The organism is Pedobacter sp. L105 (assembly GCF_009765875.1).
GTDB lineage: Bacteria > Bacteroidota > Bacteroidia > Sphingobacteriales > Sphingobacteriaceae > Pedobacter.
Genome location: NZ_LMUP01000008.1, coordinates 224,280 through 281,950, shown reverse-complemented (window position 1 = coordinate 281,950; position 57,671 = coordinate 224,280). Strand labels below are relative to the sequence as shown.

Annotated in this window: 43 protein-coding genes (2 of these 43 cut by a window edge); 18 read left to right on the top strand and 25 right to left on the bottom strand. The window is 41.2% G+C overall.

Annotation, left to right across the window (positions count from 1 at the left end; all coding sequences use genetic code 11):
- Together GSQ84_RS16435 and GSQ84_RS16430 are read right to left on the bottom strand one after the other, a co-directional pair.
- On the bottom strand, positions 1-384 hold the start of the coding sequence (locus GSQ84_RS16435; protein ID WP_158798367.1) for a PhzF family phenazine biosynthesis protein. 522 nt of this gene lie to the left of the window's left edge; the window shows 384 of its 906 coding nt (coding positions 1-384); its start codon is at positions 382-384; its stop codon lies beyond the left edge, outside the window.
- Between the two features lie 76 nt (positions 385-460).
- Positions 461-898 (bottom strand): ester cyclase, encoded by a 438-nt coding sequence (locus GSQ84_RS16430; RefSeq protein WP_158798366.1) that lies wholly within the window; start codon positions 896-898, stop codon positions 461-463.
- A 780-nt stretch (positions 899-1,678) separates the two neighbouring features.
- Here GSQ84_RS16430 and GSQ84_RS16425 point away from each other — a divergent pair.
- Positions 1,679-3,865, top strand: coding sequence for a GH92 family glycosyl hydrolase (locus GSQ84_RS16425; RefSeq protein ID WP_158798365.1), 2,187 nt, complete (start codon positions 1,679-1,681; stop codon positions 3,863-3,865).
- Positions 3,866-4,108: 243 nt separating this feature from the next.
- Here GSQ84_RS16425 and GSQ84_RS16420 read toward each other — a convergent pair whose 3' ends face one another.
- From GSQ84_RS16420 to GSQ84_RS16380, 9 genes are all read right to left on the bottom strand, one after another.
- The gene (locus GSQ84_RS16420) at positions 4,109-5,269 is read right to left on the bottom strand and encodes a TlpA disulfide reductase family protein (protein ID WP_158798364.1); all 1,161 of its coding nucleotides are present in this window, start codon (positions 5,267-5,269) and stop codon (positions 4,109-4,111) included.
- A gap of 140 nt (positions 5,270-5,409) precedes the next feature.
- Complete coding sequence (locus GSQ84_RS16415; protein WP_158798363.1) at positions 5,410-6,816, bottom strand: RagB/SusD family nutrient uptake outer membrane protein; 1,407 nt, start codon at positions 6,814-6,816, stop codon at positions 5,410-5,412.
- Between the two features lie 11 nt (positions 6,817-6,827).
- Complete coding sequence (locus GSQ84_RS16410) at positions 6,828-10,214, bottom strand: SusC/RagA family TonB-linked outer membrane protein (protein ID WP_254070887.1); 3,387 nt, start codon at positions 10,212-10,214, stop codon at positions 6,828-6,830.
- 265 nt (positions 10,215-10,479) lie between these two features.
- Positions 10,480-11,667, bottom strand: coding sequence for a FecR family protein (locus GSQ84_RS16405; protein WP_158798361.1), 1,188 nt, complete (start codon positions 11,665-11,667; stop codon positions 10,480-10,482).
- Between the two features lie 67 nt (positions 11,668-11,734).
- A complete protein-coding gene (locus tag GSQ84_RS16400) occupies positions 11,735-12,340 on the bottom strand; it encodes an RNA polymerase sigma factor (RefSeq protein ID WP_158798360.1) in 606 nt (201 codons plus the stop codon).
- Between the two features lie 402 nt (positions 12,341-12,742).
- Positions 12,743-14,152: an MATE family efflux transporter gene (locus GSQ84_RS16395; RefSeq protein ID WP_216848946.1), complete on the bottom strand. Its 1,410-nt coding sequence runs from the start codon at positions 14,150-14,152 to the stop codon at positions 12,743-12,745.
- A 59-nt stretch (positions 14,153-14,211) separates the two neighbouring features.
- Positions 14,212-14,646, bottom strand: coding sequence for a MarR family winged helix-turn-helix transcriptional regulator (locus GSQ84_RS16390; RefSeq protein WP_158798358.1), 435 nt, complete (start codon positions 14,644-14,646; stop codon positions 14,212-14,214).
- Positions 14,647-14,884: 238 nt separating this feature from the next.
- Positions 14,885-16,330 carry an amidohydrolase family protein gene (locus GSQ84_RS16385; RefSeq protein WP_216848945.1) on the bottom strand — a complete coding sequence of 482 codons (1,446 nt, stop codon included), beginning with the start codon at positions 16,328-16,330 and terminating at the stop codon, positions 14,885-14,887.
- 284 nt (positions 16,331-16,614) lie between these two features.
- The gene (locus tag GSQ84_RS16380; RefSeq protein ID WP_158798357.1) at positions 16,615-17,910 is read right to left on the bottom strand and encodes an esterase-like activity of phytase family protein; all 1,296 of its coding nucleotides are present in this window, start codon (positions 17,908-17,910) and stop codon (positions 16,615-16,617) included.
- A 659-nt stretch (positions 17,911-18,569) separates the two neighbouring features.
- On the opposite strand from GSQ84_RS16380, the gene GSQ84_RS16375 reads away from it, so the two are divergent.
- The 4 genes from GSQ84_RS16375 to GSQ84_RS16360 are packed head-to-tail and all read left to right on the top strand — an operon-like array spanning position 18,570 to position 22,416.
- The gene (locus GSQ84_RS16375) at positions 18,570-19,424 is read left to right on the top strand and encodes a beta-1,6-N-acetylglucosaminyltransferase (RefSeq protein WP_158798356.1); all 855 of its coding nucleotides are present in this window, start codon (positions 18,570-18,572) and stop codon (positions 19,422-19,424) included.
- A gap of 2 nt (positions 19,425-19,426) precedes the next feature.
- Positions 19,427-19,792, top strand: coding sequence for an FdtA/QdtA family cupin domain-containing protein (locus GSQ84_RS16370; RefSeq protein ID WP_158798355.1), 366 nt, complete (start codon positions 19,427-19,429; stop codon positions 19,790-19,792).
- Between the two features lie 5 nt (positions 19,793-19,797).
- Positions 19,798-20,886, top strand: a complete 1,089-nt coding sequence (locus tag GSQ84_RS16365) for a DegT/DnrJ/EryC1/StrS aminotransferase family protein (protein WP_158798354.1) — start codon at positions 19,798-19,800, stop codon at positions 20,884-20,886.
- Positions 20,887-22,416, top strand: coding sequence for an FAD/NAD(P)-binding protein (locus tag GSQ84_RS16360; protein WP_158798353.1), 1,530 nt, complete (start codon positions 20,887-20,889; stop codon positions 22,414-22,416).
- On the opposite strand, the gene GSQ84_RS16355 is transcribed toward GSQ84_RS16360, so the two are convergent.
- Positions 22,413-23,111, bottom strand: a complete 699-nt coding sequence (locus GSQ84_RS16355) for an SGNH/GDSL hydrolase family protein (protein ID WP_158798352.1) — start codon at positions 23,109-23,111, stop codon at positions 22,413-22,415. The genes GSQ84_RS16360 and GSQ84_RS16355 overlap by 4 nt on opposite strands.
- A 232-nt stretch (positions 23,112-23,343) precedes the next feature.
- Between GSQ84_RS16355 and GSQ84_RS16350 the strand changes: the two genes are divergently transcribed.
- Positions 23,344-25,806, top strand: coding sequence for a TonB-dependent receptor (locus GSQ84_RS16350; RefSeq protein WP_158798351.1), 2,463 nt, complete (start codon positions 23,344-23,346; stop codon positions 25,804-25,806).
- Between the two features lie 6 nt (positions 25,807-25,812).
- On the opposite strand, the gene GSQ84_RS16345 is transcribed toward GSQ84_RS16350, so the two are convergent.
- Complete coding sequence (locus GSQ84_RS16345) at positions 25,813-26,169, bottom strand: helix-turn-helix domain-containing protein (protein WP_158798350.1); 357 nt, start codon at positions 26,167-26,169, stop codon at positions 25,813-25,815.
- A gap of 110 nt (positions 26,170-26,279) precedes the next feature.
- Here GSQ84_RS16345 and GSQ84_RS16340 point away from each other — a divergent pair, with 110 nt between their 5' ends.
- From GSQ84_RS16340 to GSQ84_RS16330, 3 genes are all read left to right on the top strand, one after another.
- Positions 26,280-27,278 carry a zinc-binding dehydrogenase gene (locus GSQ84_RS16340; RefSeq protein WP_216848944.1) on the top strand — a complete coding sequence of 333 codons (999 nt, stop codon included), beginning with the start codon at positions 26,280-26,282 and terminating at the stop codon, positions 27,276-27,278.
- A 117-nt stretch (positions 27,279-27,395) separates the two neighbouring features.
- Positions 27,396-27,902 carry a lipocalin family protein gene (locus tag GSQ84_RS16335; RefSeq protein WP_158798348.1) on the top strand — a complete coding sequence of 169 codons (507 nt, stop codon included), beginning with the start codon at positions 27,396-27,398 and terminating at the stop codon, positions 27,900-27,902.
- A gap of 57 nt (positions 27,903-27,959) precedes the next feature.
- On the top strand, positions 27,960-29,042 hold the full coding sequence (locus GSQ84_RS16330; protein ID WP_158798347.1) for an alpha/beta fold hydrolase: 1,083 nt from the start codon (positions 27,960-27,962) through the stop codon (positions 29,040-29,042).
- Positions 29,043-29,058: 16 nt separating this feature from the next.
- On the opposite strand, the gene GSQ84_RS16325 is transcribed toward GSQ84_RS16330, so the two are convergent.
- The gene (locus GSQ84_RS16325; protein ID WP_158798346.1) at positions 29,059-31,677 is read right to left on the bottom strand and encodes a carbohydrate binding domain-containing protein; all 2,619 of its coding nucleotides are present in this window, start codon (positions 31,675-31,677) and stop codon (positions 29,059-29,061) included.
- A 162-nt stretch (positions 31,678-31,839) separates the two neighbouring features.
- On the opposite strand from GSQ84_RS16325, the gene cobA reads away from it, so the two are divergent.
- From cobA to GSQ84_RS16295, 6 genes are all read left to right on the top strand, one after another.
- The gene (gene cobA / locus GSQ84_RS16320) at positions 31,840-32,574 is read left to right on the top strand and encodes a uroporphyrinogen-III C-methyltransferase (RefSeq protein WP_158798345.1); all 735 of its coding nucleotides are present in this window, start codon (positions 31,840-31,842) and stop codon (positions 32,572-32,574) included.
- Positions 32,575-32,576: 2 nt separating this feature from the next.
- Complete coding sequence (gene cobN, locus GSQ84_RS16315) at positions 32,577-36,845, top strand: cobaltochelatase subunit CobN (protein ID WP_174238674.1); 4,269 nt, start codon at positions 32,577-32,579, stop codon at positions 36,843-36,845.
- Positions 36,835-38,772, top strand: coding sequence for a magnesium chelatase subunit D family protein (locus GSQ84_RS16310; RefSeq protein ID WP_158798344.1), 1,938 nt, complete (start codon positions 36,835-36,837; stop codon positions 38,770-38,772). The genes cobN and GSQ84_RS16310 overlap by 11 nt, the downstream gene beginning before the upstream one ends.
- 104 nt (positions 38,773-38,876) lie before the next feature.
- On the top strand, positions 38,877-39,854 hold the full coding sequence (locus GSQ84_RS16305; RefSeq protein WP_158798343.1) for a hypothetical protein: 978 nt from the start codon (positions 38,877-38,879) through the stop codon (positions 39,852-39,854).
- A gap of 3 nt (positions 39,855-39,857) precedes the next feature.
- Positions 39,858-40,148: a type II toxin-antitoxin system HicA family toxin gene (locus GSQ84_RS16300; protein ID WP_158798342.1), complete on the top strand. Its 291-nt coding sequence runs from the start codon at positions 39,858-39,860 to the stop codon at positions 40,146-40,148.
- Between the two features lie 97 nt (positions 40,149-40,245).
- Positions 40,246-41,184, top strand: coding sequence for a sirohydrochlorin chelatase (locus GSQ84_RS16295; RefSeq protein WP_216848943.1), 939 nt, complete (start codon positions 40,246-40,248; stop codon positions 41,182-41,184).
- A gap of 57 nt (positions 41,185-41,241) precedes the next feature.
- Here the strand turns inward: GSQ84_RS16295 and GSQ84_RS16290 are convergent, their stop codons facing one another.
- The 7 genes from GSQ84_RS16290 to cobI are packed head-to-tail and all read right to left on the bottom strand — an operon-like array spanning position 41,242 to position 48,886.
- The gene (locus GSQ84_RS16290; RefSeq protein WP_158798341.1) at positions 41,242-41,964 is read right to left on the bottom strand and encodes a cytochrome c biogenesis protein CcdA; all 723 of its coding nucleotides are present in this window, start codon (positions 41,962-41,964) and stop codon (positions 41,242-41,244) included.
- Positions 41,951-43,054 carry a cobalt-precorrin-5B (C(1))-methyltransferase gene (locus GSQ84_RS16285; protein WP_158798340.1) on the bottom strand — a complete coding sequence of 368 codons (1,104 nt, stop codon included), beginning with the start codon at positions 43,052-43,054 and terminating at the stop codon, positions 41,951-41,953. Before GSQ84_RS16285 ends, GSQ84_RS16290 begins: the two co-directional genes overlap by 14 nt.
- Complete coding sequence (locus GSQ84_RS16280) at positions 43,051-43,782, bottom strand: precorrin-6A/cobalt-precorrin-6A reductase (RefSeq protein WP_158798339.1); 732 nt, start codon at positions 43,780-43,782, stop codon at positions 43,051-43,053. Before GSQ84_RS16280 ends, GSQ84_RS16285 begins: the two co-directional genes overlap by 4 nt.
- Entirely contained in the window at positions 43,783-45,633 is a 1,851-nt protein-coding gene (gene cobM / locus GSQ84_RS16275; protein WP_158798338.1) for a precorrin-4 C(11)-methyltransferase, read from the bottom strand.
- 2 nt (positions 45,634-45,635) lie between these two features.
- Entirely contained in the window at positions 45,636-46,820 is a 1,185-nt protein-coding gene (gene cbiE, locus GSQ84_RS16270; RefSeq protein WP_158798337.1) for a precorrin-6y C5,15-methyltransferase (decarboxylating) subunit CbiE, read from the bottom strand.
- A 12-nt stretch (positions 46,821-46,832) separates the two neighbouring features.
- Positions 46,833-48,194 (bottom strand): precorrin-3B C(17)-methyltransferase, encoded by a 1,362-nt coding sequence (gene cobJ / locus GSQ84_RS16265; protein ID WP_158798336.1) that lies wholly within the window; start codon positions 48,192-48,194, stop codon positions 46,833-46,835.
- Positions 48,191-48,886 (bottom strand): precorrin-2 C(20)-methyltransferase, encoded by a 696-nt coding sequence (cobI, locus tag GSQ84_RS16260; RefSeq protein ID WP_158798335.1) that lies wholly within the window; start codon positions 48,884-48,886, stop codon positions 48,191-48,193. The genes cobJ and cobI overlap by 4 nt, the downstream gene beginning before the upstream one ends.
- Positions 48,887-49,038: 152 nt before the next feature.
- On the opposite strand from cobI, the gene cobT reads away from it, so the two are divergent.
- Positions 49,039-50,703, top strand: a complete 1,665-nt coding sequence (gene cobT / locus GSQ84_RS16255; RefSeq protein ID WP_158798334.1) for a nicotinate-nucleotide--dimethylbenzimidazole phosphoribosyltransferase — start codon at positions 49,039-49,041, stop codon at positions 50,701-50,703.
- A gap of 3 nt (positions 50,704-50,706) precedes the next feature.
- Here the strand turns inward: cobT and GSQ84_RS16250 are convergent, their stop codons facing one another.
- Positions 50,707-52,011 carry a cobyrinate a,c-diamide synthase gene (locus tag GSQ84_RS16250; protein WP_158798333.1) on the bottom strand — a complete coding sequence of 435 codons (1,305 nt, stop codon included), beginning with the start codon at positions 52,009-52,011 and terminating at the stop codon, positions 50,707-50,709.
- A 33-nt stretch (positions 52,012-52,044) separates the two neighbouring features.
- Positions 52,045-52,596 (bottom strand): NADPH-dependent FMN reductase, encoded by a 552-nt coding sequence (locus GSQ84_RS16245; RefSeq protein ID WP_158798332.1) that lies wholly within the window; start codon positions 52,594-52,596, stop codon positions 52,045-52,047.
- Positions 52,597-53,057: 461 nt separating this feature from the next.
- Here GSQ84_RS16245 and GSQ84_RS16240 point away from each other — a divergent pair, with 461 nt between their 5' ends.
- Positions 53,058-55,553 (top strand): ATP-binding protein, encoded by a 2,496-nt coding sequence (locus tag GSQ84_RS16240; RefSeq protein ID WP_158798331.1) that lies wholly within the window; start codon positions 53,058-53,060, stop codon positions 55,551-55,553.
- Positions 55,554-55,555: 2 nt separating this feature from the next.
- On the opposite strand, the gene GSQ84_RS16235 is transcribed toward GSQ84_RS16240, so the two are convergent.
- Complete coding sequence (locus tag GSQ84_RS16235) at positions 55,556-56,884, bottom strand: sigma-54 dependent transcriptional regulator (protein WP_158798330.1); 1,329 nt, start codon at positions 56,882-56,884, stop codon at positions 55,556-55,558.
- Positions 56,885-56,971: 87 nt separating this feature from the next.
- The gene (locus GSQ84_RS16230) at positions 56,972-57,283 is read right to left on the bottom strand and encodes a hypothetical protein (RefSeq protein ID WP_158798329.1); all 312 of its coding nucleotides are present in this window, start codon (positions 57,281-57,283) and stop codon (positions 56,972-56,974) included.
- A gap of 232 nt (positions 57,284-57,515) precedes the next feature.
- Here GSQ84_RS16230 and GSQ84_RS16225 point away from each other — a divergent pair, with 232 nt between their 5' ends.
- On the top strand, positions 57,516-57,671 hold the 5' portion of the coding sequence (locus GSQ84_RS16225; protein WP_158798328.1) for a hypothetical protein. The gene runs 90 nt beyond the window's last position; the window shows 156 of its 246 coding nt (coding positions 1-156); the start codon lies at positions 57,516-57,518; the stop codon falls past the right edge of the window.

Sequence of the window (57,671 nt, the reverse complement as noted above, 5' to 3'; positions counted from 1 at the left end):
AAATTCGGCGGGACCCTGGTTCATTGAAACGTGATAAAAATAGTCACGCTTCACAACAGTTACTGCTACGGTTTTCTTATTCAAAATAAATAACCATTCAGATTGCTCCAAGCCTTTGCTTTGAAGATCATGCAAAGTGGCAGCTGCACCTAAAATAGGATGACCGGCGAAATCCAGTTCTTCCTCACAGGTGAAAATATTTGCGCGTACACTATTTTCACTAACTTTCTGAAGGAAGATACTTTCAAACTGCCGCATCTCCTGTGTTAATTTAAGCATTATGGCATTACTGAGGCCATCTGCCTCGGTAAATACAGTCAGCCCGTTCCCGCTTAGGGGAACATCAGTGAATACATCAACATGGTAATATGGAATTTTTTTCATGGTCGTATTTATATTTTTATCAATTGAACCCGGCAACAACTCAGGTCTTTATAATGTATTTTGCTGTTAGTTGGTTTTATCGGGAACAGACGTTATGTTGCTGTTGTATCTCTGTACCCTTGCGGTCAATCTGAACCCAGTATTCAATGATCTTTCCGTCAGACACCCTGTAGACCGCGCTTCCGATCTCGGTTACTGGTAATCGGGAAGCTTTAAACTCATTGACATCACCAATTTGGTTGCCGGTTTGTTTCCAGCGGGCATAAACCTTGTCGCCACTGGCGATAAGTTCAGTGATCTCAAACTGGTAGTGGCCACAGGCCTGGATGAAATCTTTAATATTCTGGGTGAAATTTTCAGGCGTTCTAACCACGGTTTGCGGATTTTCGGCGTTAAGTTGATGGGCTTTTACCGAATCTGCCAAAAATTCGGGAGCTCTTTCCGGTGATTTTCCGGAACGTACGACTTCAAGGAATTCCACGACTGTTTTTCCCGCTGATGTTGTAATTTTCATAAGTGTATTTTGTGCGTTACTGTTTAAGTCCATTATTGATAAAAGAAGGAGGGTAATGATGTATTTTTCATCACATGCAGGATTAAATTAATCTTACAAACTTGAATAAATACTCAATAATATAACAGATACAGTTTTTGAATAATTGAATGTAACAGATTGTCCCCTTAGTAAGAATTATGATACATTACCATCCATCATTATCGTAAGCCTTGATCGTATCCGTCCGGCTACCCTTAAAAAATAACTCACCGTAAAGATCCTCTTCTGCCAAAGGTGTTTGATGGGAGTGAACCAATGCAGCAAGCTATTTTTTTTGTTAATGAAAATGAGTTGCAAATATTGTTTTAAAATGTACAGTAAGAAAAATAATCCCCTTCCTACTCAATTTTAAGGGATATCAACCTAAATATTTCCGCAATTTCAATCCTTCATAATTAATATATTGCGGTATTTTTCATCCATTCATATGCTTAAATCGGACTTGTTTTTTTTTAAAATTGAGTAAAACGATGAGTGTTGTAAAGCTAAATTATAGTTGAAAAGCATGCAGAAAACATTCACTTTGTTTGTTTGGTTAAGGTATGCATTAAGCTGATAATTGCATTAATAGCGGATCAAGCAGAATCTTGGAGGAAAGGGAATAAATTTTTTCTTTTGTATCTTTATATCAGCTTATATTTTAGTTTTGAATCCAGCCGACGATACCCTGATGGGTGGCGGGCAGGTTGATGCCTGTGTTCAGGACGACATAAATGACAAGTACCAAATTATAATCATATGAACAGAAATACCTTACTGATCGCTTTGTTTTTGCTGGTAACAGCTTATGCTCAAGCTCAAAAAATGGTGTCGCCAAAACCGGCGACCGCTTATGTAAACCCTTTATTGGGTACCGCTACCTTATGGGATCCAAAGGACCTTGGCTTCGTGCCTACGCACCGCAGCTGGGGTGCCGAAGTGTTTCCAGGCTCATCTTTGCCTAATGCGATGGTGCAATTAACTCCGGTAACGCAATTTCATAGCGGTTCGGGGTACCAGTATGAAGATACTGTAATCTATGGATTTGCCCATACCAGCAAAGGTCATTGGAACTTATGTAATATCCCGCTGATGCCCGCATCGGGGAGCAGTTTTACTGCCGACGATTATAAGTCGTCCTTCAGCCATAAAAAGGAATCGGCTCATCCTGGCTATTACCAGGTTTATTTGCCACGTTATGGTATCAATGCCGAACTCACCTCAACTTTGCGTTGCGCATTCCATAGGTACACCTATAAGTCCAATATCAACAAAAAACTCATCGCCGATCTGTCAATGGCCAATGAAGGCGTACGTGCCTGGAAAATTGACCAGGAAGGTAATAATGTACTAACCGGCTTCCAACAGACCGGCGAAAAAATGTATTTCTATGCAGTGTCCAATCATAAGATTACAGGAATTGATACACTTACGTCAACTGCCCCCGTGACTCAGGTAAGTGGTGGGCGAGGCAGACCATCCGGACCGAAAAAAACACCGGTGGTCAGTTTTGCTGATGAAGAAAAACCTTTGGAATTGCAGATCGGTTTTTCTTATGTATCGGTTGAAAATGCTAAATCGAATTTGCAAAAAGAAATGCTTGGCAAAACTTTTACGCAGGTTAGGACAGAAGCTACTATTACCTGGAACAACTTGTTAGGAAAAATAGAAGTTGCAGGTGGTACAGATCGTCAGAAAGGCTTGTTTTATTCATGCTTGTACCGTTCATTCCTATGGCCTGCTTTACGCAGTGATGCCAATGGCGACTTTACCGATATGAGTGGGAAGGTGGTAAACAAAGGCTTTAATTATTATACAGAGCCGTCAATATGGGATGACTATCGCAATAAAGATGTATTGTTGGGTATGTTATCTCCAAAAGTATTAAATGATGTGATACAATCGTTGGTTGATAAAGGCAAAATAACTGGCTTTATGCCGACATTTTTCCATGGCGACCATGCGTCGGTAATTATTGCGGGCTCTTATTTAAGAGGATTAAAGGGTTATGACGTAAAAGGGGCCTATGACCTGATGTTGAAAAATGCTACTGTAGAGGGCACCCGTAAATATGTAGACGAGTACAATACCAAAGGTTATATCGCTGAGGATCCAGTAGAAAAACCTACTCTTGGCGAAGTGCACAAAGCTGCGGTTACCAAAACTTTAGAGTATGCGTATGACGATTATGCCACAGCCTTATTAGCTAAAGAGCTGGGTGATAAAAAAGACTATGATATGCTGATGAAGCGTACCAGCAACTATAAAAATGTTTTTAACCCGAAAACCGGATTTATGCAGGGTCGTTTGGCCGATGGCAGCTGGGTGAAAAATTTCGATCCTGGTTTTGTGTATTATGAATACATGTACCGCGAAGCAAATGCCTGGGAGTCTACCTTCTTTGCACCGCAGGATCCTCAGGGTTTGATCTCATTGTTTGGCAGCAAAGCCCTGGCAGAGAAAAAGCTCGATGCCATATATACGACCCCTTATGATGGACGCGAAGCCGCTAATATGTCGGGCTTTATTGGTAATTACTGCCAGGGTAACCAGCCCGATCATAGTACCACTTACTACTATTATTTTGTAGATAAGCAGCCAAAGGCACAAATGTACCTGGACAGTATCATGAACCATTATTACGATATGGGTAAAGATAAACTGGCTTACGCAGGTATGGATGATGCAGGTGAAATGTCATCCTGGTTTGTATTTAATGCTATGGGGTTCTATACTTTTTCTCCTGCTGATCCGAATTATATCGTTTCGGTACCGTTATTCGATAAGGTAACTTTGAAATTGGGTACAAAACCTACCACGATTATTAAAAAAGGTAGAGGCCGAAAGATAACAGGTATATCTTGGGATGATAAAAAAGTGAATGGTTATTTTATTGCCGATAAAGATTTGAAGCAGGGTAAAACCTTAACGATTACTACTCAATAGCTTTACAATTAACTTAAGCAGTGACCTGCTTTTTATGGGGCCTCAAACCAATTGTTGTTACTCAGTAGTTCTTTTCTAAGCACATAAAAAAGGGTCAAAGTTATTGAAAGATAACTTTGACCCTTTTTTATGTGCTGTATCTTAGCCTTTAGTCTGTATGTTAACTTATGTTGTCCCGCTTAGATAAATGGGCATCGATCAATAGCTTTAGCCAATAATCGCCTAATTGCAGTTGAATATGGATTACTTCTTTCCAAAAAGCGCTGAGAGCTTTTTCTCCAGCTCGTCTCCGCGAAGGTCTTTAGCAATGATCTTACCCGATGGATCGATTAAAAAATTTGTAGGTATAGCATTGATCATATACATGCTTACTACCGGGCTTGACCATCCTTTTAGATCTGAAAGCTGCTCCCATGGTAGTCCATCTTTTTTTATGGCGTCCGTCCAAAGTTGTTTAGCTTTTCTGCCACCATCTAATGAAAAACCCAACACAGTGAAGTTTTTATCCTTAAATTTGTTGTAAGCTACTATAACGTTAGGATTTTCCCTACGGCAGGGGCCACACCAGCTTGCCCAAAAGTCTAGTAAAACATATTTACCACGAAAATCTGCTAAACTTACAGGTTTGCCTGTTGTGTCAAGCTGTGTGAAAACGGGGGCAATGGCACCAATCAATATGGAGCGGGCACTGGTTATTTTTTTTGCAATTTCCTGGCCTCCAGATGTATGCTGAATACGTGGCGATAAACTATTAAAAATCGTTTCAATCTTTTCAAGTTTGAAATTATTTCCCATGATGTAATTGGTCAGCATGATATCGATATATGAATCCGGATGAGCTTTAATGAACTCCTCGGTTGAAAGTTCTCTTTTTTTCGATACTACATCCCATCTTTTTTTCATGTCATGCTGAAAGGCTGTGTCCTTTTTCATTTCAGCAGAGGCTTTAGCGTATTCAACATACATAGCCTGTTGCATTGCTATTGGCGCCGAACATTGTTTTAAATACAACAAATAATCATCAGTGAGTCTGGAACCTGTTATGGTAGCATGCTTAACGGAATCTTTTGCAGTCAGGGTTATTGTTCCATTTTCAAGAAACAATTCCAGTCCATCCCTGGTAGCAGAACTTTTAGGAAGTTTCGTAATCCCTAAGCCATGATGATCAATAACTACTTCTGCAAGCGCAGGTTCGGCTATTGAGCCTTTAAATGAAATTTTGCCATCTACGATCTCCGAAGAATCACTGAATGTGGTTTTGTTGATTCGATAAAATAAAAACGCCTTTGCGGGTTTTGTTAATTGGGCAACTTTAATCACCACCTGGTAATTCTCATTGTTATTATTTTGTGCAAAGGTTGTTAGGGACACTAAGGCCATTAACCATACAATGATATTTTTCATAATTTAATTAATTATAGATTTTTATAGAATGATGCACTTAAGCCAGTTAGGGCATATTGGAGGTGTGTAGATGAATACCCCCAGGATATAATTGTATCCTGGGGTTGATCTGAAGGTGTTTTCCACGAGAACGCTATTGCTTAATGATAACCTGGATTTTGTGTGAGCATGTTATCTAATTGTATCTGCGCTTGTGGTATTGGGTATAGTTCCGCAGTACTCTTCCAGCCGGTTTTTTCGGCGCTCAAAACAGTTCCTGCTGTACCTGTCCGCTTCAGATCAAACCAGCGGTTTCCCCATTCAAAACAAAGCTCTGTTTGTCTTTCGTGCATAATGGCAGCTAAGACAGCAGTTTGCGATGTTGCTTCAGCTGTGCTGGACGGTAACCCAGCCCTGCTGCGTATAATATTTACGTCTGCCAAAGCCCCGCTGAGATTATTAAGTTCGGCAGCTGCTTCAGCCCTGATCAGATACATTTCACCTAATCTAAAGATCATATAATCTTCAAGCGGGGTATCCGTTGGCCGTTTGTTCTTATATTTATAAGGGTAATAAAGATTCTGTTGATTGACAACAGTTTTGCCAAGCCAGTTTTGAACGCGCTGATCTCCCGTTTCAAAAGCATTTAATAAAAAGGGCGTTACTAAAAAGACTGGCGTTGCACCGGTGTAAGAAGGAATGAAATTTCCTGCCTCAGCCGTTGCCTGGTTAGTTCCTAAGGCCGGTATTTGCCATATCGCTTCCATGCTTCCATGAAGAAATACACCCTTTAAAGGGGTATTAGTAACGTCATAGATGCCGGATTTAATAATCGAATCAGCTTCATTATAGGCAGCCTGCCATTGACCCTGGTATAAATGAACTTTTGCAAGCAATGCCTGCGCGGTATATAGATTTGGGCGCGCCCGTCCATCCGAGGGATAACTAACCGGTAGTTTTTTTACGGCATCATTTAGGTCTGTGATGATTTGTTGGTAAACAGCTGTTAATGAAGCCTTTGGAATATGAGCTGTAGCATTATAATCAGTTGATGTTACCAGAGGTACGCCGCCGAACAGGTTTACCAGGTTAAAATAATACAAGGCCCGTACCACCTTCATTTCTCCGGTAATTTGTTTAACGAAGGAAGCTGATAATTTACTGTTGTTGGTGATGCCAGTCAGTATATTATTTACCTGATACATACTTTGATAAGGCGATCCCCATAAGGAGGTTAAAGTACTGTTCGACGGGACTAAGGTGTAGCTGTAAAATTGCTGCTGGTCTGAATTGGAGGTGTAGGATACTTCATCAGAGGATGGTGCGGTGCTCATGGTAAATCTACCATCGCTATAGGCAAAACCATTCCCGGCGGTAGAATTATAAGAATATATCCCTGCAACGGCAGTCATTGTTGTGGTACTATCCGAAAATTCTTGTGCCTGCGTGATTGACGACGGCGGATTGTCAGGTACTTCAGTTAATTTTTTGCAGGAAAAAAATGTACTGAAAGCAACTAAACACAAACCTGCCACCATTTTATATTTATTAGAAAAAAGTATTTTCATGAGAATATTGTCTAAAATTTAAGATTTAAGCCAAATGCGATGATGCGCTGCAATGGAACAGCGGTATAATTGCCAGGTTGTTCGGGATCGCCTACCTTATAATTTGTAATCGTGAACATGTTTTGTGCATTCACATAAATGCTGCATCCCTGAACATGAACTTTTTTGAGAAAAGCATCAGGTAAGGCATAGGATAATGCAATTGTTTTTACACGTAGATAAGTATCCTTACTATATACACCACTGGATTGCGCAAAATCTATTGCGGACTCATAAGACGCTGAATAATAGCTGCTCGACAATCGCTGAAGCTGTGCATTATCGCCTGGGTTTTTCCAATAATTATTCGCAATTGCTGATGGTTCATTGGTTAATAAACCGGGAGAGTTATCTCCGTAAGCCTGATACAGGTAATTAGGGGCATTCCCACTGGAGAACTGGCAGAAAATATAAAGACCGAAATGTTTATAGGAGAAATTATTGCCAAATCCTCCCATGTAATTAATTTCCCTATTAGCTATTGGTACTAAATCGCCACCTTGCGAGGCTAATTCACCGTTAGGGTTAGAAGTAACGCCCCCGTTTTTATCATAAAATTCAAACAGCCCCGTGGTAGGATTTACATCCTTATATTTAAAGCCGTAGATGATAGAAGTAGGCTGCCCTATTACATACTCGTTATTATAGGTAGACGATTCCAGGCCTGGGAAGGAAAGCAATTTATTGCGGTTGAAAGTTAGGTTGAAATTAGTTTTCCAGGAGAAATTTCTGGTTTTTATATTAGTTGAAGTTACCGAAAATTCGAATCCCCTATTTTGAACAGTGGCATCCAGGTTTCCCAAAACGCTATTAAAACCTGTTTGTACAGGCAATGGGTAGTTGACCAGCTGGTCGTTTTCCCGATCCCTGTAGTAGTTGGCATTTAATATCAGGCGGTTATTAAAGAAGCCAAAATCTAACGCTACATTCAATGATTTTTTTAAGGCCCAGCTATAATCGGGATTATAAAGATTAGTTGCAGTACTTGGTTGAATACCCTGGAAAGCAGGAGTTCTAGGGACCGGGTTATATAATGCCTGGTATTGGTACGCCTGGATATTATCTGATCCTGTTGTTCCATAACTTGCCGAAAGCTTGCCATAACTAAAAAAAGGAAGGGCTTCTTTAAATGCTTTCTCATCAGAAAATATCCAGCCTGCTCCTATGGAACCAAAATTGCCGAACCGGTGACCGGGGCCGAAATCACTGGAGCCATCTCTTCTACCAGTTACATCAAAAATATATTTTTGATCATAGATATATTTAAGACGGGCAAAGCCAGCGCTGTATCTATAGATATTAGAATTGTCCGAAGCAGTTACTGTTGCGGCTCCGTTAATTGACTCAAGAAAGTTGTCATTTGCATAGCCAGACCCCTGGGTGGTGGTGGAACTGTTTGTATTCTTTTTATAGGTGGAACCAATCAAAGCACTGAATACCCCTTTCCCAATAGACTTTGTATAATTGATTTGCGGCTCAATATTGATCGTCTGATAAATATTACTGGCAAAGGTTGCATAAACGTAAGGATACGATGGACTTTGGGCAGCAGCCGGATCTTCAGAATGCTCGGAAGATGTATTACGGTTATAACCCAGATTAGCGCTGATTGATAAGCCCTTCAATATTTGATAGGATAGGTGTAGGGAGGTGTTAAAATTATAGTTCTCCAGATTGGCAGGCTGTTTTAAATAGCTGTAGAATTGATAATTGGATAAATCAACTCCCTTGTAACTCCAGGCTAAACTTCCGTCAGGAGCAAATAAATTCGGGGTATTAGGTGGTAAAAGGACATCCTGACTGCCACCAAAAGCAGCGGAATTATTTTGATCATATCCATAGTCAGTAACCAGGTCGAGGGTAAAGCGTTTATCTGCTGAGGTACTGTGTAAAGCGCTATGCAGGGTATATCTTTCGTCGGCAAAATCACCGGGGAAATTATATTCTGACCTGGAATAACCTGCAGAAACCATGTAAGTACTATTGGCTGAACCGCCGGATACGCTGGTATGGATATCTGTATTACTCGTTGTATTTCCGGTAATAGTTTTTCCCCAGTTCGTGTATTTATTTTGATCAAAAATTGTCAGATCAGGCGCGTAGCCTAAATAGTCATTTGGATTATTAGTAGGTGTAACACCATCTGCAGCAAAAGCATCTTTCCTTAACTGGGTGTACTGCTGCGTGTTCATGTACTGTACTGGCCTGGCATCCGAATTAATTCCGGTATTGACACTGAGATCCACTGTAGTTTTACCCGGTTTCCCTTTCTTCGTTGTAATTATGATTACGCCATTTGAGCCTTGTGTTCCATAGATGGAAGTAGCATCCGCATCTTTGAGTATACTTATACTTTCAATATCATTAGGGTTAATATTGTTAAAAGGGCTTATTCCTCCAGCCTGGCTTATTCCTCCGTCATACAATCTTTGGCTGGCAAGATTGCTGATTTGATTTACATTATTGTTTTGCGAAGCGAAAGGCACACCGTCAATGATAAATAATGGCTGGTCGTAGGATTTTCGTGTGGAAAGCGTAGGATTAAAGCCGCCTGCTGTATTTTGGCCCCGCACCTGCACCAGTACCTGGGAGCCGGGTGCACCACTCGTGGCATTCACAGCGAGTCCGGGAACCTGTCCCTCCAGAGCCAGTAAAACGTTAGTTACAGGTTGCTTCTCAATTTGATCCGCCGTAACCGTTGATACAGATCCAACACTAAAGCGTTTGGATTCTGCACCGTAAGCGATCACCTGTATTTGGTCGAGCGAAGAAGTAGACAGATGTGCGATCAGGGATAACTTTAAATCTTTACCTTCTGTTTCTATACTTTTTTCCAATCTGGCATAACCTATATAATCGACTATCAAAGTATATTTCCCTTCCGGTACGGAAGGGAAGCTGAAATTTCCTTTGCTATCTGTTAAAGTATGGTAGCGGGTACCCTTAAGAATAACCGATGCGCCGGCTAAGGGTTGGCCAATGCTATCAATTACTCTTCCGTTAATAGCTGAGGAGAGGGCTAGAAGTTTAGCTGCCCTGTCTTTCAGGTTGTCTAACAGGGAGGGATCTTGTTTTTTTAAACCGATAATGTTTCCCGCTATAGTATAATCCAAACGCTGGCCCTTCAGACACTCGTTTAATACATCCTGTAAATTGGCATCTCTTATATTGATACTTATTTTTGTCGTACCATTTAAGACATTGTTCTCATAAAAGAATATATAACCTGTTTGCTTTTTGATATCACTGAATACCTTTTCCAGAGAAGCATCTCTTTCATTCAGTGTTATTTTTTGCGCAAAAGATCCCGCAGAAACGTGAAGGCAGGCTACGAGGATGATAAAGGTTACTATTTTCATAACCATAAGGGTCTTATAGAATATACCTCGTTTTTTACGCACGAGGGTAAAGGGCGTATAAAAATTCATACTTTTGATTGTTTGGGTTTCGTAATTAAATCTGTCAGAGGATTTTTTATGCTTTCCGATTTTTCGGGAAGAAAAGGTTAACCCAAATATTTGCCGGTGGTGTTAGAAGCACTACCGGCTTTTTTATGGATCAACCAATGTTTTTAAGTCTTTATATTATCATAGGCACATTTTTGGATGATCATAGTTTATTTAATTAGGGTGTGATTGTGATTGTATTCCCACTAATTTTATAATGTACATTATTAAATTCCAGGATTTTAAGTAGATCTGACAGATTAGCTGTCCTTGAGATACCGCCAATAAATTGCCGTTTAGATGGCTGGCCCTGATAGCGGACATCCAGATTATACCAGCGGCCTGCCTGCCGCATAATTTCTTCTATATTCTCGTTTTTAAAGGAAGTCTGTCCGTTTTTCCAGGCAATGGCATCTTCCGTATCAACTGCCTGTACTTGAATGGTGTTTTTATTTAATTCGGTTGTGGCCTGCTGACCGGGTTTCAATACAACGGTTTGTTTTTCTTTTGTTATCCTGACACTGCCTTCAATCAAAGTTGTTTTCATGGAGGGTTCATCATCATAAGCATTCACATTAAATTTGGTACCCAAATCCTCTATGGTCTGTCCCTTAACCTTAATTCTGAAAGGCTGGGCACTGTTATACTTTACTTCGAAGTAAACTTGTCCGGTCACCTCCACCATTCGTTCAGTCTTGTTAAAACTAACCGGGTATTTGATTGATGATTCCGCGTCTAATATGGCCACAGTTCCATCGGCCATGGTAAGGGGGTAATAACCGGCACGGGGGGTAGTTATGGTGTTGTAAACAATGGCCCCCGATTCATCAGATTTATTTTGATGATAAACTACCCGGCCGTCGGCACTTTTCGTTACAGTTGTATTCCCCTGTTGCGCAAGCATACCCGTCCGGACATCATTTAAACTAATCATTTTGCCATTGCTCAATATAAGAGTTGCCTTTTTGCTACCCGGTTTAATATCTATCAGTTCATGCTGGACAATTTGTTGTCCGGGTTGCTGCTTAGACATCAAATAGTAAGTTGTACCTATTGAAATACATAATAAGATGGATGCGGCTGCGGCAATACCATAGATCAACAAGCGTCTTTTATTGGTATTCTTTTCATCTCCTGAATGAATATGGTCTTTTAGATGGGCGTGTACACGATCCAATAAGATTTCTTCCATTGGCGAAGCATTTGTTTCCGCTTCAGTTTGTTCAAATTCCTGTCTGATTAAAAAGTTGAGTTCCTTTTCATCCGGAGTTTGAAAATGCACGAATAACTCTTCGATTTCCTGTTCCGTCAGATTATTTGCAAGAAATTGCTGGTATAAGAATTTTAAACGCTCCTGGTTTTTCAAAGTAATAGTCTTTATGTGCTATTACGCCTTGAAAACGAGTGTCATCTATCCTGGTTGAAAATAAATTTTAAATTTTGTTTACCGCCATCATAACCGCGATAGAAAAAGCCAAAGTGATATGCTCATAGTTGAACATATATTCTTTAATATTCTTTGTTGCCTTAACAATGTGCCCGTTGATAGTGGAGGTAGAGATGCCCAATGTCTTGCTGACCTCTTCATAGCTTTTACCCTCCATTTTGCACAAGGTGAACACTAATTTTTGCTGGGCAGGCAACTGATTGATAGCTTTATCAAGAATTTCCCTCGTTTCTTTAAAAAATATCTTTTCTTCAGTATGATGGTATAACTCTGTACTGAAAGCTTTTACTTCCGATTGTAAACGTTCTTCTCTGGCTGCTTTACGGTAAAAGTCGTAAACAATATTTTGAGCGATAGTATATAAATAGGACTTAAAAGGCTGTCCGGATTCGATCAGGTGCCGTTTATCCCATAACCGGACGAATACATCCTGCATTAATTCTTCCGCCAATATATCAACCTTTGTCATTTTTAATAATTTACGGTATATAGGTAAACTATAGCTTTTATAAAAATGATCGAATACCCGTTTATCGCCGAGCTTGAGCAAACCAAGTAATTCTACTTCGGAAAGGGTGTCGAGGTGGTTCATCTTAATAACTGAACCGAATTTACACAATAAAATGAATATTAATTCAGTGTTAAGTGTAGAATATTTTTAGTGAACACATTAAAAAGAAAAACTTTAGGTTTTTATGGCCTATTCGTCAGTATTTAATAGCAAAAAAAGAAAAATTGGGCTTAAGTGCAAAAAAATATGTTTATTGGAATCCTAAAACAAAGTTCTGATTCCTTTTATTAAAAATAAATAGGGTTTCCCTTGTCTTACTTGGCTATATAAGCTATAACCTACTAATTTTTCAGTATGTTATAGTTTATTTTTAGCAATATAAATTATATATCCTTTATCGATTGACATTGCTTTCATATATATATGTTAATCATGTTGTCCAACGCTGAGCTTCAAATTGGTGTTGTCACCGGGTAAGAGCCATTACTTGAGTGCTTCTATACCATCCATCATCATTTCGTCCTCTGCTTTTATTTTGATATCGACGGTTTTGGTGATGATCTGTTTCTTTTTCCAGTCGCCTTTGGCATAGATGGCCAGTGTGATGAGCGCGGTTATGATAGTGGAAACCGGGAAAGATAGCCATATCCCATGTTCAGCCATAGCGGTGTAATGCGACAGGAAGTAAGCAATAGGGAATTGCAACACCCATTGCGAAACCAGCGCCAGGATCATGGGGATGACGGTGTTGCCGTTAGCGCGTAAAGCGCCGATTAAACACATCTGCAAGCCCAGAAATCCCCAGGCTACAGAGGTAGTACGCAGGAAAATAGTGCCGCTCCTGATAATCTCGATATCGCCAGGTACAAAGAAAGCGATGATCTGCGAAGCAAAAAGAAAAGCGATCAATCCGAATACTGCCAACAGGGCGAAGCCCAGAAATGCACCCAGCTTGGCGATGTTAGTAGCGCGGAGCATATTACCTGCGCCTATATTTTGCCCCACGAGGGTAGATATCGACATGGATAAACCGAGGGCGGGAATCATAATAAGTTGCATGATATTAGATCCTGCACCATAGGAAGCCACCGTATTGGTACCAAAGCGGACAACCAGGAAGGTCATGGCCGTCATACCGATAGCCCGCATGGACTGTTCTATAGATGATGGGAAACCGATTTTAAATGCCCGTTTGATGTGGACATAATCAGGTTTAAAATCAGCTAGCTGCAAATGAACATCGTGTTTGCCGCGGAAGAGGATCACAAATCCGATAATGAGTGCCAGACTTTGGGTGGATACTGTTGCCATTGCCGCACCTTTTACCCCCATTGCCGGAATAAAATGCCAGCCGAAGATAAATAAGGGATCGAGCGCAAAATTGAGGATCACGGTGCCGAGCACGATGAATACCGGTAAAACCGCGCGGCCTACACCACGCATTATCGACTGGAACACCATAAAGCTAAAGTTGAATACCAGCCCGATGAAGGAGATCTGCATAAAGCCAAGCGCCCCTTTGTATACATTAGGAGCTACATTAAGCGAGGTCAAAAAAAGCGGACTCAGTAACCAGCCTATAACGGCTAAGATGACCGATATTGAAATAACCATCAGCAGGGTTTGAGCGGCAACATGGTTCACCATTTTTTGGTTGCCCGCGCCAAAAAATTGCGCAATCAGGATAGAGCCCGCTATGGCCAATCCGATGCCTATAGCCATCGTGAGGAAAATAACAGGCGTACTAACGGATACCGCAGCAACCGCCGATCCGCCCAGGCGGCCCACCCAAAAAGCATCAACCAACTGATAGGCGGCCTGCAATATATTAGCCATCATGATGGGTATCGCTAATTTTAAAAGTGATGAAAGGATAGGCCCTTCCAATAACATTTGTTTATTTTTCATATCTTATAATCATTGATATATCAACTATTTATTCAAAAAAAAGGTTAAATTCCTTCCAGTTTATCAGCATAACCCTTCACTGTCTGATAAGCTGTTTTACGCTCTGCATCTGAAAAAACGGATAGTGCATCATCCTCTGCTTTTTGCATTATTTCTGCAATTTGGGTAGCCAGCCTTTTTCCTTCGGGACTTAAGTCGATATTGTTTTTTCTTCTGTCAATACTATCCTGTTCAACTACCAGCAGCTTCTTCTTTTGTAAGGCACTTACACTTCTTAAAATTGAGGATTTATCCCGAAGCGTAATATCAGAAAGTTCGCGCTGGGATAGCGTGCCGCGTTTTTGAAGGATAACCAATATTGGAAGCTGTTCCATTTGAAGGTTAATGCCTGCTTCTGTCAATAGCAGGTTGGTTTTCCGAAAGATTGACTTCCGCATCCGCATCACCTGGAAGAAGAAACTATCAGCTATCGTATTCATGGCACAAACATAAGGAATAGTTGATGTGTCATCTATTTATTGTGTCATGTAAATGTTTTATTAATAAAATTTCCTCTCGTTCTTTTTGGCATATCAGTACAGATTGCCTTCCGGGTCTCTTTTTTTCCAATAAGAAATCGCCAGGTATTCCCTGATCTTCAGTTGTTGATTACATTGGAAATGCTTCAGCCTGTATCGGCGGTGTGAAGAGATCTGGCAATTTCCTTATTAAGGGCGGTTACTTTGATCCTGTCATTTTCTTCCAATCATAGTCATCTTCTGCAGCAGTGTTGCGCTTTGAAAGATCAGCTAACATGGTGTCGATTGTGAAACGGTTAACCCACCTGCCATTTACAAAAATACCTGAGATTCTTCGAAGATTTTTCACATCGCTGAGTGGATTGGCATCGAGCAGAATGAGGTCTGCAAATTTTCCGGCTTCCACGGTTCCAGTCAGGCTATCAATTCCCAACCATGTAGCGGAAAGGCGGGTGGCGGATGTGATTGCTTCTTTAGGTGTTAATCCGGCTGCCACTAAAAGCTCAATCTCATCATGTAAAGCAAATCCTGCAACAACACCTGAGACGCCTGTATCTGTCCCTGCGACTATCGGAACGCCAGCTGCTTTACAGGCACGTACCAATCGATTGTGAAAAGCAACCATTTTTTCGAAATGGGCCACCCGGTATGCACTGGTATTTTTATTATAATTATTTGCTGTCAGCCATTTACTTTGCAATAGCGGATGAACATATTGTAAAGTAGGAGATGTTCTAAGTTCATCGAGCGACCTGCTTTGACTTAAGATATCTACCATAGTTATTAAAGTAGGGGATAGCCAGGTGCCGTTATCTTTCATCAGTTTTGCGAAGCGTTTCGCGTCCTCGTCACTATATTCAGTTGTTTGTTTAGAAAATTCTTCTGCATGTGCAACCAAATCGAAATTAGGTACAAAAGCTTGTTCCAATTTACCCTGAAACGCGTCGGGGATATGGCCTACAGTTTTCATTCCCTGCTTCCTGGCTTCGTCTACAATGGCTTTAAAGGTTTCGATATTAAGCTGGGAATAGAGTTTGATGCAATCGTAACCTTCTGCTTTTGCGCTGCGAACAGCCTGGCGTCCGTCATAGTCGGTATTTACGATTCTTCCCGGTCCGCTTCCGCCATTAATAAGAGCGGCTAATGCCATTCTTGGCCTGATAACTTTCCCTTTTCCAATTTCGTTTCTCTGACCGAAATGTTCTGCTTTGGAATTCAGATCAAAAATAGTAGTGACCCTATTTGCAATGTAAAGTGTCATGATATCTTGCGTATCGAAAAATATGGTAGCACCCTGGGTGATGTATCTTGAGCCGAAATGAATATCTGTCGGGACATGGACATGCATGTCGATCAAGCCGGGGATAAGCCATTTTCCTTTCCCATCAATAATTGTAGCTCCCGGAGGTATGGATCCGTTGATCGACGTAATTCGTTCATTTGTAATTAAAACATTAGCATCGACAATTATTTCATCTCCCAAAGTCATTGGGATAACGTTGACATTTTTGATCACAAACATTTGTTGCCGGGTTTCTTTTTTCGGAGTATGAATAACCTGGGGTGAAGATCGATGTGCACAGCCTGAAAAAAACAGGCAACCAGCTATCATCAAAAAACGACAATAAAAATTTGAGTATGGCATAGGTTTGTCTTAATCCTACTAAAGTTACTTAACTAATTGATCTTCATTTATTTTTTTTGAAATTATATTTCTGATATTAATAAATTCAGGGGGTTATGTTATAAATTTATCAGCGTCCCTTGAAGGGTTCGGAACCCTGTCTTTAACTAGCCAAACGAGTTAATCTTCGAAAAATCGAGTTGATATAGGTCCACTAGGGAGTAAAAAAAGGATAAAGGTGTTGAAAACAGCTTTATCCTTTTTGTAATGCCATGTAATCGCCTTTTATAGGCTAAGTAATCGTACTACAATTTTATTTTAACAAAATAAATACTGTTGTGGTCGACTAAACCCGTTGCTGGTAATATTTTGGCTGCAAAACCGTTAGCACCATTATCTAAAACGCCGAAATCATCATCGTTTGAAATAGCCAGTATATTACCTGGCAGCAAAGCTAATCCTTCGCATTTATCATGCGGATAAGGCGTTGGCAAATCTTTTAACAGATCTAAAACCTGGGTTTTGGTGACTGGTGTTATACCCGCAGCCTGTAGTCCTGTAAGGTTGGTCAGTTGTTCCACAGTTTTACCACCATACAATTTACCATTTGCACCGTTTGCCGGGTCAGAGATATCTGTAGCGTTGCTTATATCTATTTTAAAGATCTTTTTAAATGCTGCAGGAGCAGTTGTTGAACCTGCAAAGCCAGCATCACGTTCAACAGTTAAAAATGTCGTAGCATTAACAGCAACAATCTCGCTTACACCTGTTAGCGTTACATTATCCATCAGGTAAGCATATTGTTTGGTAGCGCCTGAAGCAATATCAAAAGTAAGGATACGCAATACCAGGGAAGTAGCGCCATCTGCTTTGGTCGGATTAAGCATTGGTGACTGCATCATGCCTACCAATGTTTTTCCGTCCGGTGTGATTGCCAGGCCTTCCATACCCCGGTTTGGTTTTCGGGTAGCAAATACCAAAGGTATTTTACGGCCACCTGTACCTGTTCCAAAAGGATTAATGCGCTCGATGGTTTTGCCGGTTGCATCAAAATGTATAATATGCGGACCGTATTCATCGCTAACCCAGAAAGAACCATCGGCCATACGTACCATCCCTTCAGAATCTACACCATCAGCACTGGTGGCCAGCAAATTTCCATTCAGATCATAAGGAATCTCGCCGGTATTACCTTGACCGATAGGGTTAGGTAAGCCATTTAATAACCCGCCGTCTGCATTTTTGAATTGAATGGTAGACTCTAATACCAGTTTGCCATTCGTTAACCGGAACTTCCCGATCTCGGGGGTGAAATTTGGAATTCCGATAATAATTGAATTGGTGATCTGGCCGGCTACATTGGGGCCACGGTCTGTCATGAGGTAAAAAACATTAGGATCATTAGGGTCTGCCGCTATTGCTGAACCAAAACCACCATTGTAAACCTTTACGCCACTGGGAAGCGTGGTTAGCACTGCCGGATCCGCTGCATCCGCAACGTTGGGATAAGCGAGGGCGGGCAGTGTATTATCGTTATTTTTTTTACAGCCGGAGATTACAGCGGTTGCTGAGATTAGAGAAATGAGTAGTAGTTTTTTCATAAGAAAGTTTTAATAATAAAATATCTGCAAATAAACAGGCGTATTGTTAACGCATTGTTAATTTATAAATACTATATGGAGATGTTTATAGCACTATAATGTGATGTACAGCTTTTGACCTCTATTTTAGGATTTCCGATAAACGGAAGCAATCGGTCAGTCATCATTAAACTTTAAAATGAATAAGAGAAAATCAACTTTTAGAAGGTGGAATAGGAAATGACCTGCAAAAGCGTATGATAAAAGCGGCTGAAATTAGTTATGTGTAGCAAATTAACACAGGTCGTTTGCCTTTGTCTCAAAGCCGGACGAGATAGCTCGTATCTTAAAAGGTATTGATAAGTAATTGATTACGACTAAAATTAATTTCCCTTAGAGATTATATGCTGTAGAATAATATTTAAAGGCTGCAAATCTAAATTGCAGCCTTTAAACGTTATATTGCATACCATCATATATGCATTTCCCTGCCGATATCACCACATGTTACCGCTGATCAAACGGGGATTTTGTGAGGTAAAAAGCTGTTTAAATGTTTCAGATAACATATTTTCCAAATATTCGAGTATCATTAAATGATAGTAATATATCAAGGAATATATTTGATTTCTCATAATATCGATTAGATTTGGAGAATCGTGAATGATGATTGAGATTTTATGAAAATAGCGTGTCTTATTGTTACCTACACTTCGGCTGCACAAACCAGACGGATGATTGAGATGCTCAACAATGGGCAGTTCGATTTTTATATTCACTTAGACAAGAAAGTTGATATTGCTACCCATAAAGATCTTTTTAACATACCTAATGTATACTTTATTACCGATCGTGTAGATGTTCAATGGGCTGCTTATAGTACGGTTCAGGCAGCTTTTAACGGTATTAAGCAAATTATAGCGTCTAATATCACTTATGATTATATCAATTTGATAACCGGACAGGATTATCCCATTAAATCTGCAGCTTACATACAAAACTTTTTATCAGCAAACATCGGAAAACAATTTATTGAGTATAAAAATTTTGACACAGACTGGGAAGAAGCTAAAGCCAGAATAGAGAAGTACCACTTTACAAATTTGCATCTCGTAGGCAAACATCGGCTCGAAAAAGTGGTGAATTTTTTTACCGGGAAAAGAAAGCCGCCCATAAAGTTGAATTTTTACGGAGTTTCAACTTTTTGGACGTTAAGCCCTGAATGTGCATTATATGTGGTCAACTATGTTGAGAAAAATAGCGCTTTAAAAAGTTTTCTTAAATATACCTGGGGAAGTGACGAATTTATTTTTCAAACCGTACTCATGAATTCACCTTATAAAGATGTCATTGTAAATAATAATTATAGATATGTCGACTGGTCTGCCGGCGGGGCAAGGCCAAAGTTTTTGAAATCGGAAGATTTTGAAAAGATCATTGCATCTGATGCTTTTTTTGGCCGTAAGTTCAATATCGACATTGATAGTGATATTTTAGATAAGATCGATGAATGGTGTAAAAAAAATCAAGACTAATTATGGCTTATATTATAGACCTGGAACATTATGACGATTTAAGGGGGAGCCTGACAGTGATCGACCATGTTTTACCCTTTGAAATTAAAAGATCGTATTACATTACGAATGTTAATCAATTAGATCGCGGCGGACACCGCCATCTGGTGCTGGTAGAAGCTATCATCTGCTTAAGTGGAAGTTTCATCGCTACTGTTGATGACGGCACCAATAAACAGGAGATCCTGTTGGATAGTCCACATAAATGTTTGATCATTGAAGTTGGGGAATGGCATAAGTTCTATAATTTTTCACCGGGGTCTGTATTATTGTCCCTGGCCTCAACCCATTATGACAAAACCGATTATATTTACGAGCCTTACGATTGAAACGAATGATAGCATACGAAGATCTTAAACAGTTAAATGCCCCTTTCACAGCTCAGTTTAGCACCCAATTTAATAAAGTAATTGAAAAGGGACATTATATATTGGGAGAAGAAGTTGCAGCCTTTGAAAAAGAATTTGCAGCATATAATTCGATACCCTATTGCGTAGGCGTTGCCAATGGACTGGAGGCCATCACACTCTCTCTTAAAGCCCTTGATTTACCAGCGGATAGCGAAGTCATTGTTCCTGCAAACACGTTTATAGCAACTGTGTTGTCTGTATTACATTGTAATTTAAAGGTAGTTCTTGTTGAACCCAGAATAGATACGTATACGATTGACCCTTCAAAAATTGAAGCTGCTATTACGCCGGATACAAAAGCGATCATTGTGGTTCATTTATATGGGAAATGTTGTGACATGGATCAAATTATGTCAATTAAAAATAAACATAATTTATACCTCATCGAAGATTCCGCCCAGGCGCATGGCGCAACCTTTAAAGGTAAGATGGCCGGTACATTTGGAGACTTTGGCGCTTTTAGCTTTTATCCAACAAAAAATTTGGGCGCTTTGGGTGATGGCGGGGCAATAATTTTCAGTGATGAAGCTCATCAATCGAAACTACTTCAGCTGCGGAATTATGGCTCAGACAAAAAATATTACAATGAAATCATTGGTTACAATTGCAGGCTAGATGAAATGCAGGCTGCATTTTTACGTGTAAAGCTTCCTTATTTAAATGAAATTATTGCACATAAAAACAAGTTGGCTGATATCTATCTGAAGAGCTTAAATGATAATTTTGTTTTGCCGGTAAAACATGCAGATTATCATGATGTCTATCATATATTCAATATCCGTCATCCGCGCCGCGATGAATTAAAAGATTATCTGGAAGCCCATGTGATACAAACCGCCATACATTATCCGGTTCCTCCGCACAAACAAAATGCAATGAAGCATATATTTGAGGGACAGAACTTTCCTGTTTCGGAGGAAATTCATGCTACTACTTTAAGCCTGCCCTGCTCATATTTCCACACCACTGAAGATGTTGAATATATAGTAGACGTTATGAATAAATTTAATTAAATGATAGGGGAAACGGTCGATATAGGCATTATTGGCAGTGGTGCTGCATCTACGACTGCATTGACTCAGTTGTTAGAAAAGGTATTACATCAAAACGATCCTTTAAAGAAACTGCATATTCTTGTTGTTGATAAACATAATGAGTTTTGGAAAGGTATTCCCTATGGAAACCGATCTTCTGTCAATTCATTAACGATCACTGTAATCAGTGATTTTATCCCGTCCGGAAACGAACAAACGTTATTTTTTTCGTGGTTTACCTTAAATAGTGAAAATCTTCTTGCGCATTATGCATCGATGGGCGGTGAAAATGCAGCAACCTGGATTGCTGAAAACCAATTAAAAATAGCAAAACAAGAGTGGGATAAAATTTATCTTCCGAGATATATCTGGGGAATTTACATGCGTGAAAGACTATTGTCATTGAAGGAGAAAGCCGAAATGGCAGAACTTGTTCAAATTACGTCAATACATGGCGAAGCTATCCAGATAGAACAGCACCCAGAGCATTATTCTGTCTTATTAGAAGTTGCCGATCACAGTCACCAAACGATTTCTGTTAAAAAATTAGTCGTTGCCATAGGTTCACCACCTGTAAGGAATATCGTTCCTGCACCTGATGAAACCTATATATATATCAACGATGTTTACGAACCATCAATAAGCCATACTACAGATTTGCTAACGCACGCAGCTGGTACTAAGCGGATCAATATTTTAGTTGTTGGTTCAAATGCAAGCAGTATCGAACTGGTGTATTTGTTGAATAACCTGCCTCAATTAAAAAGTTCGGTCAATAAAATAGTGATTGTTTCCCGCGCCGGAAATTTGCCCTACCATATCAACGATACACACTTAGAGAACTATAGCTGTTCTAATTTAGATCAGGTGAAGCAGGCAGGAGATTACAATCTGGAAACACTTGTTGAAGCTGCAAAAAGGGATTTGAGAACAACAGTGCAGTTGGGTAAGATCAGCACGCATCATGTTGATCGCGTGATTAGCTATGCACTCGAACTAATGCAAAGTTTGGGTGATGATGCCAAAAAAATATTTTTCGCTAAGCATGGAATGCAATTTACCAGGCTAATCCGGCGATCAGGACCGGAATATAAGCGGTCTGCCGATGAGTTGCTGCAAGCCCATCAGATTGAATTGCTGACAGGTGAATTTAATTCGGTGGTTCCGTATCCTGAAGGTGGAAAACTCTCTTATATAAACACAGAGACAGGAAAACCAGAATTATATGATCTGCCATTCCAATTCGTCATTAACTGTACCGGATCTGATGATCTTGAACAATCAGATTCGCGGTTAATCCGAAATATGATTGAAAAAGATATCTGCCAGGTTAACCTGTCTGGTAAAGGTTTTGTAGTCAACGATCAATTTGAAGCAGCCAAAAACTTGTATATCATTGGTCCTTTGTTAGGAGGGAACATGAATGATAGAATACATTTCTGGCATATCGAAAATGTAGCAAGATTACTTTATTTAGCCCCTTATCTGGCCGATTGTCTTTTGGCTTAATTTTTCAAAGCCTTTTCAATAGCCTGCTCAGCTAAAGGTTCCATCATTTTATATCCTGCCAGATTTGGGTGCACTCCGTCTTTCGATAAGGTGGAAGGCAAGCCTCTTCTGTCATCGGCCATGGCCGTAAAGTAGTCAAGGTATGTGATGTGATTTTTGTCGGCGTACGCTTTTATTTGATCATTTAATTCTCTGACTTTTGGAACCGGATCAATAGCCGGGCGCCATGGAAAAGCAAAAGCAGGCAATACAGAAGAAAGAACCACTTTAATATGGTTTGCTTTTGCCAATTCGGCCATAGATACCAGATTACCAAAAACATCTTCCGGTTTCGAAGGACCATTATTTTCTGCAATGTCATTTATACCGGCTAAAATAACCACAACTGCCGGATGTAGATTAATTACATCCTCACGGAAACGTACCAGCATTTGTCCTGTGGTCTGTCCGCTGATTCCACGATCAAAATAAGGTTTTCCGGCAAAAAAAGCAGAATCGGTGGTAATCCAGAAATCAGTAATAGAATCGCCCATATAGACCACACTCTTTTTACCGCCTGCCGATGGTTTTACTTCGCTGTTTGCCTGTTCATATCTTTTGATGTTTGCCCAGTCCACATGCAATTGGTCGGCCTTCTGCGCACTGGCACCTAGGGCGAATAGCAATATTCCTGCTGTTAGTAGGTTTCTTTTCATATTTTTTGATAACTGACCTGTTTAATTCTGCTGTTCATGTAGAACCTGGTAATTAAAGTGACTCATTAAAATCAAAAGATAGCTTTATATAACAAAAAAAATACAAATGAATTGATTAAACAGGACCAAACTGCTTCATGATTTGTATTTAACGCACATCAATATAGCTATGCTTCAAAATTAATACAGATTTAATGTCGATTTTGCGGGTCATCAATCTGTTAACTCTTTTATGCGCCGTATTTTAATTGCTATTACCCTTCTTTTTTATTTCGTCAGTTCATTTGCACAAACTGCCCCTGGTAAAGGTAAAATTACCGGTAAGGTGATTGATTCCGTTTCAAAAACAGCAGTTGATTTTGCTACTGTCAGCTTGTTTAAAGCTGGAGCAACCACTCCCTTTGATGGCATGAGTACCGATCCTAATGGGAATTTTGCATTGAGTAACCTGCCCGCCGGACAATACCGCTTAGTGGTAAATTATTTTGGATACAGACCTATAACTGTTAACAATATCACCATTTCCAATACGGCACTAAATATAGCTTTAGGGAATTTAATGATGGTAACTGTTGAAAACCAGCTAAAAGGAGTTACCATCACCGGAAGTGCGCCTATCGTAGAAAATAAAATTGATAAAATGGTTTATAACACGGCCAATGATCTCACTGCACAGGGAGGTGTTGCGTTAGATGTGTTGAAAAAAGTGCCTATGGTGAGTGTAGATATAGATGGTAACGTAGAATTGCAGGGAAATGCCAACGTGCGCTTCCTGATCAATGGAAAACCTTCCAGTATATTTGGTGCCAGCCTGGCGGATGCCTTACAGTCTATTCCGGCCAGTCAGATCAAAAGCATTGAAGTAATTACCAGTCCGGGGGCAAAATATGATGCAACAGGTACAGGCGGTATTATCAATATCGTATTAAAAGATAATAAGGTTCAGGGAATTAATGGCAGTGTAAACCTCTCTGCCGGTACACGTTTGGAAAATAGCTCTGTTAATTTAAATGCCCGTAAAGGCAACGTTGGTTTCGGCGTTTTTTTTAGTGGAAATGAACAATTAAATACAACGACTAAAAATACAAGCAACCGGCTTTCTTACAATAACAGCCGAGATACCATCAACCGTCTCTACCAGCAGGGCAGCAGCCCGATAAAAAGAAGCAGTTACCAGTCGGGGATCAATTTTAACTGGAGCATTACTCCGAAAGACGAACTGACAGCTACGGCAGGCTTTAATCATTTTGGTAACCGGGGTGCGGCAGTGACGACACAGGATCAGCAATCGCTATTATCAACGGGTAATACCTTATCTGATATAATGAGTATCAGAAATTCTGCCAGCAGGTTTAACTCCAATACCACAGATATGAGCCTTGGTTACAAAAAGACCTTTAAAAAGGAAGGGCAGGAGCTGGATTTTCTATATTCCTCCAGTTATGGGAAAAATACGGTGAATGCATCACAGCAATCTGATTACCTGAACGGGGATTATCCCTCATCCGGCCTGCAAAGTAATAATCCCGGTAAAGATCATGAAACGGATATATCGGTGGATTACACGCAGCCTATAAGCAAAGGTTTTACGATAGAAGCCGGCGGTAAGTTAGTGCTTGAAAACCTAAATAATAATGTGGTTACGGATTCCCTGCTCAATGATGGCACATACGGGCCAAATGATGGCCAGACCTATGGTTTTAAATACAAGCGAGATGTTTACGCGGCTTATCTTTCCACTTCCTTTTTGCTGTTTAACGACTTTCTGGAAGGTAAGGCTGGCCTGCGTTATGAACGAACCAGCACCACTGCCGATTTCGCAGGAGCGGGAATTCCCGGATATAATACCTTTGCCCCATCTTTTACGGTACAGCATAAGCTGGATGATAGTCAGTCCATTAAATTTGCCTATAGCTACCGTATTGAAAGACCTGATTATGGCGATCTTAACCCTTTTTACAATATCAGCGATCCGCACAATATCAGTACAGGTAATCCTTTGCTGAAACCTGAGATAGGACATAATTATGAATTGGGTTATAGTAAAACCTTTAAAAGCGGGGCAAATATTTATTTCGCAGGTTTTTACCGTCACAATACGGAAGATATACAGTCATTAACTACTTACTACGATGTGCTTAATGTAAATGGAACTAATTATACCAGTGTGGCTTTAACGCAAAGGTTTAATATCGGTTCACAAACAGGGGTTGGTGCAAATATTTTTGGATCCGTACCGTTAACTAAAAAACTAAACCTTCGTTCTAATATACAGATAGGGGAAAGAACGAATAGTACACCTGGATTAGCCACAGTTAGCGGATTTTCTTACCGTGTCAATTCAAATGTCAGTTACCAGTTCGCCCACGATTTAACGGCAGAGGTGTTTGGCAATTACAATTCTTCACAAAAGAATATTCAGAGCACCCGCCCGTCTTTTTACTTCTATAACTTCGCCGTAAGGAAACAGTTTCTGAAAAAGAATGCCAGTATCGGGCTTACAGCGGCAAATCCTTTTAGCCAATATGTTAGTCAGAAAGGAACCACTTTTGGGTCGAACTTTAACCAGACAAATTTAAGGCAGATCCCTCTCCGTTCATTCGGGATTACCCTGAGCTATAAATTTGGCAAGCTGGAATTTAAGAAAAAACCGGAGGATGAAAATGCTATACCTCAACAGCCAACAGACAAATAGATTAAATTAAGAAACTTCAGCAGGATTGTTACGTCCCTTATACAGCAATCCCCATTCTTTAATACTCTGCATCATAGGCAGTGTAGTTTGTCCGAATGCTGTTAAGCTATATTCTACAGTTGGTGGTACTGTAGCAAAAATTGCCCTGCTAATTAAACCGTCTGCTTCCAGTTCACGGAGTTGTGAGGTGAGCATGGTAGGTGAAATGCCGGCGATTTCCCTTTCTAAAACTTTAAACCGCTTCGGGCTTTCTTTTATAAGTGCATGGAGTAGGCGTAATTTATATTTTCCGCTCAATAAACTTACTGCATATTCAATCGGACATAAAATTTTTTGTCTTTTATCAAATTTATTCTCATTCATATTCAGGTTACTATAGTTTTTTTGACTAATACAGTTTTCGTGTACTACTTGTAAAAGTATAGTGCTGGATCTACATTTGAAAATAAATAAGAAAAAATATGAGCGACCTAATGAGAGCAATTTGTTTGATACCCAACGAGGGTGTTAAGCTGCAAGATGTTAATAAACCTGAAAAAGCCGAACCTGGACATTTGTTGATTAAAATGATTTCCTCTGCAATAAATCCGGGAGATAAAGCTTTTATAAACCGTGCACTTCCTCCGGGATCAGTGGTCAGTCTTTATCATGTTTATGGTGTCTCGGGTGTAGGAAAGGTGCTTGAGATTGGCGCAGGGGTTCCTGAAGCTTACAGAGGGAAGAATGTGACCATGTACCGCTCCTTAAAATTTAGTGAAAGCATGATAGGGACATGGTGTGAATATTCCCATATGCACTTTTTGGATTGTGTAATCCTGCCTGATGATGTCAACCCTAAGGAATATTCCGGCTCAGTAGTAAATATGATTACGCCCTATGCATTTCAAAAACAAATTACGAAGGAAGGACACAGAGGTATAATCAGTACTGCCGGTACTTCAGCAACAGGAATTGCTATGGTGGGTATTTGTCAGGCATATGATTTTCCACTGGTCTCTATTGTCAGAAATGAAAAGGGTAGAAAAGAACTGGAAGCGCTGGGCGCCAAAAATATTGCCGTTCAGGATGATTATGACTTTGCACAGCACTTGAAGGAAATGTCACAGAAAGCGGAAACAACTGCTGTTTTTGATGGAGTAGGGGGAGAGGTGTTGAATAAAATAATTGAGGTAATACCAAATAATTCGACGATCTACTCCTATGGTTATCTTGGTGATGCTATCCCTTTAACTGTTCATACGCGTACATTAACGTCTAAAGGCATTACTATAAAACCTTTTGGTAATTTTAGAACTGAAACGGTACAAAATCCGCAAAATTTAGCAGCTGCACTGGCAGCTATTGGGGAGCTGATACATCTGCCACATTTTAAAACCAAAATAGGGAAGAAATTTAAATTGGAGGAAATTAATGAGGCGCTGTTATATTCGCCTGAGAATGGTGAAAAGGCAATCCTGAGCCATTTTGAATAGGCTTATGGCTTCCGATATGTATTCCTAAAAAGAGAAAAAAACGCTGTAAAAACCCTTTTCCTTCAAATGCCGTAAGTAAACATCAGTTTAACGTTTTAAAGATCTAAAAACGCGGTTATGAAGTTATTATGCACCTTCCTTGTGGTAATGTCGGCCTTTTTTATGGCCGACAAAAACATCCCTGTAGCTAAAGTTGACCTCAAAAAATTCTCTGGAACCTGGTATTCTTTATATTCTATTCCAACTTTATTTGATAAAGGCAGCAGGGAAACCACAACAAGGTATACGCTTAACAAGGAAGGGTATTATGATGTATTAACTTCTTATAAGAAACCGGGTGATGAAAAAGTGCATACCGTTGCGTCGAAGATCTTTCCTAATGACAAACAGGAAAGTGCGATGATGAAAGCACAATTCATCTGGCCAATTAAGGTAGATTATTGGGTGATCGAACTGGCCGACGATTATTCTTATGTTGTGGTAGGTCACCCCGACCATAAGTTTTTGTTTATCATGAGCAGAAATACTCAGATGCCTAAAAAAACATATGAAGAAATTGTAGAGAGGTGCCGTAAAAAAGGTTATGATGTTGCTAAACTCACTTCACAGCAGCATGTTCAATAAAACCTGATCTATCCTTATCGTTACTTTAAGGACATCTTCGTTTTTGTATATTTGATTATGCGCCATAAGATATGCCTAATATTCATCATACTTTTTGCAGGTTTAACTGCATTTGCACAGGCTAATCATGATTACTCCAATGCCGTTGACGGTTATTTTACAATTCATAATTTTCCCTTTCAAAGTCATGAAACAGCACTGCCTTTGTTAAAGATCCACTACACTACTTTGGGCAAACCCATCAAAGATAAAAGTGGAAAGGTAACCAATGCAGTGCTGATTATGCATGGTACAGGCAGCAGCAACAGGGGCTTTTTAACTCAGCAATTTGCAGGGATACTCTTCGGATCAGGACAGTTGCTGGATACTGCTAAATATTATATTATCCTGCCTGATGGGATAGGCCATGGGAAATCAAGTAAGCCAAGTGATGGCCTGCACATGAAGTTTCCGAAATATACTTATGATGATATGGTGGCCGTTTATTACCGTTTGCTTACTGAGCATTTAGGGGTTAATCACCTGCGCTTAACGATGGGCACTTCCATGGGAGGTATGCAGACCTGGATGTTTGGCTATTTGTATCCCGGGTTCTCGGATGCTTTGCTGCCTTTGGCAAGTCTGCCGGTGCCTATTGCCGGAAGAAACCGTATGATGCGCAAAATGGCCATTAATCTGATCGAGGCCGATCCTGAGTGGAAAGGTGGTGATTATACCTCGCCTCCGGCACAGGGCTTAATGGGAGCGGGCTCTTCCTTGTTTTTTATGGGTAGCAGTCCGCTGCAACTGCAAAAGGAATCGCCAAGCCGTCAGCAGTCGGATATGATGGCGTATGAAATGCAAAAGGGTTATACTAAAATGGATGCCAATGATCTGATCTATCAGTTGGATGCCTCCAGGAATTATGACCCATCACCTTATCTTGATCAAATAAAGGCTCCGCTGTTTGCCATTAACTCTGCCGATGACCAGATCAATCCACCAGAGTTGGGTATCATGGAACGTGAGATTAAAAAAGTAGCGAAAGGCAGGTACATCTTACTGCCAATAACTGATCAGACACGAGGGCATGGCACTAATTCTCTGCCTGCAATCTGGGATAATTATCTAAAGGAATTGCTTTCCGTTTCCGGGCAATAGTTTTAGTTCTACCTTACTATTGAACTAAAATTTCATCGGCAAACATCCAGGTGCTGCTTCCCTTGAATAAATATCCGTCGGGAATAAGTCCAATATTCTTCGCGGTGACCTTAATGTAACGCACAGGGTTCTTTTGCAGCGGAACACTAAATTGCTGCAGATAAGGTTCTCCTCTAACAGATCCTTTCTGATTTTTTAAATTACCTGCCAAAGAATAAGTAATCCCATCAGGGGAAGTATAAACTTCCATTTCTTCCGGTAAGAAAATGCCACTGTTCGGATCGCAGAGGAAGCTGGCTGAAACGGAAGATAATGAAGATGGAGCTAACATATCCAATACTACTTCGAGGTCTTTGGCCAGGAAGCCCAGCCATTTTCCATCTTTGAAAGCTGTGGTTCCCATTACACCGTCAGTGAGACTGCCCGCTCCAGATGCGGCATACTGCGTATTATAAGTGCTGGTAAAGCTTACTGGTTTCCCCAATGCCTTATTCACAGGTATAAAACTTTTTGAAGCAGCAATTACCTTATTTCCTTCAAATAAAGCCGCATAGAAGGTGCTGGCTTCCTTTACCTGAATAGGCTGTTTATAAACGGAGGATTGCTGGTCTGGCTCTTTGTCCAGTGCATATCTCAATACGGCAGTACTGGTACTGCTCGATAAAGAAACAGCCGCGGTATAGTCTGGATTGATATGATAAGTGATTACCGGATCTGGAGAAACTTCCAGCAAGTCGAACCAGGCTGTTCCATGCTGCAATAATTCAAGGCTTAGGATAGAAGTGGTAGATGAAGTGCCTGCACGGTAAGTGAAAGTATATTTTTTCCACTCCCTGGTCAGTGGAAAGGTATGATCCTGCTGCATGGCATCCATAGCCAGACGGAAAGAAGGAAGTTTATCCTGCTCTTTCGCTTTGGCCCATACCGATACGGTATAACTGTTGCCTTTGCTCATTACCAGGGGCAATAACCTTATTTTTTTGCCTCCGCTGTCTGTCGGTGTAATCAGCCGAAGGCTAAATAGTCCTTCTTTATGTTGTGTGGGATCAGTAAAAAAAGTGGCTCCCGGATCTGATTTCTGTTCACTGGTAACCGTTACATTAGCCCCGATAGCCAATCCCGGACTAACAATCTTTTCAAAGCTGGGGTTAAGCGTCAGGTTATTTTCCGGTAGTAAGGCGTTTGTTATAGAACTGCGAACCAGGTATACCCGTGTACCATAAGCATCAATGATATCGTTGATATGGCCTTTTTCAAATGGTACAGTACGGTTCTCAAACCACAACTCAGCCTGATGGTTTAGGCTGCTATCTTTTACAGCTACATCCAGTGTAAATAGTTTTGGTTTATTTTCGTTGTTCACCGCTATGATCAGCAGGTTACCTTTGTAAAGAAAGGTACGGGTAAGGATCTTCGGGTCGTTGGTTTTTATTGCCGGGGCTTCATCTCCTGACAATAAAAAGGAAGTCATCTGTGCAGTTTCTACAGCAACGTCACTGCAGGCCGACCACGCGGATACCGATTGTGGATTTAGGTTTCCGGCAGCATGAACATAATACTGAATACCCTTTACACCACTTATCAATCCCATATAGGTCATCAATCTCATTTCCTGTCCTGTAGGTTCGCGGGGCCACATTTCCTGACCTCCAAAAGCTTGTGGTACCAGCCAGACAGATTTTTCATACCGATAGGCTTCATTGTATTGTTTCAAATCTTCCATGATCTTATCTGCTGGTCCTGGAATAGGATAAGGATCTGTCATGGCAATATCCATGGTATTCCTGAAGTCGGCAGCCTTTGAAGGCATCATGAAAACGATAGACACAGGGTGGTACGGATCCAGTTCATGGATCAGCTGATAAGCTTCTTCCAGCACTTTTGGCGGGCGGCCCTGCCCATCCGGTTCATCATTAATATACCATGATAATAAGGCGGGATGATCCCGGAAGGCCAGAACTTCCTGTTTCAGTAAGGCCAGTTTTTCCTGGTCTGATTTGTCCAATCCCTTTTCTCCGTTGTGGCCGCTGCCAACCAGCGAATTAACTCCGTATTGCACTTTTACACCCAATTGTGCACAGCGGTCCATATACTTCTTCCGGGAGGCGTAACTTGATGGCAGATTATCCTGGTAAGGGCCTACCATGTTAAATCCGTGGACTACTTCTCTTTCCGGGAGGTCGCCAACCGGACCGCAGTAAAAACCAAAAGGCAGAAAAGGAAGTCCGTCTGCAATCAGACCGCCTGTAAGCAAATCAATTTGTGTGGCATTTGAGCGGTATTCCCTTTTGATCAGGTTAACTGTGCCGCTGGCTAATAACTGTTTCCCATGTAACAAACGGTAAGTTAAAGGAAGGGTGCCAAAAGGCATGGCCTGAATATTCAGAACAGCTTTAATCTGATGACTATTGTGTTCAAAGGCAGCTTTTAGCTGTTTTCCTTCGTAGGTAAGGGTAAACTGGCAGTCGACAGGTTGGATACTGTCTGGTAACACGGCGATTACAGCCCCTTCATCTTTGGGCAGGTAATAGTTGTACCGGCTAAAAATTTTGAAATTGGAAACAGAAGGTTTAGTTTGTGCATGTAGGATTGCTGTAAAAAACAGAAAAATTAAGCACGGAATAATTTTCTTCATTAGTGTATTTTAATACGCTGAAAATAGCTTAAAAGGAGCTTATAATGGTAGGAAATACAAATTTGTTACTCAATTGCAGGGTGTAATGTTTACGTCAATGCAGATTAAAAATGAGGTAAGACCAATATAAACATTAATTTTAGTCGATTTTTTAAATATTGAATGATAGAGAATAACGAGATCCCTGAATTGTTTGTAGTTGGCGCAGGGCCCGGAGATATAGAGTTAATGACAATTAAAGGGTATAAGATTTTGCAGCAGGCGAATGTTATTCTATATGATAACCTGGCTAATAAAGAATTACTTGACATTGCCAGGGAAGACTGTGAAAAAATATACGTGGGCAAGCAGCCTTATGGTGCCTATACGCCGCAGGAAACGATCCATGAAATGATTAAACATTATGCCTTTACCAAAGGCAAGGTGGTGAGGTTAAAAGGAGGAGACCCCTTTATTTTTGGAAGAGGATTTGAAGAGATTTTATACGCCAGGGAGCAAGGTATTAAAACACATTTTGTACCGGGTATTTCCAGTATGCAGGCTTCCGGTTTTGACGATATTCCACTAACCCACAGGAATATCAGTGAAAGCATATGGGTAGTTACAGGAACAAAAAAGGATGGAACGCTTTCGGCAGACCTGCGTTTAGCGATGCAAAGTAATGCCACCGTAGTGATCTATATGGGGATGAAACAATTGGAAGCAATTGCGAATACTTATAGGGAAGCGGATAAAGGGCTTACACCCGCATCCATTATCCAGCACGCTTCCTTACCCATACAAAAATCTGTTAAAGGATTGGTGCAGGATCTTCCCGAAATGGCAGCTTCCGCACAGTTAACTTATCCGGCTATTATCATTATTGGAGCAGTAGTAAATTTATCAAACAAAGATTAACCATGGGTGAAATTAAACGGCAGCGGGTAACCAGGGCAGATGGAAAGGCAATCAATCTTGTTCAAAGAAGAGGGCATTTATCCTATTGTTATAATGCCTGCTGCTGTGGAAGGACTGACCGCGGGTTTAGTGCAGTACCGGTAGATCTCTACAAAAGTGAATGGCTGCGGCGTAAGTTGCGTAATGTGGTACACATGACAAAAGGCGGCTGTTTAGGCCCCTGTACACTGGCTAATGTGGTTACTTTGCTTTTTGACGGACATTCGGTCTGGTTTCATTCTATTAACAGCGACTGGCAGGTAACGGCCATATTTGATTACATCGATACGATGGTAGCTGCAGATGGTTTTCTGGTGCCGCCGGCAGAACTCAATGAATATGTTTTCCAGTTTTATACCTGGAAAGGTTCAGAGAACCCTGCACAGGCAGATCAGTTTAATCAACCAACGGAAAAGAACGGTGTAGTTTTTCTTACTCATGCAGATACCGACCTGCTTACTTTACACCGGGCACTGCAAGCCCTGCCGGAAGAGTTTCCTCAAACAACAGGCATCAACCTGCAGGCTGTAAAAAGTGAAGCCCATATGGCACAATTGCTGGACAGGGAGATTGGCAGTGCAAAAATTATTGTGCTGCGGATACTCGGACGTCCAAGCAGTATTCCCGGTTTCAGTGAGCTCGTTCAAAGGGTTCAGCAGCAAGGCCAGCATTTGATCATTGTTAGCGGAACCGGTGATTTTAATCCCGAATATGCGGCGGCATCTACCGTTTCACCTGATATTTTACAGGAAACTTTAAGTTACCTGGACGCAGGGGGCCATATCAATATGGCTTCATTGCTGCATTTCCTGTCAGACAGGCTATTGATGACCGGCTTTGGCTTCGATGCCCCGGTTATTTTGCCGCAACATGGTATTTATCACCCTGATCTTCCTGAAAATGCTACTTTACAGGATTGGGAACAAAGACGAAATCCTTCCTGGGCCAGTGTAGGTATTACTTTTTATCGTGCCCATTATATCAGCGGCAATACCACTTTTATAGATGCACTGATCAGATCACTGGAAGACAGGGACCTGAATGTGCTGCCCATATTTACAGCTTCTTTAAAAGCTACAGACCCGATATCGGGATGGCCCTCCGCATTTGAATTTTTTAAAGATGGCCGCATTGATGTATTGGTCAATACGGTTTCTTTTGCTATGCAGGACAGCAATTCGGGCGATATCGGTGAAAATATATTGAGTAAACTCGATGTGCCCATTTTACAGGCCATTACCAGTGGCATGTCCCGCGGAGCATGGGAATCTTCCAGCCGAGGGCTAAATCCACTGGATACCGCAATGAATGTGGCGATCCCGGAATTTGACGGACGTATCATTACCGTACCCATCTCCTTTAAAGAGAAGGGAAGGGAAGCTAAAGGATATGAATTTCTGGAAGACCGGATAGAACGTGTTGCCGGTTTGGCTGCCCGATTTGCCCGTTTACACCATTTGCCTAATCCTAAAAAAAAGATAGCCTTTATTTTTACCAATTCAAGCAGCAAGGCCTCACAGATAGGCAACGCTGTTGGGCTGGATGCCCCGGAATCTCTGATGGCTATTTTACAGGCCATGCAGGCAGAAGGTTACCAGCTCAATGAACTTCCTGCTTCTGGTACCCAGCTAATTCATGAGCTGATCAACCGCTGTTCCTATGATGAAACTTACCTCAGTTCACAGCAGCTGGCCAATGCGGCAGGCCGGGTGTCATTTGAACGGTATGCCGGCTGGTTTAAGGAACTCCCTGAAACCTTACAGAAAAAAATAGAAAAACAATGGGGCGCAGCCCCCGGAGAAACCTATATACATGACGGACATATTTCTTTTGCAGGTCTTGATCTGGGAAATGTGATTGTAGCCTTGCAGCCGCCCCGCGGTTATGGTATGGATCCCGATGCCATTTATCATCAGCCAGACTTGCCGCCAACACATCATTATTATGCCTTTTATCAATGGCTGCGTAACGACTGGGGCGCTGATGCGATTGTACATGTGGGTAAACATGGTACGCTGGAATGGCTGCCCGGAAAAGGAATAGGTCTTTCGGAAAACTGTTTTCCGGATGCTTTTTTGGCAGATATGCCGCTTTTTTATCCTTTTATTATTAATGATCCGGGCGAAGGTTCACAGGCTAAACGTCGCGCACATGCCGTAGTGGTAGACCATTTGACTCCGGCAATGACCTCTGCAGATAGTTACGGCGAACTAGCCCTGCTCACCCAGCTGGTAGATGAGTATTACCAGGTGGAAACTTTAGACCCTTCAAAACTTCCGCTGCTGCAGCAGGAGATCTGGGAGCTGATTAAAAAGACTAACTTGGATAAAGACCTGTCGGTAATGCTTAAACGTGATCATGGCGACCATGTTCATGAGTGGGACGATGAAATGACGCCGGAAGGAGTGCCGGTCAGCATCGCTGAAATGGATGGTAAGGATGTGGCGCATTTAATTGAAGATATTGATGGTTACCTCTGTGAACTGGGTGCTGCCCAGATTCGGAACGGCCTGCATACTTTAGGGCAGGCACCTGAAGGTAAAGCATTGATAGATATGCTGCAGTCGCTCACCCGATTATCCAATATTGGCGTACCTGGGTTAACTACTCAGCTTGCTGCTCTTTTTGAATTTGATATCAATGCACTCCTTGATCATAAAGGACAGCGTTTGGATGCTGTCCCTGAAGATTTTATCAGGCTAGCCGGCCGGCCTGTTATTACCGCTGCCGATGCTTTGGAAGTGATCGATGAATTGGGTAATCACCTGATTCAATTACTTCATCAATATCATTTTAAACCAGCAGCCGTTCCGCAAACCTTTGAAGAAACTTTTAGCCTTAAGGCTGATAAAGGAGCAGAGGTGATTAAAGTAATGACCTATATCTGCGAATCTTTAATCCCTAACCTGGCGCAAACCTATGATGAGATCAGTAATCTTTTACATGGTTTATCAGGAGGATATATTCCTGCAGGTCCAAGTGGTGCACCTACTCGCGGAATGGCACATATCTTACCTACAGGACGTAATTTTTATAGTGTAGACCCAAGGGCTTTGCCTTCGCAGGCAGCCTGGAAGGTTGGACAGCAACTAGCGCGTGAGGTATTGTCGCGCCATCTAAAAGAAAAAGGTTTTTACCCGGAAAATGTGGCGATCAGTATCTGGGGGACCAGTGCCATGCGCACACAGGGGGATGACGTAGCTGAAATCCTGGCCTTGATGGGTGTTAGGCCACTCTGGCAGGCAGAAAGCAGAAGGGTAGTAGGTTTGGAACTGATTACCCTGGATGAACTTAAACATCCCAGAATTGATGTCACTACCCGCATCAGCGGATTTTTCCGTGATGCTTTTCCGCATTTGATAGAACTGATTGATGAGGCCGTACAACTGGTGATCTCCGCTGAAGAACCCGAAGAGGGAAACTTTGTGCGCAAGCATTATTTAAAAGACCTTGAAGGATTTAAAGCTGAAGACCTGTCTATTGAAGAAGCCGAAGAGAAAGCATCCTACCGCATTTTTGGTTCTCCTCCGGGAAGTTATGGGGCAGGTATTTTACCGCTGATCCAGGAAAGAAACTGGAGTTCTGATGCTGATTTTGCATCTGCTTATATCAATTGGGGAGGTTATGCTTATACCAGGGGCGTTAGCGGAGTAGATGCGCGGGAGGAATTTAAAAAACGATTGTCGGTGGTAGAAGTAGCTTTGCATAACCAGGATAACAGGGAACATGATATTTTTGATAGTGACGATTATCTGCAGTTCCATGGTGGTATGATCGCTTCAATCCGCAGCTTAACGGGGCAGCAGCCTAAAAGTTATTTTGGGGATACGCAAAATCCCGACCGCGCAGCGGTGAGGGATTTGAAAGAAGAAGTACTGCGCGTTTTCCGCTCCAGGGTTGTTAACCCTAAATGGCTGGACAGTATAAAAAAACATGGTTATAAAGGTGGATTGGAATTAACTACCACAGTAGATTATATATTTGGCTACGATGCCACAGCGCAGGTAGTTGACGATTGGATGTACCAGGAAATAGCAGAAAACTATGCATTGAATAAGGATATGCAGGATTTTTTTGCGGAGAATAACCCATGGGCATTACATGCAATTACCGAAAGGCTGCTGGAAGCGATACAACGTGAAATGTGGTCGGCCCCGGCAACAACCACACAGGCGCTGCAGGAGTTATATTTAGAAAGTGAAACTTTATTAGAAGCGAAAAATGAAATCTAATTATCCCTTTACAGCGATCGTAGGACAGGAACGGCTTAAAAAAGCTTTGCTGTTATGTGCCATTAACCCGGGCATCGGCGGTCTGCTGATACAGGGTGATAAAGGAACAGCAAAAAGCACTGCTGCCCGCGCCCTGGCTGAAGTCATAGCGGCTCCCTTTGTTAATTTGCCGCTTGGAGCTACTGAAGAAAGGGTTTTGGGCAGCATCGACCTGGAAGCTGTACTGGTAGAAAAGAAAAAGAAATTCCAGCCTGGATTGTTGTCTGCAGTTCATGGAGGGATCTTATATATCGATGAAGTAAATCTATTGTCCGATCATTTGGTAGATGTGCTACTGGATGTAGCGGCCTCCGGAGAAAATATCATAGAGCGTGATGGCTTATCTTTTAGTCACGCTTCAAGGTTCACCCTGATCGGAACAATGAACCCCGAAGAAGGACAGCTCAGGCCGCAGTTCTTAGACCGCTTTGGCCTGATGTTTCATGTAGAAGCCCCTGTTGAGGTAGCAGAAAGAACGGAAGTAGTGCGTCACAGGATTGCCTTTGAAAACGATCCTGTTGCTTTTATAAAACAATGGGAAGCCGCACAGCAGGTATTGCAACAGCAGGTTTTTAAGGCCAAAGAATTGCTGCCTGCTGTTCAGCTGAATGATGACCTGCTTACGATGATTAGCCAGCTGACTACCAGCTTACAGGTGAAAAGTCTTCGTGCAGATATTGTGATGTATAAAACGGCTATTACCATTGCTGCGCTAGATCAGCGTAGCGAGGTTAATGAAGCTGATATTAATGAGGCTGCGGAACTGGCCCTGGCTCATCGCAGCAGGAAAAATCCATTTGCAGAACCACCGGCTTCGCCAAAACCTCAGCAGTCAAAGGAAGCCGGAAAGAAAGAACCAGGGAAGAATGAAAATAATGAACCCCTGAAGAAAAACCAGGCACCCCAACAAAATCAGACTTCCTATTCAGGCAGGGAGGATAAAGCTGAAGATCGGCCAGATAAATCTAAAGATCATCCTAACGAAACATCCAATGATGAAGACCCTGGTGGAGATCAAATAGACACTGATGAAGATGTCAACGGTAAAGAACAAAACCAGGGAGGAAATATAGCAGAGCGATTATTTGGCGTAATTAATCCGGTCACTTTACCAAAAATAGAAGGTTACATAAGCAAATCAGAACAGGCTCCGTTAACAGGCAGACGCAGCAGCGCATTAAATTTAACAAGGGGCAAGTCTATCGGGGCTGAACCTGCCAAAAACGCTAAGGATATCGCAATAGAAGCAACTGTGCTTCATGCTATTTTAAGAAATCCGGAAGAACTGAATATTACCATCAATGATCTCCATCAAAAAAAACGAAGCAGCAAGATCAGCAATCTCATTTTGTTTGTGGTAGATGCCTCTGGGTCAATGGCGGCAAGTAAACGAATGGAAGCCGTGAAAGGAACAGTTTTCAGCTTGTTGCAAGATGCTTATCAGAAACGTGATACCGTAGGGGTTATTGCTTTCAGAGGAATAGCAGCACAGGTATTGCTTCAGCCCACACAAAGCATTGAAAGGGCAGAAGAGGCAATGAGAACCCTGCCTACAGGAGGGCGCACCCCTTTACCCCATGCCCTGCAAACTACCATCCAGCTGTTACAGCAATATGATCAAAAGGGTTACCATCCTATAGTGGTAATGCTAACCGACGGTAAAGCTAATGTAGCCCTGGGAGGGGAAAGCGATCCATGGCACCAGAGCCTGGTATTGGCCGCTCAATTGAAAAAAATGAATATTAAATCTTTGGTATTAAATACGGAATCCAATTACTTTAACCTGGACAAGGCCGCAGAACTGGCAGTTGCACTAGGCGGACAATACCAATCCCTGGATGATATTTCGGAAGAACATTTAACCCCGCTGATCAGTCACCTATTATAATGCTATTTTAGGCTTAAAACGAGGAAATTAACTTTAGTTGAAATAAAAAGGAAAATAAATTATTTTATTAATTAAATTTGTGTTTAATTTGTAATGTAATTTCCATGAAAGAATATATCAATCGATTAAAGAAAGAAGCCGTTTACGTCAGGCTTGAAGCAAAAGAAAAAATTGCAAGGGCAATTAATGTCCATGGTTTGATAAAAGTGCTGAATTGTATTAACCAATCTTATAAGAATTTTCTTGAAATTCAGTTAAATAAAGATTCTGCATATGCTCAGTCCAACCAGCTGAAAGAACCAATACCTTTTATCAGAGACAATGAGTTATTGATTGTTGATCTGGATTTTTCAAGTTTTGGAGCGGCTGTTATTCCTGATACTTTAACGGTACTTGATTATACGGGCCGTAAAATCAGTTCAGAGAAAAAAAAGCAGATTTTCAATGATTTTAAGAACGATGTAATTTATGCAGATTTTAGTGACGAAAAATTTGTAGAACGCATTTCTAAGACATATTCTGGTGAAGAACGTAATGAGATCTATAAACCTTTTTTAACCAATATATATAAAAATAAACATTTTGACTTTTACTGCGGATCTAATAAGAATAACCTAAAAAAAATATCAGACGGTCTAAGCAAAAAAGTTGTTAATCAATTGATTCCAAAAATAAAGCAAACAAAAGATATGGATTTAAGAGAATCGGTACATGCCATGTACGTTACTGCAAGTGATGAAAATGATATAACAGGTAAAAAACAATATTCAAAAGTTCTTGCAACAGAAAAATTAGAATTAGCGGTGTATCCTTACCAGCTCAGTAAAATTAAAGTTGATCACCATAACTACTTATTCAATAATAAGTTGAGTGCTGATGTAAGTTATGAGGATGATCTGTTTTATATAAAATATCTCAATTTAAATATTGAGGTATGGGGTAAAGATAGGGAAGAAGCAGAAGCAGCTTTTGACTTTATGCTAAAACAGACTATCACAAATATCTATCTGGAAAAGAATGAAAATCTAATGCCAAAAGCCCAGGTTATTAAAGAGAACCTGTCTAAACTTATCATATCATAAATTATGAGGGCACGAAAACCAAAAGACATTGAAAAAGCTTTGTTGAAAAAGGGATTTATCTCCAATGAAGAAAGTCATCATAAATATTATATTCTGCATTATGATGGTAAAAAGACAGATATATATACCTATTTAAGTCATAGTAAAAGAACCGAAGATTATGGGACCAATCTCATGCAAAAAATAAAACAACAACTTCGGTTTAATAATACCAGATCTGCTGAAAGGTTCCTGGATTGCCCTATGACGCAAAACGAATACATTGAGATGCTTAAACAATCAAATTCAATTTAAAATATCTGGTGGTTATAATTTTAACATTATGATCTATATTTGATCGATCAATGATGATTAGTTAATTAATATTTCATTGTTCAAATTTACCATGCTGATGAAAGAAGGAATATTACTTTGCGGTCACGGTACCAGAAAAACTGCCGGTGTAGACGAATTTAAAAAATTAGTAGAGATCTTAAAAGACCGCTACAAAGATAACTATGAAGTGGATTATGGTTTTTTAGAATTTAACCACCCCTTATACGAAGCTTCCGTAGAACGTTTATACAGCAAGGGAATACGTAAAATCTATGCACTGCCCGTTATTCTTTTTGCCGGTTCCCATGCCAAAAATGATATTCCCTACGAACTGAACACCATCCAGTCTTACTATCCTGATCTGGAAATAAAAATGGCCAGCCCGATAGGTGTAAACTCTTTTGTTTTAGACCTTGCAAAAAAGAGAATTGAAGAAACAGAACTTAACTTAAGTCCCTTAGATCGTAAGGAAACCTGCCTGGTGGTAGTGGGAAGGGGAACTACCGATCCCGATGCCAATAGTGATGTTACTAAACTCATGGGCATGTTATGGGAAGGAATGGGTTTCGGCTTTGCCACTACTGCATTTAGCGGTACCGCTTATCCTTCTGTAGAACAGTCTTTGGCTATGGTAGAAAAACTGGGTTTCAAAAGAACTATTGTTATTCCCTTCTTTTTCTTTACCGGTATTTTACTGGACAGGATATATGCTGCGCTGGAAGAAAAGAACAGTCTTTCCTCCCAGGAATTTATCTATACAGCTCCTTTTGGAACAGATGAACTGATGCTAAAAGCATTTGACAGCCGTTTGGAACAGGCCATAAACGGCGAGGGAAACATGAACTGTCAGCTTTGCAAATACCGCAGGCAGATCATTGGTTTCGAGGATGAAGTTGGAAAAGAACAAATCGGCCACCACCTCAATGTAAAAGGTGTGTTGTATGAAGAAGACGAAAAAGTAGGCGAAAAAAAGAATTCAATCGGCAGTCAGTTTAAAAAACTGCTGGGAATTTAAAAAATCAGAAAAAAAGACCGCTGTAATTCACGAGGGCTGTTTTGAGATAGTAAATTATTAAATCAGCGGTGTTAAAATCAGGTTGTAAATCCAGATACAGCCAATCGTAATCGATCCTAAACCTGCAATTCCGTTCATCCATTTGAATACGGCAGTATTTTTTTCTAAAAACCTGCTCATGGTATGGATCAGCACGTAACTGTAAACACCCATTGCCAGGATGATCCCTGCCGATTCGATGATCAACACCCAGATAGAAGCTGCAATTGTAGGTGCACTGATTACCAGTGCTGTAGTTAATGCGCCGCCTGTTCCTGCCAGTCCGTGAAGCATACCTACCCAGAACGACCTTGTTAAAGGGTTCATGGCAATTTCCTCTCCTTTTTTTCCATGCAGGTGAATAGGATTAGATGGCAGGTGATCATGGGCTTCGATCTTTTTGTTATCCTGGATCATTTCATTGATCTTATAATTACTCCTGATGGCCCTGATACCTAAGATAATCATGATAGGCCCTACGCAGATCTCCGCCCATTCAGAAATATGAGTAACATAACGATGCAGAGACGCTTTGAAGATCAGCGCAATTACCCCAAAAATAATCAATGTAACAGAGTGTCCCAATGCCCACTGGGAGGCCCTGAAAATTACCGACCAGGATATTCTTTTTTTGTTTACAGCTTGTTCAGAGGCTAATACCGACACGGCTGTTACATGGTCGGGTTCAAAAGAATGTAAAATGCCTGCGATCAGCGGGCGGCTTATGCTAAGAAAACTCATTCGGATATTTTATATAGGCTCCGTCTTTACTGATCAGGAATAACACCAGTTCAGCAGATGGAATTAAGGCCGAACAATTTTCATAACAGGCTTTTAGCAGCGCCTGGTAAAATGGTTCAGCGGCGGCAAAGCTAAACAATTCGGTTAATCGCCCCGCCATGTTAAACAGTAAAATTTCGGATAGTAATTCATCAGGATAACCGGCATCTTTAGCCAGCTGCCAGACAAACTCCTTGTTCCAGGTATTCTTGCCGCTGTGGGTATCCAGCATACCTTCTGCCAGCTTAACGGACTTTCCCAGCATAATACCAAGGTTAACCTTTTTAATGGGACTGATGGCTATTTTTTCCAATGTTTCTCCGATCCAGTTGCCATAATGTATGAAAGCAAAATCTGGTAATGAGGGGAATAAAAGTTTCAGGTTCTTTTCACTCCTTGCACCGGAATTGATTACCAGCTCATCTGAGCCATTTGCCACGGCTACATCTATACCCTGTGTGATACTGGCAATATAGGAAGATGCAGAAAAGGGGGTAACGATACCTGTTGTGCCTAAGATGGAGATTCCGCCAATAATTCCCAGGCGTTCATTTAATGTTCTTTTGGCAATGACTGCGCCATCCTCTACAAAAATAGTTATCGCGATGCCTTTATGATCCAGCTGATGATCAGACAGCAGCTTTTTACAGGCGTTAGTGATCATTTGCCGCGGAACGGGGTTAATGGCAGGTTCTCCTACGCCAATGTCCAGACCGGGTAAGGTCACTTTCCCCACACCTGTTCCCTGTAAAAAGATGATTTTGCCGGAGTCATTTAAACTAACCATTGAACCAATGATTGCCCCATGTGTTACATCGGGGTCATCTCCGGCATCTTTTTTTGTGGTACACGTACATTGATCTTCAGTAAACTCACAGGTACTCAGGTGAAAAGACTGTTCCTGTCCGATGGGCAGCAAAATAGTAATGTCTTCCACCTTTTGCTGCAGGATCAGTGCCTGTAAAGCAGCCTTTGTACAGGCTGTAGCGCAGGCACCTGTGGTGAACCCTGTTCTTAAAGGACCGTCCGGTATGGGTTGCAGTTCACTCATTGGATACTGTTTAGTAGCTCCTGCCTGTTGTGCACAACTTTAAATAAAGCAGACAGCTCGGGCTTAATGAGGATAAATATAGGAATATGGCAGGCAATTGCGGCTTCGGTTTTTGCATTCAGCCTACCATTTAATCCACTTTCCTTGGTGATGATCACCTCAGGTTTTAAGCGGTTAAACAGCTCAATTTCTTCACTTTTTTCCTGTGGAAGTCCAAAGAGAAGATTTTTTTCAGGAAAATGGTACCGTGCTGCAAAATCTATCGAATATTCCCTGTCAAGGATACGGAACCAGCAGGGATAATCTTGCCAGAAGCTGCTGAGGTGGGGGATAGACTGTACACCTGTCAAGGCCAGCATAGACTGATAGCCCAGCTGTTTAATCTGGATTAAAGCTGCCGCATAATCATCTACATAATGAACCAATGGATCTTTAATCCGCTTTGAAAACTCTCTTTCAAAGCGGATCACAGGAATTTCACTAGCTAAACTAGCAGCCGTGGCATGTAACTCTTTTGCAAAAGGGTGGCAGGCATCAATAATATAAGAGATTCCATTTACCCCGCAGAATTCTTTTATTCCCTCTACGGTTAAGCTTCCGTACCTGTATTTTCCTTTACCTTCAGACTTCACCTCTGTCCGGGTAGAATAGATATACTCCAGCCCCGCCTCCTCTAACCAGGCGGCAGCTTGTTTCGCTTCTGTTGTTCCACCAAGTAATAGAATCATTTAAATAGATTTTATACCGTCTTTTTTTCTGAAAATATGATACCAGTTATCGCCATACAGCCAGGAGCGGTTTTTACGTGCACCTATGGCTTCGCCTACGATGATCAACACGGTACGGGTTAACTTATTGTCCTTGATGATCTCGCTCAGCTCATCCAGCTTTCCTGTCCATACTTTCTCATCTTTCCAGCTTACACGGTAAAGTACCGCCAGAGGGGTTTCAGGTGGGTAATGCTGTAAGAGTTGTCCTTCCACTTTTTTAACAATGCCGGCACTGAGGAAGATACACATGGTAGCCCGCAGTTTTGCCATCTCTTCCAGTTTCTCGTGTTCGGGCATCGGGGTATTTCCTTCCCCGCGGGTAAGGATAATGGTTTGGGCTACTTCAGGAATGGTAAATTCCGACCTTAAATAGGCTGCTGCGGCCTGGAAGGAGGAGATACCGGGGACAATGAAATAGTTATAATTTCTTTCATCGAAGATGGTCATTTGTTCCTGTATCGCCCCATAGATGGACGGATCGCCAGAATGTAAACGCACAATCAGTTTCCCCTGTTTGTACATGAGGTCCATCAGCTCTACCTGTTCTTCCAGGGTCATAGAGGCCGAATTTCTCACCAGGGCAGTAGGTTTGGCAAACTGCGTTAGTTCTTCAGGGACAAGACTTCCTGCGTATAAAATGCAGTCGGCCGCTTCAAGCAGTTCCTTGCCTTTTAGGGTGATCAGCTCGGGAGCTCCCGGACCTGCACCTACGATAGCAATCATTCCGCCCCGCTCAAAAGATTTAACCAGGCAAACGGCATGGGTAAACATTTTTCCTGAGGAAACCTCTGCTTTTGTTTTTTCTATGAGCCAGGAAGTTGCATCAGCTGCTAAAGCCGACGAACTTTCAGACACTCCCTGTACGCCTATTTTTTCCATCACCATTTCAGATGGATTGGCCAGTGTTACTTTTTCTAAATCTTCAACAGAATAGGTAATGAAATCCCAGTTATACCTATCGGAAACCCTTAAATAAGCTTCTTCTTTTGATTTGATATCAACGGAAGTTAAAACAGCTATACTTTGATAAGCTATGTTTTCCTCAGCCAGCTGTTTCAATAAGCGTTCTTCAAACAACTCTGGTTCTATGTCTTTTGAACAGCCGCTGCCTAAGCTTAAACATTTTGGATAAAAGGACAGGGCAGGTATAGAACTTTCAAAAAGCTCATAACCTACATAGATCAGCAATTCATAATTGTTCTGATCCAATTCGGAAAGATCATAATAGATATCTGTAAAGGCTGGTTTTGTTTTTTCCAGATAACCGGTTCCTGCATCTTTTACTTTGAGAACAAGAGCAGTGGGCCTGTTGTTCACAAACAGCGAAATAATCTGGTTGAGGGATTCGCCGGGGGTTGCCGACCAGCTAAACTTTTCCGCCAATAAGTCCAGTGCCCATAACTCCTGAAGATCGCTTGAAGTAGTGATCACAGGTTGAGCCTGTAGCACACGACTTAACTTTCTTGTCAGTTCATTAGCACCTCCCATATGTCCGCTGAGCACCGACTGCACAAAAGTTCCCTGGTCGTCGATGTTGATCACCGCAGGATCTGTGGTTTTACTTTTAATATAAGGGGCAATGCTTCGTACACAGATTCCCAGTGCACCCACAAAGACCCATACATCATAACGCTGGAATTGTGCCTGCAGTAAAACATCCAGGTCCTCTAATTTGAGTATATTTTTTGAATATTCCGTTTGACGGGTAGTGTATAATTTGCTGCGCTGAAATTCTTTCTGTATCACCTTACCGATGGCTAATCCGCTATCCGTAAAAGTTACAATGCACACTTTTTCCTCTTTTAACATGATCAAGTTTCTTTTATCGCTTTCAAAATGGTGATTTCATTGTGCTGATCTACCCTGAGTTTTAAGGGTTGTTCTAATTTCCAGTTCACCTGACCGGAAAAAGCTATAAAGTCTGTAATGGAATCTTCCTGCACTGCATTCATCACAATGACAGCACCTGCAATCAGGCAGGAATTGACTTTCTGCAGCAGTTCATTTAACCGGCCTCCATGGCCGCCTATAAATACGGCTTGTGGCTGACTGATCTGCGTAAAATTTGTTTCAAATATATCACCCATATAAACGTTAATTCCAGGGGTTCCATGTTTAAACCGGTTATTTTCAATGATCTCCAGACATTCTTTTCTTTTTTCAAAGGCGTGAATAGCCAGTCCGGGGAAACGGAGCTTTGCTTCTATACTCAAAGAACCTGTGCAGAAACCTATATCCCATAAAACAGTTTTCGATCCCAGATCCAATGCATGCAATGAACATAAACGAACAGGCATTTTTGTGATCATGTTCGGGCGTCCTTCTAATCCTTCAAAAGCAGTATCTTCAATACCAAAAGGAATATCCCTATGTATCTCTTTTTGTAAAATCACACAGTTCAGGGAATGAAAATTTTCTTTAACAGCTTCTTCCAGGGAGAAATGTCTAACCTGTTCATGTTCCCCTTCCAGATCTTCACCAATCCAGATGGAATAATTGGTATAACCATAATTCAATAACCTTTTAGCAATGGCTGAAGGGGATTTTTCCACATCGGTTAATACTCCAATTAAAGGTTCCTGCCGGATAACAACCTCGTCAAGAGCAGCCCATGTCCTTCCATGCACACTTACTGTGCGAAGGAGATTGTTACTGATACTTGCACGGTGGGCCAGTAATTGAATGGAACTGAAATATGGGTAAGTATGGATCTCTGCCTCCGGATATTTTGTGCGGAGTGTATTTGCCATGCCATAAAAAAGAGGATCGCCGCTTGCAAATACCACGATAGGCTGGTTCGCTTGCTGGTAAAGCTCAAATAGATGATCCATCGGAGATTTAATCCCTATCCAGCGGTGCGTATCAGGTAATAGATGTCTCACCAGATCATAATGACGCTGTCCCCCGCTGAACAATTGATGTCTTTGAATTAAAGACATCAATTGTTCAGGGAAATCAGGTTCTTTATTGCCTATGCCTATGACGTGGAAGATCATCTGTTTAGTTCATTAGTTTAAATATATACCAGCAGTATCCAGTGTAAAAGCGGCATTTACTATTGCAGCTGCAAAGTTACTTCCGCCACGTTTTTCTTCAATGATCACATAGGGTAAAGAAAGCAATTTAAGGCGTTCTTTTGATTCTATCACATTGACAAAACCAACAGGCGCCCCAATAATTCCTGCCGGATGAAGGAGGCCCTGTTTTACCTGGTCGGCAATTTCAATTAATGCCGTAGGTGCATTTCCAATCACAAAAAGTGCTTCTGGATATTGTTTTGCGGCCAGTTTAATTCCTGCCTGTGAACGTGTTAAGTTCTCGTTTTTAGCCAGTAAAAGCGTTTCTTCTGTATTTAACAGGCAAACGATCTGATTTCCATATTTTTCTGTAAAAGCTTTGGTTATACCTGCCTGTACCATCGTTACATCAGTCACTATAGTTCCCCCTTTTATCAGATAATCGTGTATAATGGATATGGCATTAGCTGACGCGTTTACATAGTTGATATAATCCAGATCGCCCGAAGTGTGGATACAGCGGATGGCTGCCCAAAGAAAATCTTTAGGATATTTTTCTGTTTCCAGCTGTGCAATGATCTCCTGGAAACTTGCTTCCTGTATCTCGGGGCCTGTTTCGGGTTTCCTGTTGAGGTATCCTCTTGGGGTAATCAGGTGATTTTTATATTGAAATGTCTGGCTGTTGCCAATCACCACCAGGCTAAACATATCTACGTCATCGATATTTAGTGCTGCTAAAGTGGTGAATGTGATCTTTTCCTCTGGTCTTCCCAGCTGATAGCAGATCGCAACTGGTGTTTCAGGGCTCCTGTGCAGTAGAAAAATTGATTTCAGCTTATTCAGTTGCCAGTATCTTTTGATACTTTTAGGGTTATAAATTGAAGTCACGAAATCTCCCAGTGCAGCCCCTTCTATGCGCTTTTGAATAGTTTTCCAGGGTGTCATCAGATCAGACAGGGAAATGCAGCAAAAATCATGGCCTAAAACAGCACCCAGTTTACTTCCTGCAGCAACAAAAGCGGAAATTCCGGGAATAGTTTCCAGTTCGATATCTTCTCCGGATTGTGCAACTTTCTGGTAAACAATAGAAGCCATGGAATAAATTCCGGCATCTCCGGAACCTATAACCACTACATTATAACCTTCAATGGCTTTTTCAATGGCAATCTCCGCTCTTTTTTCCTCTTCACTTAACTCTTTGCCTATGCAAAGGGTTCCTTCGCGGATAATATCTGCAATAAACTGGAAGTAATAATGGTAACCGATAATTACATCGGCTTCCTGTATAGCTTTTTGAGCAATAGGAAGGAGATACTCTCTGCCTCCCGGGCCAATGCCAACAACTTTGATCATTTTTTAATAATTAATAAAGAGAAATAGGGAATTTCCCTGTTTTGTAAGGAAGTGATATCAGCAGTAATATATTCTACTGCCGTACCTAAACGTTCACAGTAATAATAAGTCCATTTTTTTGTCAGCAAAGCCGGAAACAGTTCTTTCCAGCCCATCCTGATCTTCATCAGAATGATCGTATCAAATTCTTCAAAAGTCTGTTCTATTTTTTCTATGCTGGCAGTTAGGGGAAGGACAGCCAGTTTCTCCTGCTGCAAACATAAAGGAACCTGATGTTTTGCTGCACCCAAAGAAAAGGAATTAATGCCTGGAACCAGGTCTATAGTTATATTTTCGGCTTTAAGCCGTTCTAATAAATAAGAAAAAGAAGCATAAAAACTCAGATCGCCTTCGCAAACGATACTTACTTTTTTGCCTTCCTGCCAGGCGCTGTGCAATTGAGCCGCTGTCTGATCATAAGTTTCTTCGGCCGCAGTTCTGTCCAGGCCCATACGCAAAAAGAAACCCTGCAACCTGGCAGGATCAAGGTGATAACTTTCCAGCATGGGCAATACATAACTTTCTTTTCTTCCATCTTCGAAAAGGGATCCCGGATAGAAGATGATGTCTGATTCCTGTAGGATTTTAAGCCCCTTTACTGTGATCAGCTCCGGATCTCCGGGGCCTAACGAAATACCGTAAATTTTATTCACCTAATGCTGCTGATTGTTTCTCCTGTAATCTATAATGGATCTCCATCATTTGAATCTCGTAAAATTACTTAATTATTGTACATAACCTAGACAAGCCCCCTGAATAAACTATTTCTTCTTAGTTTTACGGCTACTGTAAATACAAAGATACAATGTTAGAAGAGCTGTTAAAAATAAGGCGCGATACCCGGCATTTCACCAATGATCCCGTTCCTGATGAAGTGCTGAAAAAAGCATTACAAGCTGGGCATATGGCGCCAAGTGTCGGGTTAACAGATGCTACACGGTATTTTACCATTCACTCGGCCGAAATTAAACAAGAGATAAAAAAACTCTTTGATCAGTATAACCACAAAGCATACCAGCAAATTGAAACGGATGCACAAAAAACAGTTTATCAGGCATTAAAACTGGAAGCGATTGTTGATGCCCCGTTGGGCCTGGTGATCTGTTATGACAGGTCTGTTTTAAATAACTTCACTATAGGGACCGTTGCCAGTAACGATACGCTGAAATTCAGTGCAGTATGCGCTATTCAGAATATCTGGCTCTCTTTAACCGAACAGGGATATTCAATGGGCTGGGTTTCTATCCTGAACTATTACCGGTTTAAAAAAATACTGAATTTACCGGATGAAATGGAACCATTGGGCTATTTCTGTGTAGGTAAACCGGCTACTGATTATGAAAAACAACCCATGCTGCAGCAGCTGGGCTGGAAGACCAAATCGGCTATGCCAGAGGTAAAAGAAATTGAAACATTATTTAAGCCTGCTCCTGTAAAAAAAGCAGTAATCAATACCAATGATAAAGAGGATATCTCAGCACAGCTAAAGACTGCTATCGACGGTAAAACTAAACCCTTTGGTGCTTTAGGTAAGCTGGAAGAGTTGGCTCAGCAAATTGGTGAAATTTTTCAAACAGTAAACCCCAAGCTGATTAAACCTCAGCTGTTGGTTTTTGCAGCCGACCATGGAATTGCGCAGCACGGGGTAAGTGCCTATCCGCAGGAAGTTACCCATCAAATGGTTGGGAATTTCCTGGAAGGCGGGGCGGCGATCAATGTATTTTGTAAACAGCACCAGTTGGGTCTCCAGATTGTGGATGCAGGGGTGAACTATGATTTTGCGCCCCATGAAAATATGGTGAACAATAAAATAGCTAAAGGCACACAATCCTTTTTACATACTGCGGCCATGTCAATGGATGAACTGGACCTTTGTCTGGCGAAAGGAGCAGAGGTAGTGGCCAATAGTTCTAACGCTGGCTGTAATAGCATCGGTTTTGGTGAAATGGGTATTGGAAATACTTCCAGTGCGGCGGTATTGATGAGTGTTTTATTAAAACTTCCGCTGGATGACTGCATTGGCATGGGCACAGGCGTGAAGAAAGAACAGTTGCTTAAAAAGAGGGAGATTTTACAACTGGCATTAAGCCGATATAAAGGTGAAGAGGATATTTATCAGTTAATGGCCTATTTCGGTGGCTTTGAAATCATGCAAATGGCAGGAGGGATATTGGAAGCGAAAAGAAGGAATATGCTGATCCTGATTGACGGGTTTATCTGTACCGTGGCTTACCTGTGTGCTTTTAAAATAGATGCTACTGTAAAAAATAATGCTGTATTTTGCCATCAGTCGGATGAACAGGGGCACCAGCTTTTATTAAATCAGCTGGATGCAAAACCACTATTGCAATTGAACATGCGATTAGGCGAGGGGACAGGTTGTGCTGTTGCATTTCCGCTGATCCAAAGTGCTGTTACATTTTTGAACGATATGGCCAGTTTTGAGGATGCAGATGTAAACAACATATAAGTTTTAGCCGAATAACAGTTTTTCAATGGCCTGAATGTTATCTCCAAAATAAAAATGAAAATAGCTGGCCAGTATATTTTTGGTTCTGAAAACAGGTAATTGAAGTAATTCATTACGGGCATTCCACACCTGGATCTCTGTATCCGTTACCGGAGTGCCTATAAATTTGGAATAATGAAATTCGTGTCCTTTCAATTCTATACCCTCAATATTAACGCGTTTATAACCTAATGACAATTTCTTTTGCTGCATTCCGGTGGCAATATTTAAAATTCCTGCCATGGGAAATTCCCTGCCATTCTCATCAGCAATGTAGTTGCCCAGGTACATCATGCCGCCGCATTCTGCTAAAATACGGCCTCCTTTTTTTTCATAACTGACCAATTGATCCAATAAAATTTTATTGGCAGCTAAAGCTTCGAGGTGTAACTCCGGATAACCTCCTGGCAAATAGACCAGGTCGGCTGGAGGAAGGATTGTATCATTTAAGGGGCTGAAATAACTAACTTCGCCCAGGGCAGATAAGGCGGTGATGCTTTGCGGATAGATGAAATTAAAAGCTTCATCACGGGCAACCAATATTTTTCTTGAATTTTTAAGTGGTGCCTGCTTCGGTAAATTAACAGGGCTTAATGTGTTTGTAGTCATATGAAGCAGCTGATCCAGATCGATATATTTTTCAATATGGCTGGCAGCCCTTTCAATAATGCCTTCATGATCAATTTCAACACCTGTTTTTAATCCCAGGTGTCTGGATGGAATTTGTATATCCGCACGATTGGGTAAAAATCCCAAAGGTACAAGGCCAACATCTTCTGCGGCCTCTTTGAGTATTTTATAATGCGATTCATGTTCAACAAAATTGAAGATCACTCCGGTAATATTTAATCCGGGGATTAACATTTTAAAACCCAGTAAAAGTGCTGCCGCGGAATAGGCCATTGCTTTGGCGTTGATCACCAGGATGACGGGTATCTGAAGCAACAGGGCCAGTTCAGCACTGCTTCCTTCCATTTTAACGGCACCATCAAAAAGACCCATTACACCTTCAGTTACCAATACGTCGGCTTCGCTTCCATAACTTGTATACAGATGATTGATATGTTCATCATCCATCATAAAACGGTCGAGGTTAATGCTTTGTGCTCCGGAAGCAATGGTGTGTAACCTGGGGTCAAGATAATCCGGACCGCATTTATAAGGCTGAACATGCAGGCCTTTATTTTTTAAAGCCCTTAAAATACCTAAAGTAACGGTTGTTTTACCGGCACCACTATGGGGAGCTGCAATTAAAAATTGAGGTTTCATTTTCAGCGAAGCTAACAATTATGCAGCAATAGACTATTTATTTTGAATGAGTTTCACTGCTTCGGCCAATTCAAGAAAATGTTTCAGTAATACATCTATTCTATGTCCGTATTTCTCATCTGTAAGTACTCCATCTTTAAATAAATTCTGTACCTGCGGGGTAATCACAAATTCCGGAGAAACAATGCCGTTGATCTTTAATGCATAATGCTGGAGGTTTTTCAACGCATTGATGCCGCCTAAAACTCCGTTTGATACGGTTACCATAGCAAAAACCTTATGCACATATTCTTTATAAAAGTAATCCATTGTATTTTTGAGCGCTCCGGGATAACTTCCGTTATGTTCGGGAGAAACAATGACAAAAGCATCGGTCTGGTCGAGCTTAACTTTAAGTTGTTTTAAAGTATCGCCTGGGTTGGGATGCACATCAAAGGTATAATCCAGTAAAGGAAGATTTGTTTCTTTGATATCCCATAACCAGTTTTCTATACCTAATATGGTGATCCGCTGCTGTACTTCAAGGGCTACCTGATGAGACTGTCTTTCGGGTCTTGCACTTCCGGAAATGATGGCTATGTTCATAAATCAAATATAAATTAATCAGGGCACGATGAAAAGAATAATTAAGACTCCTTTGTCGTCTGGTTTTAGTCTGCGATAAATAATAGTAAATAGCTGATAAACAGGCTTTAAAGCGACTGGTGATGAGGAATTGTGTAGAAGTTGGTAAGGGGTTGGTAAGGATATTTGGCTGTTTATCCTTATCAATCCCTTACCAGCCCCTTACCAACCCGTACCCACATGTCGTTTTACCGGCGCTTTATCCTAACTGTTTTATTGCTTTACACCGAATGGATCCTGATTGTGTCTGGTGCCGATTTTACCTGATCGCTGTACCGTTTTTAACAAAAGATCTGATTATCCCTATTATCTTGTTGTATTCATAACATCAGGAAAAACCAGGTTATACGACTTCTTCAACCTGATATGACACAAACTCTTTCTATCATTGTTATCTTTACTTTAAAAATGCGGTTTACCAAATGACAGAAGTTCCCGAAAAGAGTTTTTTAGGTGCGGCTAAAGGCAAGATCATCATTGGCTTTTTGCTTGCTTTCTTTGCCATGTTTTTGGCATGGGGAGTCAGTAAAATTGCGTTTAATGAGATGTTGGCGACAGTGGATGCAATTTCAACGCCCAATGTAAAATTACGGCTGGTTAACCAGGTTTCCAGAAAGGTTGCCAGTCTTGACCAGCAGCAGAAAAATATTGCTTTCAGTTCTCCGGGTAAATACAAGCAGTTTTTTAAAGATTCCAGGCAACTCAGGTTATTGCTGGATTCTTTAGGGGATATGTACCATAGCGATCCTGTACAGCATAAACGGATAAAATCGATAGGACAGTTGCTGGTAGAAAGGGATAAACAATTTATCAACTATCTCAAAGTGAGGGAAGGGCTGGTGAACAACAAATCCTTTGATCAGGAAGTGCAGAAGCTAAATGACCTGGTAGATAAAGGGCCGCAGCAGGACAGTACGATCGTGACCACAGAAAAAAAGACTTCTACGGTAACAATCCTTCCTGTGGATGAAACAAAACCAAAAGGCTTTTTGAGCAGGCTGTTCGGCAAGAAAAACGAGGAAGAAAAAGCAAACCAATCCTACCAGGTTACCAATGAGGAAAAGGTAAAAAGAGATACGATAGCCTTAGCTGAAGGAACGAAAATGGCACAGGGACTGGAGGAGTCTTTACGCAGCATAGCAAAGGAACAGCAGCTTAAAAGCGCACGTTTTCTGAACAGGGAGGCTGTACTGGCCAATGCAAATGATGCATTGATCCGCCAGATGCTGGATATCCTGAGAAAAGTGGAAAGTGAAGCTGTTGCACAGATCGAGCATAATGGCATACAGGCAAAAGCGGTAGTAAATACGGGTATTACCAGGATTAGTTTTATTATGATTGGCTTTTTTCTGCTAACCGTTATCTTATTGTACCTTATACTGACAGATATTACGAGAAGTAACCTTTACCGGAAGGAACTGGAGGCTGCAAGGGATGAGGCTGAATACCATGGAATGGCAAAACAGCGATTTCTTTCTAATATGAGCCACGAAATCAGAACACCGTTGCAGTCTATCATCGGCTATGCGGAGATCATCAGGAACCAGGAGCACCCTCAGTCGAAAGACATTGAGGCCATCTACCGCTCTTCTGAACATTTATTGCAGATTGTCAATGAAATACTGGATTATAACAGGATCATCTCCGGAAAATTCACTTTTCAGCAAAGGCCTTTTAACATCAGAGAATTACTGGAGGAAGTGGTCTTTGTGATGAAACCACAGGCAGAACAGAAAGATTTACGGATGTCAACTGCAATAGAGCTTCATGATATAGACTTTGTTGAAGGAGATCCATTCCGGTTAAAGCAGATCTTATACAACCTGCTCAGCAATGCCATTAAATTTACGCAAAAGGGGGAAGTGACCTTAACCGTTTTTTACAAAAAGCAACAGGACAATCTGCATTTTACCTTTATGGTTAAGGATACTGGAATAGGGTTTACAGAAGAAGAAAGTAACCGGATCTTCAATGAATTTGAACAGATCGACTCTGCCGACAAAGAAGTGATCAATAAAGCGGGTGCCGGATTAGGGCTTACCATAATTAAGTCACTGGTAGAAAATCAGGATGGCCGTATTTATGTAAAGAGCAGGCCGGGTGCCGGTAGTATATTCACTGTTTACCTCACCTTTAAAGCTGCAGAAATTCAGCTGGCCGAAAAGTTGAAACCGGAGGTCAGACAATTAAATACAAAAGATAAAGTATGGGTAGTAGATGACGACCGGCTGATACTTGATTTATGCGAGATCATATTCCATAAAAATGATATTCCTTATGTATGTTTTAATGCCCCGGCAGATGTATTGGCTGCTACCTGGGATCCGGAGGTTAAATATATGCTGATCGATATGAGAATGCCCGAAATTTCAGGACTGCAGCTTTGTCAGCTGATGAGGGAGAGGGTACCTGCAGATGTGAAATTATACGCCATGACGGCGCAAGTTCTTCCTGAGGAGCTTGAAGCTGTTCTTGAACAAGGATTTGACGGGCTGATCATGAAACCTTTCCGTGAAAACGATCTGTTGTCGATATTCAGCATGGAAGTAATTAAACAGGAAGGCCCTGTTGTTTCCGCAGTAGAACTGGACACCTCAGCCGTTGAAAAAATGACCTTTGGGGACGAAGAGCTCTTATTAAAAATATTGGGCAGGTTTAAAGAAGACAGCCAGAACGATATGGCAGAGCTTGAGCAAAGTGTATTCGCAGGCGATCTGCCTTTATCCCGGCTGATTGTTCACCGGGTAGCCGGAAGGACAGCACAAATGGGTTCAGGTCAGCTGGCGGCAGAGTTCAGGACAGCAGAACAGGAATTTGCTGAGGCAGAAGAAATGGATCAGGAACTGAAAGAAAAAGCAGCTGTGTTAATCGTAAAGCTGGATTCACTCATGAAACTGGTGGACCTGAAAATTAACTGATCTTAATCAATTTCATAACGTTCCATCTTGCTGTACAACGTCTTTCTGTCGATGTTTAGCAATTTTGCAGCTTTTGATTTATTGTATTTTACCTTGATCAGTGTTTCAATGATCAGGCTTTTTTCATTACTTTCATTGATGGCTTTAAGGTCTGATCCGTTATGTTTAGGGGCTTGTTTAATTGCCAGGATCATTTCGTCAGGAAGAGATTCAGGTGCTGCGGTATCCGTAGGCGTTAATAAAACCATTCTTTTAATCACATTTTTTAATTCGCGCAAATTACCGGGCCAGTCGTATTGCAATAACAATTCTCTTACAGGAGCAGAAAGATGCTGTACATTTCTGCCCAGTTCCGCATTGGAGAGTTTAATGAAATGATCAATAAATAATTCCAGGTCTTTACCACGGTCGCGTAAAGCAGGCAGCAAAATTTTAAATTCATTTAGACGGTGGTACAGGTCTTCACGAAATTCTCCATTTTGTATGCTGTTTAGCAGATCGTCATTGGTAGCCGTGATAATACGGACATTAACGGGGATTTTTTTTGTACTTCCCAAAGGTTGTATCACCCGTTCCTGTAAGGCCCTGAGTAATTTAACCTGTACTTCATAACTGAGGTTTCCTACTTCATCCAGAAACAGTGTTCCGCCTTCGGCAGTTTCAAACTGTCCTTTTTTGTCATTTACAGCACCGGTAAAGGCTCCTTTTACATGGCCAAATAGTTCACTGGCAGCCAGGTCTTTAGAAAGGGCACCGCAATCAATCGCTACAAAGGGCTTTGCACTGCGTTTACTTTGTGTATGGAGGGTTCTGGCGGCATATTCTTTACCGGTTCCGCTTTCTCCCTGGATAATAACAGACATATCTGTAGGCGCAACCAGGTCTATATGTGCATAAAGTTTGTCTGCCGTAGCACTTTTTCCTTTGATAAAATCTTCATGTTCTATAGAAACCACCTTGCTGTTCTCTGGTTTTTTTTCCAGTGAACCAGTGATGATCATCAGTAATTCGTCGGGATTAACCGGTTTTGTGATATAATCGATAGCCCCGAGCTGTATAGATTTCACGGCAGTACGGACATCGTTAAAGCTGGTCATGATCACAACGGGACATGTCGATCCATTTTCGCGCAAATGAGCAAGAATATCCAGCCCCGTGCCGTCAGGAAGGCGGTAATCTATCAGCAGCAGGTCAAAAGTTTCCTGTGCCAGAACTTTGAAGGAATTTTTTACATCGTGGACGATAATAGGTTCATAGCCATGCTTTTTAAGAAAGCCTTCTAACAAGGTTGAGAATGTTAGATCATCTTCAATAATAAGTATTTTCGCCATATGTATCTGAATTGATATAATGGCAAAAATACAAAAGCCGGAGGACTTCCGGCTTTTATATCTTTATATTTTACTTATGGTTATCAATTATTGCAATACAGTACCGTCTTTACCAACTTTCAAAAAGGCAACTTCCTGTCCTTTTTTAACATTTACCTGGTAATAGGCGGTTTTATCTGCTTCGGTGATCAGGAAGGCTGTTGTTGGCGTCCACTCTTTATAAGCATCTGCTTTTAACGTAGTTTGTACCGGCGCTGGCAAAGCTTCCAGTTTAACAGGAACCTTTGCAGAACTATCCTGTTGAATAACTATAGCGATTGGGGTTCTAATTTCATTTGCTTTTACTGTTGATACTCCTGCGAAGGCTAATATAGCTGCTGATAAGATGAAATTTTTCATGTTGTTCTTGTTTTAAGTGAAAATTTGTATTCAGTAATTCTACTAACGAAGGCTTAAAATGATGCCGTTATGCCAAAGATGGAGCATTGTACTTTAAATCAGTTGGTTGAGGATAACTAGTGCGAAAAAGATTGCTTACTTTCTCTACAGTATGCCCCATATAACTGCATTTTAAAGAACAAAACTGGTTGGGATACGTTATAAGGCTATCATAACATTTAATTGGAAAGCCATGACTTATAAAGACATTTTAAACACACTTGTTGATCATACTGCCGATACCTATAAACGCTATCTGGAATCCAAGATCGCAACCCTTGATAGTACTGATGGTTTTTTTCATGATCAGACTGAACAGTACAGGGCAGAATATGATAAACTGGAAAAA

What these genes read in the sequence shown, in the direction of transcription:
- GSQ84_RS16430 (WP_158798366.1), bottom strand. Translation starts at nt 898, where the DNA reads ATGAAAATTACAACATCAGCGGGAAAAACAGTCGTGGAATTCCTTGAA.
- GSQ84_RS16425 (WP_158798365.1), top strand. Translation starts at nt 1,679, where the DNA reads ATGAACAGAAATACCTTACTGATCGCTTTGTTTTTGCTGGTAACAGCT.
- GSQ84_RS16420 (WP_158798364.1), bottom strand. Translation starts at nt 5,269, where the DNA reads ATGAAAAATATCATTGTATGGTTAATGGCCTTAGTGTCCCTAACAACC.
- GSQ84_RS16415 (WP_158798363.1), bottom strand. Translation starts at nt 6,816, where the DNA reads ATGAAAATACTTTTTTCTAATAAATATAAAATGGTGGCAGGTTTGTGT.
- GSQ84_RS16410 (WP_254070887.1), bottom strand. Translation starts at nt 10,214, where the DNA reads ATGAAAATAGTAACCTTTATCATCCTCGTAGCCTGCCTTCACGTTTCT.
- GSQ84_RS16400 (WP_158798360.1), bottom strand. Translation starts at nt 12,340, where the DNA reads ATGAACCACCTCGACACCCTTTCCGAAGTAGAATTACTTGGTTTGCTC.
- GSQ84_RS16395 (WP_216848946.1), bottom strand. Translation starts at nt 14,152, where the DNA reads ATGTTATTGGAAGGGCCTATCCTTTCATCACTTTTAAAATTAGCGATA.
- GSQ84_RS16390 (WP_158798358.1), bottom strand. Translation starts at nt 14,646, where the DNA reads ATGAATACGATAGCTGATAGTTTCTTCTTCCAGGTGATGCGGATGCGG.
- GSQ84_RS16385 (WP_216848945.1), bottom strand. Translation starts at nt 16,330, where the DNA reads ATGCCATACTCAAATTTTTATTGTCGTTTTTTGATGATAGCTGGTTGC.
- GSQ84_RS16380 (WP_158798357.1), bottom strand. Translation starts at nt 17,910, where the DNA reads ATGAAAAAACTACTACTCATTTCTCTAATCTCAGCAACCGCTGTAATC.
- GSQ84_RS16375 (WP_158798356.1), top strand. Translation starts at nt 18,570, where the DNA reads ATGAAAATAGCGTGTCTTATTGTTACCTACACTTCGGCTGCACAAACC.
- GSQ84_RS16370 (WP_158798355.1), top strand. Translation starts at nt 19,427, where the DNA reads ATGGCTTATATTATAGACCTGGAACATTATGACGATTTAAGGGGGAGC.
- GSQ84_RS16365 (WP_158798354.1), top strand. Translation starts at nt 19,798, where the DNA reads ATGATAGCATACGAAGATCTTAAACAGTTAAATGCCCCTTTCACAGCT.
- GSQ84_RS16360 (WP_158798353.1), top strand. Translation starts at nt 20,887, where the DNA reads ATGATAGGGGAAACGGTCGATATAGGCATTATTGGCAGTGGTGCTGCA.
- GSQ84_RS16355 (WP_158798352.1), bottom strand. Translation starts at nt 23,111, where the DNA reads ATGAAAAGAAACCTACTAACAGCAGGAATATTGCTATTCGCCCTAGGT.
- GSQ84_RS16350 (WP_158798351.1), top strand. Translation starts at nt 23,344, where the DNA reads ATGCGCCGTATTTTAATTGCTATTACCCTTCTTTTTTATTTCGTCAGT.
- GSQ84_RS16345 (WP_158798350.1), bottom strand. Translation starts at nt 26,169, where the DNA reads ATGAATGAGAATAAATTTGATAAAAGACAAAAAATTTTATGTCCGATT.
- GSQ84_RS16340 (WP_216848944.1), top strand. Translation starts at nt 26,280, where the DNA reads ATGAGAGCAATTTGTTTGATACCCAACGAGGGTGTTAAGCTGCAAGAT.
- GSQ84_RS16335 (WP_158798348.1), top strand. Translation starts at nt 27,396, where the DNA reads ATGAAGTTATTATGCACCTTCCTTGTGGTAATGTCGGCCTTTTTTATG.
- GSQ84_RS16330 (WP_158798347.1), top strand. Translation starts at nt 27,960, where the DNA reads ATGCGCCATAAGATATGCCTAATATTCATCATACTTTTTGCAGGTTTA.
- GSQ84_RS16325 (WP_158798346.1), bottom strand. Translation starts at nt 31,677, where the DNA reads ATGAAGAAAATTATTCCGTGCTTAATTTTTCTGTTTTTTACAGCAATC.
- cobA (WP_158798345.1), top strand. Translation starts at nt 31,840, where the DNA reads ATGATAGAGAATAACGAGATCCCTGAATTGTTTGTAGTTGGCGCAGGG.
- cobN (WP_174238674.1), top strand. Translation starts at nt 32,577, where the DNA reads ATGGGTGAAATTAAACGGCAGCGGGTAACCAGGGCAGATGGAAAGGCA.
- GSQ84_RS16310 (WP_158798344.1), top strand. Translation starts at nt 36,835, where the DNA reads ATGAAATCTAATTATCCCTTTACAGCGATCGTAGGACAGGAACGGCTT.
- GSQ84_RS16305 (WP_158798343.1), top strand. Translation starts at nt 38,877, where the DNA reads ATGAAAGAATATATCAATCGATTAAAGAAAGAAGCCGTTTACGTCAGG.
- GSQ84_RS16300 (WP_158798342.1), top strand. Translation starts at nt 39,858, where the DNA reads ATGAGGGCACGAAAACCAAAAGACATTGAAAAAGCTTTGTTGAAAAAG.
- GSQ84_RS16295 (WP_216848943.1), top strand. Translation starts at nt 40,246, where the DNA reads ATGAAAGAAGGAATATTACTTTGCGGTCACGGTACCAGAAAAACTGCC.
- GSQ84_RS16290 (WP_158798341.1), bottom strand. Translation starts at nt 41,964, where the DNA reads ATGAGTTTTCTTAGCATAAGCCGCCCGCTGATCGCAGGCATTTTACAT.
- GSQ84_RS16285 (WP_158798340.1), bottom strand. Translation starts at nt 43,054, where the DNA reads ATGAGTGAACTGCAACCCATACCGGACGGTCCTTTAAGAACAGGGTTC.
- GSQ84_RS16280 (WP_158798339.1), bottom strand. Translation starts at nt 43,782, where the DNA reads ATGATTCTATTACTTGGTGGAACAACAGAAGCGAAACAAGCTGCCGCC.
- cobM (WP_158798338.1), bottom strand. Translation starts at nt 45,633, where the DNA reads ATGTTAAAAGAGGAAAAAGTGTGCATTGTAACTTTTACGGATAGCGGA.
- cbiE (WP_158798337.1), bottom strand. Translation starts at nt 46,820, where the DNA reads ATGATCTTCCACGTCATAGGCATAGGCAATAAAGAACCTGATTTCCCT.
- cobJ (WP_158798336.1), bottom strand. Translation starts at nt 48,194, where the DNA reads ATGATCAAAGTTGTTGGCATTGGCCCGGGAGGCAGAGAGTATCTCCTT.
- cobT (WP_158798334.1), top strand. Translation starts at nt 49,039, where the DNA reads ATGTTAGAAGAGCTGTTAAAAATAAGGCGCGATACCCGGCATTTCACC.
- GSQ84_RS16250 (WP_158798333.1), bottom strand. Translation starts at nt 52,011, where the DNA reads ATGAAACCTCAATTTTTAATTGCAGCTCCCCATAGTGGTGCCGGTAAA.
- GSQ84_RS16245 (WP_158798332.1), bottom strand. Translation starts at nt 52,596, where the DNA reads ATGAACATAGCCATCATTTCCGGAAGTGCAAGACCCGAAAGACAGTCT.
- GSQ84_RS16240 (WP_158798331.1), top strand. Translation starts at nt 53,058, where the DNA reads ATGACAGAAGTTCCCGAAAAGAGTTTTTTAGGTGCGGCTAAAGGCAAG.
- GSQ84_RS16235 (WP_158798330.1), bottom strand. Translation starts at nt 56,884, where the DNA reads ATGGCGAAAATACTTATTATTGAAGATGATCTAACATTCTCAACCTTG.
- GSQ84_RS16230 (WP_158798329.1), bottom strand. Translation starts at nt 57,283, where the DNA reads ATGAAAAATTTCATCTTATCAGCAGCTATATTAGCCTTCGCAGGAGTA.